62 protein-coding genes and 1 pseudogene (2 of these 63 running past the window's edge) are annotated in these 57,671 nt (G+C 36.0%); 20 read left to right on the forward strand and 43 right to left on the reverse strand.

Translation table 11 applies throughout. The annotated features are described in order from the left end of the window. Positions 1-38 carry the 5' portion of a diaminopimelate decarboxylase gene (lysA, locus tag TYM08_RS15605; protein WP_422380078.1) on the reverse strand. Its footprint begins 1,249 nt before the window's first position, so the window shows 38 of its 1,287 coding nt (coding positions 1-38); it begins with the start codon at positions 36-38; the stop codon falls past the left edge of the window. A 164-nt stretch (positions 39-202) separates the two neighbouring features. Here lysA and TYM08_RS15610 point away from each other — a divergent pair, with 164 nt between their 5' ends. Next, positions 203-625 carry an Lrp/AsnC family transcriptional regulator gene (locus TYM08_RS15610; protein ID WP_422380079.1) on the forward strand — a complete coding sequence of 141 codons (423 nt, stop codon included), beginning with the start codon at positions 203-205 and terminating at the stop codon, positions 623-625. Between the two features lie 77 nt (positions 626-702). Here the strand turns inward: TYM08_RS15610 and TYM08_RS15615 are convergent, their stop codons facing one another. Together TYM08_RS15615 and TYM08_RS15620 are read right to left on the reverse strand one after the other, a co-directional pair. Further along, positions 703-1,644 carry a hypothetical protein gene (locus tag TYM08_RS15615; RefSeq protein ID WP_422380080.1) on the reverse strand — a complete coding sequence of 314 codons (942 nt, stop codon included), beginning with the start codon at positions 1,642-1,644 and terminating at the stop codon, positions 703-705. Next, complete coding sequence (locus TYM08_RS15620; RefSeq protein ID WP_422380081.1) at positions 1,641-2,672, reverse strand: DUF4405 domain-containing protein; 1,032 nt, start codon at positions 2,670-2,672, stop codon at positions 1,641-1,643. The genes TYM08_RS15615 and TYM08_RS15620 overlap by 4 nt, the downstream gene beginning before the upstream one ends. A gap of 178 nt (positions 2,673-2,850) precedes the next feature. On the opposite strand from TYM08_RS15620, the gene TYM08_RS15625 reads away from it, so the two are divergent. The 3 genes from TYM08_RS15625 to TYM08_RS15635 are packed head-to-tail and all read left to right on the forward strand — an operon-like array spanning position 2,851 to position 5,213. After that, positions 2,851-3,582, forward strand: coding sequence for a 5-oxoprolinase subunit PxpA (locus TYM08_RS15625; protein ID WP_422380082.1), 732 nt, complete (start codon positions 2,851-2,853; stop codon positions 3,580-3,582). Then, entirely contained in the window at positions 3,575-4,279 is a 705-nt protein-coding gene (gene pxpB, locus TYM08_RS15630) for a 5-oxoprolinase subunit PxpB (RefSeq protein ID WP_422380083.1), read from the forward strand. Before TYM08_RS15625 ends, pxpB begins: the two co-directional genes overlap by 8 nt. Next, a complete protein-coding gene (locus TYM08_RS15635) occupies positions 4,260-5,213 on the forward strand; it encodes a biotin-dependent carboxyltransferase family protein (RefSeq protein ID WP_422380084.1) in 954 nt (317 codons plus the stop codon). Before pxpB ends, TYM08_RS15635 begins: the two co-directional genes overlap by 20 nt. 47 nt (positions 5,214-5,260) lie before the next feature. Here TYM08_RS15635 and TYM08_RS15640 read toward each other — a convergent pair whose 3' ends face one another. From TYM08_RS15640 to TYM08_RS15680, 9 genes are all read right to left on the reverse strand, one after another. Next, positions 5,261-5,827: a YbhB/YbcL family Raf kinase inhibitor-like protein gene (locus TYM08_RS15640; RefSeq protein WP_422380085.1), complete on the reverse strand. Its 567-nt coding sequence runs from the start codon at positions 5,825-5,827 to the stop codon at positions 5,261-5,263. An 88-nt stretch (positions 5,828-5,915) separates the two neighbouring features. Then, complete coding sequence (locus tag TYM08_RS15645; protein ID WP_422380086.1) at positions 5,916-6,728, reverse strand: helix-turn-helix transcriptional regulator; 813 nt, start codon at positions 6,726-6,728, stop codon at positions 5,916-5,918. A gap of 134 nt (positions 6,729-6,862) precedes the next feature. Then, positions 6,863-7,798, reverse strand: coding sequence for a protein translocase subunit SecF (gene secF / locus TYM08_RS15650; RefSeq protein ID WP_422380087.1), 936 nt, complete (start codon positions 7,796-7,798; stop codon positions 6,863-6,865). 9 nt (positions 7,799-7,807) lie between these two features. Continuing rightward, positions 7,808-9,667, reverse strand: coding sequence for a protein translocase subunit SecD (gene secD, locus TYM08_RS15655; protein WP_422380088.1), 1,860 nt, complete (start codon positions 9,665-9,667; stop codon positions 7,808-7,810). Positions 9,668-9,749: 82 nt separating this feature from the next. Beyond that, positions 9,750-10,139 carry a preprotein translocase subunit YajC gene (gene yajC / locus TYM08_RS15660; RefSeq protein WP_422380089.1) on the reverse strand — a complete coding sequence of 130 codons (390 nt, stop codon included), beginning with the start codon at positions 10,137-10,139 and terminating at the stop codon, positions 9,750-9,752. 40 nt (positions 10,140-10,179) lie between these two features. Then, positions 10,180-11,307, reverse strand: a complete 1,128-nt coding sequence (tgt, locus tag TYM08_RS15665) for a tRNA guanosine(34) transglycosylase Tgt (RefSeq protein WP_422382839.1) — start codon at positions 11,305-11,307, stop codon at positions 10,180-10,182. A 36-nt stretch (positions 11,308-11,343) separates the two neighbouring features. Further along, entirely contained in the window at positions 11,344-12,390 is a 1,047-nt protein-coding gene (gene queA, locus TYM08_RS15670) for a tRNA preQ1(34) S-adenosylmethionine ribosyltransferase-isomerase QueA (RefSeq protein WP_422380090.1), read from the reverse strand. A 324-nt stretch (positions 12,391-12,714) separates the two neighbouring features. Beyond that, complete coding sequence (locus TYM08_RS15675) at positions 12,715-13,560, reverse strand: REP-associated tyrosine transposase (RefSeq protein ID WP_422380091.1); 846 nt, start codon at positions 13,558-13,560, stop codon at positions 12,715-12,717. A 301-nt stretch (positions 13,561-13,861) separates the two neighbouring features. Continuing rightward, complete coding sequence (locus tag TYM08_RS15680; RefSeq protein ID WP_422380092.1) at positions 13,862-14,053, reverse strand: transposase; 192 nt, start codon at positions 14,051-14,053, stop codon at positions 13,862-13,864. A 90-nt stretch (positions 14,054-14,143) separates the two neighbouring features. Between TYM08_RS15680 and TYM08_RS15685 the strand changes: the two are divergent. Beyond that, positions 14,144-14,440: pseudogene (locus TYM08_RS15685) on the forward strand (IS66 family transposase); the annotation flags it as partial. A 127-nt stretch (positions 14,441-14,567) separates the two neighbouring features. Here the strand turns inward: TYM08_RS15685 and TYM08_RS15690 are convergent. Beyond that, on the reverse strand, positions 14,568-14,912 hold the full coding sequence (locus TYM08_RS15690; protein ID WP_422380093.1) for a hypothetical protein: 345 nt from the start codon (positions 14,910-14,912) through the stop codon (positions 14,568-14,570). Next, positions 14,902-15,096, reverse strand: coding sequence for a hypothetical protein (locus TYM08_RS15695; RefSeq protein ID WP_422380094.1), 195 nt, complete (start codon positions 15,094-15,096; stop codon positions 14,902-14,904). The genes TYM08_RS15690 and TYM08_RS15695 overlap by 11 nt, the downstream gene beginning before the upstream one ends. A 178-nt stretch (positions 15,097-15,274) precedes the next feature. On the opposite strand from TYM08_RS15695, the gene TYM08_RS15700 reads away from it, so the two are divergent. Continuing rightward, positions 15,275-16,261 (forward strand): transposase, encoded by a 987-nt coding sequence (locus TYM08_RS15700; RefSeq protein WP_422380095.1) that lies wholly within the window; start codon positions 15,275-15,277, stop codon positions 16,259-16,261. A gap of 575 nt (positions 16,262-16,836) precedes the next feature. Here TYM08_RS15700 and TYM08_RS15705 read toward each other — a convergent pair. From TYM08_RS15705 to TYM08_RS15735, 7 genes are all read right to left on the reverse strand, one after another. Further along, a complete protein-coding gene (locus TYM08_RS15705) occupies positions 16,837-17,259 on the reverse strand; it encodes a transcription elongation factor GreAB (RefSeq protein WP_422380096.1) in 423 nt (140 codons plus the stop codon). A gap of 88 nt (positions 17,260-17,347) precedes the next feature. Further along, the gene (nudC, locus tag TYM08_RS15710) at positions 17,348-18,148 is read right to left on the reverse strand and encodes an NAD(+) diphosphatase (RefSeq protein WP_422380097.1); all 801 of its coding nucleotides are present in this window, start codon (positions 18,146-18,148) and stop codon (positions 17,348-17,350) included. A 27-nt stretch (positions 18,149-18,175) separates the two neighbouring features. Further along, positions 18,176-19,030, reverse strand: coding sequence for a ribosome biogenesis GTPase YlqF (gene ylqF / locus TYM08_RS15715; RefSeq protein WP_422380098.1), 855 nt, complete (start codon positions 19,028-19,030; stop codon positions 18,176-18,178). Positions 19,031-19,155: 125 nt separating this feature from the next. Further along, entirely contained in the window at positions 19,156-19,998 is an 843-nt protein-coding gene (locus tag TYM08_RS15720; RefSeq protein ID WP_422380099.1) for a hypothetical protein, read from the reverse strand. Beyond that, positions 19,992-21,437: a hypothetical protein gene (locus tag TYM08_RS15725; RefSeq protein WP_422380100.1), complete on the reverse strand. Its 1,446-nt coding sequence runs from the start codon at positions 21,435-21,437 to the stop codon at positions 19,992-19,994. Before TYM08_RS15725 ends, TYM08_RS15720 begins: the two co-directional genes overlap by 7 nt. 572 nt (positions 21,438-22,009) lie before the next feature. Then, entirely contained in the window at positions 22,010-22,489 is a 480-nt protein-coding gene (locus TYM08_RS15730; protein WP_422380101.1) for a DUF4124 domain-containing protein, read from the reverse strand. Positions 22,490-22,648: 159 nt separating this feature from the next. After that, entirely contained in the window at positions 22,649-23,230 is a 582-nt protein-coding gene (locus TYM08_RS15735; protein WP_422380102.1) for an FMN-dependent NADH-azoreductase, read from the reverse strand. A 151-nt stretch (positions 23,231-23,381) separates the two neighbouring features. On the opposite strand from TYM08_RS15735, the gene TYM08_RS15740 reads away from it, so the two are divergent. From TYM08_RS15740 to TYM08_RS15760, 5 genes are all read left to right on the forward strand, one after another. Beyond that, positions 23,382-24,326 (forward strand): LysR family transcriptional regulator, encoded by a 945-nt coding sequence (locus tag TYM08_RS15740; RefSeq protein ID WP_422380103.1) that lies wholly within the window; start codon positions 23,382-23,384, stop codon positions 24,324-24,326. Positions 24,327-24,328: 2 nt separating this feature from the next. Beyond that, on the forward strand, positions 24,329-25,210 hold the full coding sequence (locus tag TYM08_RS15745) for a DMT family transporter (RefSeq protein WP_422380104.1): 882 nt from the start codon (positions 24,329-24,331) through the stop codon (positions 25,208-25,210). Next, entirely contained in the window at positions 25,207-25,656 is a 450-nt protein-coding gene (locus TYM08_RS15750; protein WP_422380105.1) for a GNAT family N-acetyltransferase, read from the forward strand. Before TYM08_RS15745 ends, TYM08_RS15750 begins: the two co-directional genes overlap by 4 nt. Positions 25,657-25,725: 69 nt before the next feature. Then, complete coding sequence (locus TYM08_RS15755; RefSeq protein WP_422380106.1) at positions 25,726-26,250, forward strand: DUF3833 domain-containing protein; 525 nt, start codon at positions 25,726-25,728, stop codon at positions 26,248-26,250. Then, positions 26,237-26,746 (forward strand): DUF2878 family protein, encoded by a 510-nt coding sequence (locus TYM08_RS15760; protein WP_422380107.1) that lies wholly within the window; start codon positions 26,237-26,239, stop codon positions 26,744-26,746. The genes TYM08_RS15755 and TYM08_RS15760 overlap by 14 nt, the downstream gene beginning before the upstream one ends. A gap of 11 nt (positions 26,747-26,757) precedes the next feature. Here TYM08_RS15760 and rpiA read toward each other — a convergent pair whose 3' ends face one another. The 10 genes from rpiA to def form a co-directional block, all read right to left on the reverse strand. Beyond that, a complete protein-coding gene (rpiA, locus tag TYM08_RS15765; protein WP_422380108.1) occupies positions 26,758-27,429 on the reverse strand; it encodes a ribose-5-phosphate isomerase RpiA in 672 nt (223 codons plus the stop codon). An 8-nt stretch (positions 27,430-27,437) separates the two neighbouring features. After that, the gene (locus tag TYM08_RS15770; protein ID WP_422380109.1) at positions 27,438-28,163 is read right to left on the reverse strand and encodes a lysophospholipid acyltransferase family protein; all 726 of its coding nucleotides are present in this window, start codon (positions 28,161-28,163) and stop codon (positions 27,438-27,440) included. An 11-nt stretch (positions 28,164-28,174) separates the two neighbouring features. Continuing rightward, positions 28,175-30,244 carry a glycine--tRNA ligase subunit beta gene (glyS, locus tag TYM08_RS15775; protein ID WP_422380110.1) on the reverse strand — a complete coding sequence of 690 codons (2,070 nt, stop codon included), beginning with the start codon at positions 30,242-30,244 and terminating at the stop codon, positions 28,175-28,177. A 2-nt stretch (positions 30,245-30,246) separates the two neighbouring features. Next, on the reverse strand, positions 30,247-31,179 hold the full coding sequence (glyQ, locus tag TYM08_RS15780) for a glycine--tRNA ligase subunit alpha (RefSeq protein WP_422380111.1): 933 nt from the start codon (positions 31,177-31,179) through the stop codon (positions 30,247-30,249). Between the two features lie 79 nt (positions 31,180-31,258). Continuing rightward, entirely contained in the window at positions 31,259-32,623 is a 1,365-nt protein-coding gene (locus TYM08_RS15785) for a Wzz/FepE/Etk N-terminal domain-containing protein (RefSeq protein WP_422380112.1), read from the reverse strand. Positions 32,624-32,695: 72 nt separating this feature from the next. Continuing rightward, positions 32,696-34,141 carry a TrkH family potassium uptake protein gene (locus TYM08_RS15790; RefSeq protein ID WP_422380113.1) on the reverse strand — a complete coding sequence of 482 codons (1,446 nt, stop codon included), beginning with the start codon at positions 34,139-34,141 and terminating at the stop codon, positions 32,696-32,698. 9 nt (positions 34,142-34,150) lie between these two features. Further along, positions 34,151-35,539 (reverse strand): Trk system potassium transporter TrkA, encoded by a 1,389-nt coding sequence (gene trkA, locus TYM08_RS15795; RefSeq protein ID WP_422380114.1) that lies wholly within the window; start codon positions 35,537-35,539, stop codon positions 34,151-34,153. Positions 35,540-35,570: 31 nt separating this feature from the next. After that, positions 35,571-36,884, reverse strand: a complete 1,314-nt coding sequence (gene rsmB / locus TYM08_RS15800) for a 16S rRNA (cytosine(967)-C(5))-methyltransferase RsmB (protein ID WP_422380115.1) — start codon at positions 36,882-36,884, stop codon at positions 35,571-35,573. Beyond that, complete coding sequence (gene fmt, locus TYM08_RS15805; RefSeq protein ID WP_422380116.1) at positions 36,874-37,815, reverse strand: methionyl-tRNA formyltransferase; 942 nt, start codon at positions 37,813-37,815, stop codon at positions 36,874-36,876. The genes rsmB and fmt overlap by 11 nt, the downstream gene beginning before the upstream one ends. A 2-nt stretch (positions 37,816-37,817) precedes the next feature. Continuing rightward, positions 37,818-38,330, reverse strand: coding sequence for a peptide deformylase (gene def / locus TYM08_RS15810; RefSeq protein WP_422382840.1), 513 nt, complete (start codon positions 38,328-38,330; stop codon positions 37,818-37,820). A 499-nt stretch (positions 38,331-38,829) separates the two neighbouring features. On the opposite strand from def, the gene TYM08_RS15815 reads away from it, so the two are divergent. The 4 genes from TYM08_RS15815 (at position 38,830) to TYM08_RS15830 (ending at position 42,045) form a co-directional block, all read left to right on the forward strand. Then, positions 38,830-39,981 carry a LysM peptidoglycan-binding domain-containing protein gene (locus tag TYM08_RS15815; RefSeq protein WP_422382841.1) on the forward strand — a complete coding sequence of 384 codons (1,152 nt, stop codon included), beginning with the start codon at positions 38,830-38,832 and terminating at the stop codon, positions 39,979-39,981. Positions 39,982-40,055: 74 nt separating this feature from the next. Continuing rightward, complete coding sequence (gene dprA / locus TYM08_RS15820) at positions 40,056-41,165, forward strand: DNA-processing protein DprA (RefSeq protein ID WP_422380117.1); 1,110 nt, start codon at positions 40,056-40,058, stop codon at positions 41,163-41,165. A 21-nt stretch (positions 41,166-41,186) separates the two neighbouring features. Then, positions 41,187-41,591 (forward strand): DUF1801 domain-containing protein, encoded by a 405-nt coding sequence (locus tag TYM08_RS15825; RefSeq protein ID WP_422380118.1) that lies wholly within the window; start codon positions 41,187-41,189, stop codon positions 41,589-41,591. Next, on the forward strand, positions 41,581-42,045 hold the full coding sequence (locus TYM08_RS15830; RefSeq protein ID WP_422380119.1) for a DUF523 domain-containing protein: 465 nt from the start codon (positions 41,581-41,583) through the stop codon (positions 42,043-42,045). Before TYM08_RS15825 ends, TYM08_RS15830 begins: the two co-directional genes overlap by 11 nt. 3 nt (positions 42,046-42,048) lie before the next feature. Here TYM08_RS15830 and TYM08_RS15835 read toward each other — a convergent pair whose 3' ends face one another. Beyond that, positions 42,049-42,180 carry a hypothetical protein gene (locus tag TYM08_RS15835; protein ID WP_422380120.1) on the reverse strand — a complete coding sequence of 44 codons (132 nt, stop codon included), beginning with the start codon at positions 42,178-42,180 and terminating at the stop codon, positions 42,049-42,051. 134 nt (positions 42,181-42,314) lie between these two features. On the opposite strand from TYM08_RS15835, the gene TYM08_RS15840 reads away from it, so the two are divergent. The 5 genes from TYM08_RS15840 (at position 42,315) to TYM08_RS15860 (ending at position 47,922) form a co-directional block, all read left to right on the forward strand. Beyond that, complete coding sequence (locus TYM08_RS15840; RefSeq protein ID WP_422380121.1) at positions 42,315-43,208, forward strand: lysophospholipid acyltransferase family protein; 894 nt, start codon at positions 42,315-42,317, stop codon at positions 43,206-43,208. A gap of 400 nt (positions 43,209-43,608) precedes the next feature. Then, positions 43,609-45,867 (forward strand): class 1a ribonucleoside-diphosphate reductase subunit alpha, encoded by a 2,259-nt coding sequence (nrdA, locus tag TYM08_RS15845; protein ID WP_422380122.1) that lies wholly within the window; start codon positions 43,609-43,611, stop codon positions 45,865-45,867. 69 nt (positions 45,868-45,936) lie between these two features. Next, positions 45,937-47,067 carry a class Ia ribonucleoside-diphosphate reductase subunit beta gene (gene nrdB / locus TYM08_RS15850; protein WP_422380123.1) on the forward strand — a complete coding sequence of 377 codons (1,131 nt, stop codon included), beginning with the start codon at positions 45,937-45,939 and terminating at the stop codon, positions 47,065-47,067. Between the two features lie 47 nt (positions 47,068-47,114). Continuing rightward, entirely contained in the window at positions 47,115-47,588 is a 474-nt protein-coding gene (yfaE, locus tag TYM08_RS15855) for a class I ribonucleotide reductase maintenance protein YfaE (RefSeq protein WP_422380124.1), read from the forward strand. A 1-nt stretch (position 47,589) separates the two neighbouring features. Further along, positions 47,590-47,922 (forward strand): acetyl-CoA sensor PanZ family protein, encoded by a 333-nt coding sequence (locus TYM08_RS15860; protein ID WP_422380125.1) that lies wholly within the window; start codon positions 47,590-47,592, stop codon positions 47,920-47,922. On the opposite strand, the gene TYM08_RS15865 is transcribed toward TYM08_RS15860, so the two are convergent. The 11 genes from TYM08_RS15865 to TYM08_RS15915 all read right to left on the reverse strand — a co-directional run. Next, positions 47,919-49,013, reverse strand: a complete 1,095-nt coding sequence (locus TYM08_RS15865) for a cobalt-precorrin-5B (C(1))-methyltransferase (RefSeq protein ID WP_422380126.1) — start codon at positions 49,011-49,013, stop codon at positions 47,919-47,921. The genes TYM08_RS15860 and TYM08_RS15865 overlap by 4 nt on opposite strands. 9 nt (positions 49,014-49,022) lie before the next feature. Continuing rightward, entirely contained in the window at positions 49,023-50,189 is a 1,167-nt protein-coding gene (locus tag TYM08_RS15870) for an acyltransferase family protein (RefSeq protein ID WP_422380127.1), read from the reverse strand. 5 nt (positions 50,190-50,194) lie between these two features. Beyond that, a complete protein-coding gene (locus tag TYM08_RS15875; RefSeq protein WP_422380128.1) occupies positions 50,195-51,034 on the reverse strand; it encodes an ABC transporter permease subunit in 840 nt (279 codons plus the stop codon). Further along, complete coding sequence (locus TYM08_RS15880; protein ID WP_422380129.1) at positions 51,031-51,849, reverse strand: carbohydrate ABC transporter permease; 819 nt, start codon at positions 51,847-51,849, stop codon at positions 51,031-51,033. Before TYM08_RS15880 ends, TYM08_RS15875 begins: the two co-directional genes overlap by 4 nt. Positions 51,850-51,855: 6 nt before the next feature. After that, complete coding sequence (locus TYM08_RS15885) at positions 51,856-53,985, reverse strand: glycoside hydrolase family 3 C-terminal domain-containing protein (RefSeq protein WP_422380130.1); 2,130 nt, start codon at positions 53,983-53,985, stop codon at positions 51,856-51,858. Positions 53,986-54,130: 145 nt separating this feature from the next. Then, positions 54,131-54,577: a MarR family winged helix-turn-helix transcriptional regulator gene (locus TYM08_RS15890; protein WP_422380131.1), complete on the reverse strand. Its 447-nt coding sequence runs from the start codon at positions 54,575-54,577 to the stop codon at positions 54,131-54,133. A 15-nt stretch (positions 54,578-54,592) separates the two neighbouring features. Continuing rightward, on the reverse strand, positions 54,593-55,738 hold the full coding sequence (locus TYM08_RS15895; protein WP_422380132.1) for an Acg family FMN-binding oxidoreductase: 1,146 nt from the start codon (positions 55,736-55,738) through the stop codon (positions 54,593-54,595). A 63-nt stretch (positions 55,739-55,801) separates the two neighbouring features. Beyond that, a complete protein-coding gene (locus tag TYM08_RS15900; protein WP_422380133.1) occupies positions 55,802-56,341 on the reverse strand; it encodes a YaeQ family protein in 540 nt (179 codons plus the stop codon). 98 nt (positions 56,342-56,439) lie between these two features. After that, positions 56,440-56,868: a DUF2141 domain-containing protein gene (locus TYM08_RS15905; RefSeq protein WP_422380134.1), complete on the reverse strand. Its 429-nt coding sequence runs from the start codon at positions 56,866-56,868 to the stop codon at positions 56,440-56,442. Next, a complete protein-coding gene (locus TYM08_RS15910; RefSeq protein WP_422380135.1) occupies positions 56,861-57,304 on the reverse strand; it encodes a nuclear transport factor 2 family protein in 444 nt (147 codons plus the stop codon). Before TYM08_RS15910 ends, TYM08_RS15905 begins: the two co-directional genes overlap by 8 nt. Beyond that, positions 57,301-57,671 carry the 3' portion of an SDR family NAD(P)-dependent oxidoreductase gene (locus tag TYM08_RS15915; protein WP_422380136.1) on the reverse strand. It continues 376 nt past the right edge of the window, so 371 of the gene's 747 nt are visible here — the last part of the coding sequence; the start codon falls outside the window, past its right edge — the gene reads right to left on this strand; the stop codon is at positions 57,301-57,303. Before TYM08_RS15915 ends, TYM08_RS15910 begins: the two co-directional genes overlap by 4 nt.

Genomic DNA, 57,671 nt, shown 5'->3' on the forward strand with positions numbered 1-57,671 from the left:
ATATATTGCTCGCCATTTTTATATTCTAAATTAAGCATAAACGTCTCCTCTTCATTAATGATCAATGAAATAAAGTTTAGTTTTGCCAAGTTTCACAAACAACCGCGCATTCTAACAATATAACCGCTATCATTAGTCATTATGTACAATCAAACTTGCATATTGCCACAATAAATAGACTTTCATTAATCACAGGTAAAAAATGGACATCGACAAACGCGACCAAGCACTCATTGCACTTTTACAAAAAAACAGCCGCACGCCTATCATTGAGTTAGCAAAAGCATTAAGTGTCTCTCGCACCACCGTGCAAAACAGAATAGAAACGTTGCAACGTCGTGGCATCATCAAAGGTTTTACTATTGAATTTGATCCTGAATACAATCTAAAATTATTAAAAGCCCAGATGCTGATAAATCTAACACCCGGCGTTTCTCGAACAGTCATCAAACAATTACAAGCAAAACCACAAATCACTTCGATTATGTCTGTCAGTGGCATTTATGATTTGATAATAGAATTAACCGTCGAGGCCAGTTCGCAGTTGGATCAATTGGTGGATGACATTAGAGAGATCAATGGCATTGAGAAAACCATTTCTTGTGTGGTATTGTCAAAATATTAGTTGTTGTAAGTAAAAGTCATACAATAAAAAACAATCCATTTAATAATTATAAATGGAATGCCTTAAATTACTGTTGCTTATTTTTCGTTAGTAATCACTTCAACTAATAACGTTCTAAATTGTTTGTGAATCGTTGTCAGATTTTCTTTAGATGGGGTTAATTGACCTTGTTTATCGGTTTGCCCAATAAATTCCAGCCATTGAACTTCATTATTTAGTGTTGATTGATAAACGATTGATGGCTGTCCGTCTTTTTCGGATAAGTTATTTCTTCCAATAAGTGGAAAGGATTCATTTAGATCAAATAAAATATTAAGTTCCATCTTTAGTGTTAAATTATCAATCGTATCAGTACTCATTTTAATTAAAAGTGGGTTATTAGCCACAGTGCTCTCAACAAGTTCTGGTTTAATCCCCTCAAGTTTTGTGAAAAAATGTGGTAATAATTGTTCTAAACCTTCTTGTTTACTTAAAAAATTATGAGCGATATAACCTAAAGGTGTAACCAATTCACCTTGATTATCTTCTAACCATATGGCGATAATGTATCGAGAGAATTTTTTTTCAGTTAAATCTAAATCTAGATTCAAATTTAAATCAAAACCTAATCCTTGATCAAAGGTGAATTGGGAAAAATTTTGTTTATATCTTAATAAATCATAACGAAGTAATTCGTTTGTTATTATTTTATTACCATCTTGCTTTGACGATTGTTCAAAGTTATAAAAATTGTTAAATGGAGTGAACTGCAATAACGCACCAATTGTTAACGCACAGCTAAACAAAACACTCGCACCTAATATCTGTAATTGTCTCCAATATTTAAATAGTATTTTTAAATTATTTAAAAGGTGTAAAATCAAACTCATAACAAACTGCAACGAAAAACAAATATGTAAGACGGATATTTTTTGTTGATAGTCGCCAAGAAACATAAACCCAGCAGTCACTGACAAACCGATGAATGCTAAAAACAAACTCAGACTTGCAAACCCTTTATTGATTTTAGTAAGCGTCATTTTATATCCTCAACTTCAATAATTAAGCGATAAAAATCCCAAAGTGCAGTTGTTACATTTGACATATCTGAATCAATTTCTGCATTTTGCCCGCTATGATGTCCATGCCCAGCTGGCATTAGAAAATAAACTTCTTTAGGATGATCTAAATCGATTTCCACTTGGTAAATAATTGATGGCTGTCCTACTTGCCCGGTTCCACTATAAACTGCATCGTCTAAAAAACGATCTTTAGAATAATATTCATTCCAATCATAAGACTGATTTGCCTCAAATTTTAGAATAAATTTACGTAAAGTTGGGTCTGATAATTTTGTTTTAATTAAAAAATGCGAACGTGGGGTTGCACCTGAAATGGCATCTGGTAATTCATTCTCACTATCAGGAATCAGGTTATCTAATTTTAATGCTTGTTGTCTTTTTCCGATCCAATGCGGAACAGATTCTTGTCTGTAAATATTTTCAGAACGATTATCAGGATCCGTCATTAATCCTTTCGCAAAACGTCGAGTTGAATATATTGTTTCTAAATACCTCCCTTGAATGTCTTCAACCCATAACAACATCACCATATCATGCGAATAGCTTGGTCCCACTTCAGCACCTAAATTAATGGCAACGCCTTGTTTATGTGTGTTTAAAATATCGACTTGTAATAATCTAATTTCCCCCTCTTTTAATGGTGTATACATTTGAGTAAGGTCTTTATCTTGAAATCTTGCATTGCCTCCAAAATTTAATAATTGACTAAAGGGTGACATCCATGAAAACACACCAATCATTAAACCTAGCGCCAAAATAGATGCGGGGAGCAAACTAATTAATTGAAAGCGTACATAATGAAATAATGCTTTTCGGTTGAGGTATATATGCCAGCTGCTACTAACTAAAAAGAAAACACCTGCACTGATATGCAATGTTGTCATCGATGTAGTACGCTCTTTGAAAAAGATCCAATACGCACTAACGATGATCATCACCACAATAAATAACATAGTTGAGCTGATTACTTTCCTAGCAATTTTCATAACGTTTCCATTTTAATCACTGAATTAATTTTTTTTGATTGTGTATAAGCATAATACGTAAGTAATTGAGCTATATCAATTTGAACCTATGAAGCATTAGGTGCATAAATAACTCCTTGAATCCTTAGCTCATAACGATATGATTCAATCTTTAAATTAAAGCATTACTGGACATTAAATGAAATTAAACTGCGATTTAGGCGAAAGCTTTGGTAATTGGCAAATGGGCCAAGACATACAAGTGATGCCGTTTATTGATCAAGCCAATATTGCCTGTGGTTTTCATGCGGGTGATCCAATGGTCATGCTGGACACTTTAAAATTAGCAAAAGCCAATAACGTTAGTATTGGTGCTCACCCAAGTTATCCTGATTTAGTAGGGTTTGGCAGACGCTCAATGAATTGCAGTGCGGATGAAATAAAAGCATTTATGTTGTATCAAATAGCGGCGATTGACGGCATGGCAAGCTCGCTTGGGTTGAACTTAGAATACGTCAAACCCCATGGCGCGCTGTATAACGACATGATGAAAGACTTAAAAGTAAGACAGGCAATATTATTAGCAATTCAACAGTATCCAAAAAAACTAAAGTTGATGATGCAATCGACTGTGAATTTTGAGACACACAAACAACAAGCGACAGAATTTGATATTGAACTTTTAGCAGAAGTATTTGCAGATCGTTGTTATTGTGATGATGGATCATTAATGCCTCGAAGTGAGCTAAACGCTGTGCATAATCAAACAAAAATATTAGAACAAGTTAAACAATTAATTGAGACAGGCACATTAACGACCAACAATAATAAAACCCTTACATTACAAGCAGACAGTTTATGTGTGCATGGTGACAATCCAGAATCCATTGCAATGATTCAAACCATTCGGGATTTAATTAAACGTGGATGATTCGTTTAACATTGAAATAGCAGGGGAAAATGCGTTAATTATTTATTTCTCTGATGAAATGAATGATATTGTTTTTAATCAAGTTCAACTTGCTTCTGCTTTAATTACTGATCATTTGTCTGACAAAATTGTGGATATCATTGCGTCTTACGGATCAATTTTAGTGCAGTTTGATTTATTAGTGATTGATCATTTTTTATTAAAAACCGCATTACGACAATGTTTAGCCAAACTCAATACTCCAGTTAATCAAACATCCAAAATAATCACCTTACCTGTTTATTACGCTGATGAATCGGGACCTGATTTAGAAAAAGTCGCGGATCATGCAAAGTTATCCACAGATGAAGTCATCAAATTACATCAAGCCCAAATTTATCAAGTGTATGCCATTGGCTTTGCGCCAGGTTTTGCGTATTTGGGTGAAGTGAATGCAAAAATTGCGACACCCAGATTGCCCTCCCCACGTTTAAAAGTACCAAAAGGCGCTGTTGCTATAGCCGATCAACAAACGGCTGTATACCCAAGCGTTTCACCCGGTGGTTGGAATATTATTGGGCTGTGTCCTGTTGATATGTTTGATCCAAATACTACTCCACATATGCCTGTACACGTTGGCGACCAAGTGCAATTTAAATCCATTACCAAACTCGAGTTTATAGAATTGGGAGGTAACCTTGAAACAGTCTTTATTTAAAGTACTAAAACCCGGTGTTCTTTGTTTGATTCAAGACTCAGGTCGGTTTGGCGCATTTAATATTGGTCTGACTAATGGTGGCCCCATTGATAAAACTGCGTTTAATTGGGCCAATAGATTATGTTCAAATGATTTAAATGCGCCAGTTATTGAGATCAGTATCGGTGGGCTAGCGTTAGAAGCACAAACAAACCAAATCATTGCGCTTACGGGTGCCAATATGCCATTAAGCATTAATGGACAGTCAAAAGCCCTTTGGCAAACGCATACTGTGCAAACAGGTGACGTGATTAAACTTGGCTATTCGACAAAAGGCATTAGAAGTTATTTAGCGGTACAAGGTGGATTTCAAATTGAACATTCATTTAATAGTGCAAGCACTGTGTGTCGTGAAAACATAGGCGGGTTAAATGGTACAGCATTGCAAACTCATGACGAACTTCCCGTTTTAAATTTAGATAATAATATTAAACACAAACAGTTTTTATTGGATAAAAAACATCAACCCGTTTATTCAAATGACATTACCCTTCGTACTATTTCAAGTTATCAACACAAACAGTTTAACCACATTGAAAAACAAAAATTTTATTCAAGTGAATATATTGTCAGTCAACATATAAATCGAATGGGTTATCGGTTAACTGGACAAAAAATACAGTGTAATTTAAAGGGCATTCTTTCTGAAGGCATTTGTCATGGTGCGGCTCAAATTCCTCAAGACGGTCAGCCTATTGTGTTATTAAACGACCGTCAAACTATTGGTGGGTATCCTAAAATTGGCTCAGTGATCTCTTTAGACACTGAAAAACTAGGACAATTACAAGCAGGTGCAAAAGTACACTTTGAAGAAATTTCTATGGAAGAGGCCAATAATATTTTTCATTTGAATCACAATTTGTTTTTAAGAACTCTATTAACGCTCATTAAATAAAAAACCATTTATTACAATGGTTTTTTAACGTCACTTTTATTAAAAACTCACTCACGACTATAAAATGTTTCAATTGTACTTGATTCTATACTATTAGCATGAATCATATATCCCGTTAACGCACCTGATGCATCTATTGGCAATTCAATCTTTTCAACAGACAATGCATGAACTGTAAATTGATAATGATGCACGCCATGACCAGATGGAGGACAGGCACCACCAAAACCAAACACACCGTAATCATTTCGAATAGTTTGACTATTTGCAGGCATTAAACCTGACTCTTTTTTTCCTGAATTTGTTTGTATTTCATTAATCGTTAATGGAATATTTACAACTTGCCAATGCCACCATCCACTGCCTGTCGGTGCATCCGGATCATAAACTGTAATTGCAAAACTTTTCGTACCCTTTGGTGGATTTTCCCATTTTAAATGCGCCGACTGATCATCGCCAGTGCATCCAAACCCATTAAATTCATGCTTGCTGTCCATAAATTTATTATGCTGAATATCTTGACTTGTTAAGGTAAATTTTTGTGCGAAAGCACTCTGACTTATTAAGAACGAACATGTTAATAGTGGCGCTAATTGTTTTAACTTAAATTGCATGGTTAACCTCGTATATGTTGAATGAACAAGACATATCATAGCGTGAAGCCCCCTATTACATTAGAGCAAAACCGTTCAATATTTCGCCCTAAACCTTCAACTTTGTTTTTCTTAATTCAGAAGGCGTTAATGAAAAATGTTTTTTAAATCGATCTGTAAAACGTGACTGAGATTGATATCCACATTGCTGCGCAATCAGTCCTATTCCAATATTTGTGGTTTGTAAAAGATGCAAACCCAGACCCATTTTTGCTCGGTCTTTTATTTCTGAAACGCTTGTATTTTCATTTTTTAATTTTCGTCGCAGCGTGGATTCACTGACATTTAATTGATCACAAATAAAATCCGTCGTAATAGTTTGAAACTCATTAGCAATAAACAAATCATGAATTTTATGACTCACTCTAGGTTTTCGCATCATGGATATGACCTGTGTATATCCCATATGATGCATCATAGTTAATATTTCTTTTTTACGTGAATGAATAATTAAATCCGGTGCCCATGTTGAACACAACACAAATTGTTGTAAGCATTGCTCTAATTCAACGTTAGTATCACCCACAAAATACTCCATATCTGGCTCTTGATTATTTGGAATGTCTTGAAAATCTTCATACTCAAACTCAATCAACAATGCAAAATACTCTTTATTTTCAGGTATATTTCTCATATTAATTGCAGGACTATCAGATAAAAACACAAACTGCCCTGAGTAACAATTTAGCTCATTTTGCTTTCCTAATTGTTTATTTCCGCATAACACAAATATAAGCAATGGCTTTGCAATAGGCACATTCAACAAATTTTGCTCATGCACAGATGTATAAACAGAAAATGGCAGTGCACGTCTATTATTTTGAGTTAACATTCGATTAACCGTTTTTATTAATTTCTTCATTTTTGCACTCAATTTTAATCAGTTTCTAATAACTGAATGAAAAGAATATTTGTTTTTCAAAGCAAGCTTCAATCGATATTTAAGATAAAAAAAAGCCAGCATTCGCTGGCTTTTTTTAAAAAATCATTCAGAGATTAATCGTCTTTATTTAACCAATCTGGAATATCTTCCTCTTCACCGTCTTCAGCTTTTACTGTTACCAGTAAATCTTTACGCTCAACAGCCATTAACATTAATACGTTTGCCGCTACATAAATAGATGAATATGTACCAATTAAAACCCCCACAAATAAAGCTAATGAGAATCCAAACAAACTGTCGCCACCAAATATTAATAATGCACCTAACACCATTAACGTTGTAACAGAGGTGATAATTGTACGACCTAGTGTTTCATTTAATGAACGGTCAATAATGTAATCAACCTCTTCACGATTTACATTTCTGAAGTTTTCACGGATTCGATCCGATACTACAATCGTATCGTTTAACGAGTAACCGATAACAGCAAGTACCGCTGCTAATACTGATTGGTCAAAGTTAAATTGAAAGACACTGAAAAAACCTAATGTAATGATCACATCGTGTATTAATGCCGCTACCGCACCGACTGAAAATTTGAATTGGAAACGTAAACCTACGTATAGCATGACTAACGCTAAGGCGATTAACATTGCTGTTAAACCTGTCCATTTCATTTCTTCACCAAATGATGCAGACATTACTTGTGGCGATGCCTCGATCACTTCACCAAATTTATCACCAATTAATTGAACAATGGTGTCTGGTGCTTCTTGATTGTCCGCTTTTACACGAACTAATAATTGCGTGTCACCACCAATAGTTTGTACTTTAGCACCAGGAAATTGTGGATCTAAAATAGTTTGTACATCACTTGCCACTACCGAGTCTTGCATAGTGATTTTAACTTCAGTACCACCAGAAAAATCAATGCCGTAGTTTAATCCACGAAACGATAACGATGCAATTGAGATGACAATTAATACTAATGAAAAAATTCCAGCATATTTACGATACGCCATAAATGGAAATAATTTTTGTTCACTCATGTCGTGCTCCTAAATTGAAAGTTTTTTCACTTCGCGTCCGCCGTACCATAAATTGGTAAGCGCACGTGTGACTAAAATGGCAGTAAACATTGACACTAAAATACCGATACCTAATGTCACAGCAAACCCTTTAATTGGACCAGAGCCAATTAAGAATAAAATCGCTGCCACAATGAATGTCGTAATGTTTGCATCTAAAATAGTTACGTAAGCACGATCGTAACCGGCTGAAATTGCTTGCTGAATACCCAATCCGTTTTTAAGTTCCTCACGAATACGCGAGAAAATAAGTACGTTTGCATCCACCGCCATACCAACGGTTAATACGATACCTGCAATACCAGGTAATGTGAGTGTCGCGCCCATAATGGACATAATTGCCATCAACATAACTAAATTTAAAATTAATGCGATGTTGGCAAACAAACCAAATAAACGATAAGTGACCAACATAAATACAAACACTAAAGCGAAACCGATGATCACAGACATGACACCCACTTTAATGTTTTCAGCACCTAAGCTTGGACCAATATCATAAGAGGCAATGTTACGCATAGGTGCTGCTAATGAACCCGCACTGATTAAGTTTGCAAGTTCTGTCGCTTCTACTTGAGAAAAATTACCAGTGATTTGGAACGAGCTACCAAATTTGCCTTGGATCGTTGCCATGCTGATGATCTCTTCGGTACGCTTCGTATCCCAATCAACAACAACTTCGCCATCTTTTTGGGTGTATACTTTTTCAGAAACGTTATCAATAAACACCACGGCCATTCTTTTTTGTAAATTTGCTGTAGTAGTATCAAACATTTTATTACCACCAAGGGCAGATAAAGATAAGCTCACAGCATAGGTAGAGGTGTTTTGTGCATTAGGTGCAGCAGAAGCAGAGGCTACTTCAGAACCTGTGATAATAATTTCTTTTTGTAAACGCTCTGTTCCAAAACCAATCCCATCTTTATAGGGTAATGTGATGTAAGGACCTTCACCTAAGTATTCAATTCTGAATTCTAAGTTTGCGTTAGAGCCTAATATTTTTTCAGCTGCCGTAGCATCTTGAATGCCCGGTAATTCAATGACGATTCGGTTACGACCTTGACGGGTTATGCTCGATTCTTTATTACCTAACATGTTGACACGTTGGTTATAAACAATGATGTTTTGATTAATTACGTAATCTTCAAACTGCGCAATACGAGAATCTGAGTAAGATAAGTAAATTTTTAATTGAGGTTCATCTAAAAGTGGTTGAGAAAAATCCACATTATTTGTTTCTAAATACGACACTGCACGATCAAAAGCGGTTTTGCTTTTCAACGATAACTCAATGCGTAAATCTGTTGTTACTTTTGCATTACGAAGATTAATAAACTCATCGCCTTTGCCTTTACGAAATGTAGACTTAATATCTTCAGCGCTGCTATCTAAACGGGTCTTGATATAATGGTCCATGTCCACTTCTTTTAAGAAGTAAATTCCGCCTGCCAAATCCAAACCTTTAGACATAGGCTTGCCGCCTAAATTTTCTAACCATTGTGGTGTGGTGGATGCTTGCGCTAACCCCACAACATAATCGCTACCTAAGTTTTGATCTAATACTGCCTTGGCTTTAGATTGTTGATCGGCTGGTAATCTTAATAATAAGTTAAAGGCGTCGTTTTGTTCGCCAAACACTTCAATGCCTTCTGCTTTTAATGCAGCAATGGCTTGGTCATGTATTTTTTGGCTTAATGCTGTGCCAGCTTTTGTTGCTGTTACTTGCACCGCTTTATCTGGTTGATACATATTAGGCATGGCATAGATAACGCTTATGACGATAATCGTCACAATCATTATATATTTCCATACTGAAAATCTATTTAGCATGTCATTATCCTATTTCAAAATATGTTGATTTATTAGAAAATTAAAAGCAAAAAAGGCCTTACGGCCTTTTTATTTAACAGAATTATTTACCGTCTTTGTAATTTTTAATCGTGCCCTTTGGTAATGTGTTTGTTATATGTCCTTTTTGAACCGTTAACAAAACACCGCCATCTACTAATTCGATGGTTGCGTATTCGTCAGTGATTTTAGTTACTTTACCCAAAATACCTGCAGTAGTTAATACTTCGTCGCCTTTTGAAATGGCACTCATTAACGCTTTGTGTTCTTTAGATTTTTTCTGTTGTGGACGAATCATCATGAAATACATCAAGACCATTAAGCCACCAAAAGCAAAAAATGGCATCAATTCACCACCTTGTGGTGTTGCAGTTCCGTCTGCAGCAACCGTTGGACCACAAGACGCCAGCATTAATGCAGGCACAGTTAGTAAAGATAGAGTACGTTTTAACATGGTTATTTTTCCTGTAAGTAAATAATTAATTGTTTAAGTTTTATGATTCGGTGGTAGATGGGGGCGTTTGCCCTCTTTTTCTATAGAAAGTTTCAACAAATTCGCCAAATGTCTCATTTTCTAAGGCATCGCGCATTTGTTGCATCAATGTTTGGTAATAACGCAGGTTATGAATGGTGTTCAATTGTGCACCTAGCATTTCTTTACACTTATCTAAATGATGTAAATACGCTTTTGATACATTTTTACATGTATAACAATCGCATTCTGGATCAAGTGCCGTTGTGTCGTGTTTGTTTTTGGCATTTCGAATGCGCACAATACCTTCTGATGTAAACAAGTGACCGTTTCGTGCATTACGCGTTGGCATTACACAGTCAAACATATCCACACCGCGGCTGACCGCTTCAACTAAATCTTCCGGTGTGCCCACGCCCATTAAATAGCGCGGCTTGTCTTCTGGCATTTCGTTGGCCACGCAATCTAATACTTTTAGCATTTCTTCTTTTGGCTCGCCCACTGATAAACCACCAATCGCGTAACCGTCAAAATCAATATCAACCAACCCTTGCAAAGATTCTTTACGAAGATGCTCGTACATACCGCCTTGAATAATACCAAATAACGCAGACGGGTTATCACCATGGGCTTCTTTAGAACGTTTTGCCCAACGCATAGACAAGCTCATTGAATCTTTGGCTTGTTTTTCAGTGGCTGGAAACGGCGTACATTCGTCAAAAATCATCACGATGTCTGAGCCTAAATCTTTTTGCACTTGCATGGAGATTTCAGGAGTTAATTCTACTTTAGCGCCATCTACTGGTGAGCGGAACGTCACGCCCTTTTCAGTGATTTTACGCATTTTACCCAATGAGAAAACCTGAAATCCGCCGGAGTCCGTTAAGATCGGCTTTTTCCAACAAATAAAATCATGCAAATCGCCGTGCTTTTTGATGATTTCAGTACCTGGTCGTAACATCAAATGAAAGGTGTTACCCAAAATAACATCGGCACCAATTTCTTCGATATCACGAGGCAACATGCCCTTAACCGTACCGTAAGTGCCCACTGGCATAAATGCTGGGGTTTCGATTTTGCCACGAGGAAAATCTAATGTGGCACGGCGCGCTAGGGTTTTGCTGTCTTTCGCTTTTAAATCAAACGTCATAAAACACTGACGGTTGCTCTTTTTTGAATCGCTCAATTAACTCTCCTGTGGCTCAATGCGGTTACTTAAAAACATCGCATCGCCATAACTGTAAAATCGGTATTTGTTTTGAATTGCTTGCTCATAAGCGCCCATCATTGTGGACGTGCCACAAAAAGCGCTGACCAACATTAATAATGTGGATTTTGGTAAGTGAAAGTTAGTGATCATTGCGTCAACGACTTTGAATTTAAATCCAGGGAAAATAAAGATATCCGAATCCCCTTCAAACGCATCGATAATGCCGTCACTTGCACGAGCGGCGGTTTCTAAACTGCGCACAGTCGTTGTGCCCACTGCTACCACTTTTTTACCAGATTGTTTGGTTTGTTTAATCACATCACAGACATCTTGTGGCACATGCAGCCATTCGTGATGCATGATGTGATCTTCTATGCTGTCGACTTTAACAGGGGCAAAGGTGCCCGCGCCAACATGCAAAGTAATGTATTGAATTTGCACGCCTTTTTGTTCAATGGCTTCAAGCATGGCTTCGTCAAAATGCAAGCCCGCAGTAGGCGCCGCAACGGCTCCTGGGTCTTTTGCATAAACGGTTTGATATCGATCACGATCCGTTAACTCGTCTTCGCGGCTCATATAAGGCGGCAAAGGCATGTGACCGTTTTTATCTAATAATGGCAAAATGTCCGATTCAAACTGCAATAAAAACAAGTTCTCTTTACGGCCAATCACTTCAACAGGCACATCACCATCCAAAATCAACTGCGCACCAACTTTAGGACTGCGCGAAGATCGAATATGCGCCAACGCCTGATTGTTTTCCATCAAACGCTCAATCAATAACTCAATCTTACCGCCTGATGCTTTTTTGCCATAAATGCGAGCTGGCATTACTTTGGTGTTGTTTAACACTAATAAATCACCAGATTCAAGCAAGCCTAATAAATCAGAAAACTGCTTATTTTCAATGCTTTTAGCCTGCCCATCAACATGCAACAAACGCGACTGAGTGCGCTGTTCACTAGGGTAGCGGGCAATGAGTTCATCGGGTAATTCAAAATCAAAATCGTCTACGCGTAACATCAGTCAATAATCTACTTATACAACTTAAAAAAAGGTGCGGTATTGTAGCTAAATTTTGCTTGTAGGGCTATTTTGATTTGCGTAGATAGTCGATTGGGCTGGGATTTGGGGCGGTGGGCACTAACTGAGTAATGGATTAGGTTTGCAACCGACCCATTATATGATTTTGTAGGTTTGGCTTTAGTCTATCAAGCAGCTTAAATGAACCAATTTTAATTATTAGATGTCCGACTATTAAAAGCCAAAACACTCATTTCTTAACAAAACAAAGAGTTAAAAAATCTTAAGGATGCGACAGAAGCACACCCTTTTTTGATGACTGTTTCAATATTTATTTTCAATTTGCTTCACTGCTCGACTCACCGTCGCATAGCTCACACCAAAATGTTCACCCACTTTTTCAAGCGTATAATGACCACTTAAATACGCCTTTGCCATTGCTTCATTTCGAGTTTTAAATTTGTTTTGATAATAATCTAAGGGTTTAACTGGTTTTAATTTTTGTTTTTTAGGTACATCAATTAATGATTGATCTAATGAGATTTTACATTGCATGTCCTCAACAAACTCATCGGAACCTAAAAACACCTGATTTTTTAATTGTAACCAAGGCGAAGGTTGGTTTTTTCCTTCCTTGATAAATGTTCGATATTTCTCAACTGCAGGTTTTCGCATTTTTCCAAAGTTAGATAATACCCAATCAGTTGTTAAACAATCGTGTTTTTTAGATTGATCAACCGTGCCTCGATAACTGCTCCAAGGCCAATCTTTTGCACTACGAACCATTTGAGCTCTAACAGGGTTCAACACAATATAACGACACAACTCCAATAAATGACTGTCTTGTTCAACTAATATCGACTTAAATCGCCCCTGAAATACATGCCCCGCTCGCTTATGCTTCCTATTAAAATTTTGGGTATAACTCCCATTTATATATTTCATACCCTTTGATAAATTCGCATCAGAGGTTTCAATCAACAAATGATAATGGTTATCCATCAAACAATAACCATGACAAATCCAATGATACCGATCACAAGCAGTAGCCAATAATTCCAAAAATCCCGCTCGATCTTTTTCATCAACATAAATATCACCACGAGCATTACCTCTCGCAGTGATGTGATACAACGCACCTGCAAATTCAATTCGTAAAGGCCTAGCCATACATTATCTACCCATAAATAAAAATTTGATTATAGATAAGAACTTGGTAATGTCAAATGTAAGGCCTGACCCCTAAATACATATTTTCTAAAATATGTGCCTTATTTATTTTTAGATGTCATTGGTTTTTATTTAGTTGCCTGTCCTTGTTGTTTTGTCTTGCCATAAAAAAAGCCTTTTAATAAATGAATATTAAAAGGCTAGTTGATGATTAAGGGGTGTCAAATATAAGGCCTGACCCTGTTTTTTAAAGGCTAGTTGATGATTGAGGGGTGTCAAATGTAAGGCCTGACCCTGTTTTTTATAAATGATAGTGATTATCCATAAGGCAATACCCATGACACAACCAATTAAAGCACTCACAAGTATTAGCCAATAAATCTAAAAAAGTATCACGGTCATGATCATCTAAATAAATATTACCACCAGCGTTGCCTCTAGCCGTGACATGATACAAAGCACCCGCAAATTCAATTCTAAGTGGTCTTGCCATAAAAAAGCCTTATAATAAATGAATATTAAAAGGCTAGTTGATGATTAAGAAGTGTCAAATGTAAGGCCTGACCCCGTTTTTTGCACACTTAATCAGTGGGATAATTTAATTAAATATATCGAAAGTGGCGAATATCCGATAGACAATAATTTGGTTGAAAATGCCATTAGACCATTTGTAATTGGGCGTAAGAACTGGTTATTTTCAGACACACAAAAAGGTGCACGAGCGAGTGCGAATTTGTATAGTTTGATTGAGACTGCGAAAGCCAATGGATTAAATGCGTTTGAATATTTGGAAAAAGTGCTGACAGATCTTCCGAATGCTTCAACGACTGACAAAATCGAAGCATTATTGCCTTGGAATGTGAAGAACGCGGAAGGATAGGCGCTTACGATCTATATTTTACCTTGTGTAATAAATTCAGGATTTAAAGATAAAAAAAGGCTAATCTTTTGCAAGATTAGCCTTGGTTTTACTATGGATGTCTAAGTGATTTTCTTCCTATGGATATCTAAGTTATTTTATTTAATTGTGTTTTTTCAATCTTAATTATTAATTCATTTAATTCGTCTACACCAATAATTGCACAAGGGTCTCCAAAATAGTTTTGAAGAGAGGAAGAATTGCCACTCCTTTTCAAAACAGCACACTCTTGGCTCAAACACAACTTAAGTAATGAAATGATCACATTATAATCAACCAATTCATTATTGTTAATTAGACAATCTATATAACCATCCAAATCAAAACTTTCTTCGATATTAATATCTTTAGAAATTGATTCATCCAATGGGACAAACTCATAAACCGCTGCAGACACCTTAATAATATTTATTTCATCTCTACTAAAAGTCAAAATCTACTCCTCCTGCATCCTTAATCATTTTATTGACATACTTACTAATATTATCAGGTTTAAACATTGTCCCACCATTCTTTTCATCAAATGGGTTAATAATTAATAACACTCCATCTTTTTGATAAATTGTTTTACCATCCCTAAGCACTGTTTTTTGCCCGTTTTTATAGACATCACTCATAATGTTACTTACTTGTGTAAAGCTCATTCCTTTAAAATGAGCAGCAAACTAAAAAGGACAGGCTAATTAAAATAATTTGACAACCCTCACAATCGACCTATCATTTTATAAATATAAAGACAACATAATTCAAATGGATTGAATTTGTTGTCATTTGATTAATCAATTAGGAATCAACATGACAAAAGCGAGAAAACGCCTAGTAAATTATACTGCTACTACAAAATACTTAATTACCTGCCGTTGCGTGCGTCGCGCATTTCTGTGCGGTAAAGATGAGTATACCAATCAAGATTTTGAGCATCGCCGTGCATGGGTTGAAGATATTTTATTAAAACTGCCCAGCATATTTGCAATTGATATCGCCTCATATGCAATCATGAATAACCATTATCATATGGTGATTAGCGTGAACGTTAAACAGGCTGAGTCTTGGTCTGCTGCCGAGGTAATCAAGCGCTGGCATCAATTGTATACGGGTACGATGATCTCTAGAGCGTTTTTAGATGGCTCTAAACTCAACCCACAAGAACGTATTTTGCTAGCCGAAACCGTTGAAATTTGGCGCAATCGATTGATTAATATTGGTTGGTTTATGAAAAATATTAATGAGCCGATTTCTAGACTCTCAAATATTGAAGATAACTGCACAGGCAAATTTTGGGAGGGTCGATATAAATCAAAAGCGATTTTAGACGATGAAGGATTATTAGCCGCCATGGTTTATGTAGATTTAAATCCTGTGCGCGCTCAAATGACTAAAACACCTGAAGAATCTGAATATACATCAATCAAAAAAAGAAGTGAGTGCTTTAAAAAATCAAACCATTCTAATCTAGTAAAAGATCAACCGAATGATTTATTACCTCTTTCAAAACACTGTAAAACCCACATTCAAATTTCAACTAAGGCGTATTTAGAATTAGTAGACTGGACAGGAAAACAATGTGCAGAAAGTAAAAAAGGAAAAATCGATAGTGAATTACCCGACATATTAACTCGACTCGATTTGTCCGAAACGTTGTTTTTAAATGCGTCACTGAATATCAACAATAGCTTTGCTAACTTAATTGGCAAAGCATCCAGTATCGATCAGCATTTTTCTAAATTTGGACTCAAGCGAGCTTGTGGCTGGGTGAAATCATTAAGTGTTCTTGGGCTTTAGCTTCCTTTTTTATTATTCATACATATTTTATTAGCTTTTATTCGAATCAATAAATTTTGATTGAATTCCCTGCGCCTTCGATTTGAGCAATGCTCGATAATTGTAGCAATTCCCTCTGTGTGATCTCTTTTTTAACAAATTAATTTGTTAAGGCATCATATTTTCTAAAATATGTGCCTTATTTATTTTTAGATGTCATTGATTTCTATTTAGTTGCCTGTCCTTGTTGCTGCTACTTGTTGCTGCTTGTTGCTGCTTGCTTGTTGCTGCTAGTTGCTGATTCCAAATTTGGTTTTTTGAATGACTTGGATTGTCTTTTCCGAATAAATCCGGAACCTACAGGTGTTTATTGGAACGATGCATGCTCGAGGGAGGCACAATTCTAATTGGGCACATCCCTGTGACGATGAATCCCGAACCTTGTTCGTTTTTATATTGGGTTTTTGCAAATATTTATTATGTACATGGTGACGATTTTAAAAAACGATGGGATTGAGTTTTTTTGAGCATTGAGTGTGAGCGTCATCGGATTCCCAGCGTTTGTTTCGCAATATTGAAGTGACGTTATTTTTTTATTAGATAACTTCTATTATTTGTTTGGTTTGTTTGATTCCGTTTATTACCAGTTCGATTTCATCGTCTTTATACTTGCCTAGCAGTTGTTTACCTATTGGGGAGGTGGTGGTGACTAAGCTTATTTCTTGATCACAGTATTGAATTTTCGCACCACCTGCACAGGGTGATATAAATAATAGTTGTATTGATTCATCATACTGCAGCACTACTAACGCACCAATATTAATTGATGTATCTTCCTCAAAGTTTTTTACTTTTAAATTTTCAAATAATTGAATGTCTTGATCACATTCTATCACCCTTTGAGTTTGACCATAGGCAAGATAGGCAGCTTCCAATCCTAATGTGTCGTATTTATTTTCTGCAATATTTTCTTTATGAGTAGCTGTATCGTGAGCAATTTGAGCGCTGTTAAAAGCCAAGATTTTGACTCTAAGTAATTCTGTTTTTATGATTTGGTGCAGTTGCACTTTACTGAATTTTGGGTAATTTTTTATCATTGGATTGTGTTTACTTATTTTTCAGATTAATAAACTGATTAATTAACCATCTTGCTATGGTGTACGACGGTGGCATTTTTGGCAGGTTATCTAAACCAAACCATTTTGCATCGAGTAATTCATGTTTGTCGATGTCTATTTCTCCGCTTTTATATTCTGCTACAAAGCCTAACATCAATTGACTTGGAAACGGCCAACTTTGACTGTTTAAATAGGCGATATTTTTAACTTCTAAGCCAACTTCCTCTTTTACCTCTCGTGTTACTGCAAGTTCAACGGACTCACCCACCTCAATAAAACCCGCTAAGGTTGAGTAGAAATTATGTTTATTATTTTTATTTCGCGCTAATAAAATTTGATCACCTTTAATAATTAAAACAATCATACAGGGGTTGATGCGTGGATAATTTCGAATATTACAATCAAAACAATGTGTGGCAAATTCCCAGTCAATAACAGTATTAAGTTTACCGCATCCGCCACAAAATTTAGTTTGTTTGCGCCATTGCAATAATTGTTTAGCTCGAGAAACAAGTAAGAATGCACTTTCACTTTCGCTGAGTACGTCTCTTATATCGATCAATTCTGGATGAGTTTGATTATCTTCCAATTCAATAACAAAATATGGATGTCCATTTAAATGACCCACATATAAAGGATCTTTAGGGTGATCCACTTTTAAACAAGCTTCCCAATTTGGATGTTTTGCATGTAGCTCATCTTTGTGAAACACAATCCATCTTGCATCCGCTGGAATGCGTTTGCTGAGTTTTTTTATTTCAAAATGGTGATCACCAAATTCATATAACATAAACTGTCCCTTTTTATTTATTGGGTCTTAAGATTCTAAATCTCTGTAAGGGTATTGAATATCAGGTTGCTCGAAACTGATTTTACCTAATTTACCTGCGCGTAACTCACGTACAAATAAATCGCCGACTCTTGTTAAGTCGTAGCCACCTTTACGAAGACAGCCACGTTTTGCTGCTACCTGTGCAAGATCTTCATAAGCGGTATCAAATAATTTTTTAAGACCGTAACGCTCTTTTACTAAATGTGGATATTTTTGCAACATGTAGTCCATAGCAAACATCGCAACATCGTCATATTCTAAAGCCGTATCACGAATGGCGCCACTTGCTGCCAAGCGATAGTTAACCATTTCGTCTTTTGAGCCCGGCCATGTCATGCCTGGGGTATCAATTAAATAAAACTCATCGCTCAAAACAACTTTTTGCTGGCCTTTGGTGACTGCGGGCTCATCACCTGTAATAGCAATTTTACGCCCTGCAAGGGTATTTATAAGTGTCGACTTACCTACGTTTGGTATACCCATAATTAATGCGCGTACAGGTTTACCTGGAATACCACGATGTGGCACTAATTTTTTAACACGATCAGGAATGGTTCGGGCAATTTCGACGCTCTCAGTGGTGATTGAAAGACAGTCAGTATTGGTTTGCTCACGAAAGTGTTTTTGCCATGCTAGGGTAATTTCGTCGTCGGCTAAATCGGATTTACTTAATACTTTTAAATAAGGTTTGTCTTTGCGTAGCGTTTGGATCATTGGATTGGTGCTAGAAAGTGGTAAGCGTGCATCTAATACTTCAATCACCACGTCGACTTTTGGCAGAATTTCTTCTACTTTGCGACGGGCTTTATTCATGTGTCCGGGATACCAATTGATTAACATATTGTTTAAAACCTTAATTATTTGTCATGGCTCAGTGCGATTTTTTGTTGTTTAAATGGCGACTGAATCTGAACAGTTCACTTTTTTAATTCTGTAAACTGCACTTTTATGTATGAGTTAAACAGCTAGAGTGTTGCTCGTCTGCCTTGTAATCCGCCGGTGTGAATAAAATAAATTGGGCGCGATTCTTGTTTTGAATAGTGTTCAACCAATCGAAATAATGTTTTACCTGTATATACGGGCTCTAGCAATATTTTGTGCTGATCTTCAAAGGCAAGCATTTGGTTTAGCTGTTGATCGTCCATTTTAGCAAATCGCTCATGGTTTTGCGCATTTAAAATCTTTAATGTGCCTTTTGTGTCACTGGCTAATAATTCATCGATCATGGGTTGATGGGCATAAAAGGCGGGCAAACCGACTAATGTTTGATTTTGCTTAAGCGCGCGGGCAAATCCTGTGAAGGTACAACCGGTGCCAATTGAGACACCCACAATGGCGTTGTCTGGTAAATTTAAGCTTGAGAACCACTTTTGACAGCCTTGTTTGGCTAATTCGTTGTCGCCGCCTTCTGGTATAAATGCCATATCGCCGTACAGATTTTGCCAACGTTGTTGCATCTGCGTGTCGTGTTTTTGCGCGTAATCTTTTTTGCTCAGGCGAATGATTTGCCCTTGATTGTTTTGAATATCAATCAAAGTGGGCGTGTCTTTTGGGCCAATGCCACGCACAAATACAAAATGGGGTTTGTTCAGCAGTTTGCATGCATAGGAAAATGCATGCAAATGATTGGAATGAGGGCCGCCAAAAGTGGCGTAACGCTCATGTTGATCGGTTATGTTTAAGCTAAGTTTTAGCCATTTATTACCACAAACAAATGGATCGTTTTGATCTAAACGAATAATGTTCAGCGCCGTTGCATTAACTTGTATTAAATCAATTTCCGTATGATTTTTATTTAAACTTAACAATGCTCTTTACAATAAGCGTGTTTTGCAAATACAAAATCATTTGGCGCATTCACTCGATTGATTTGTATTGAACACTGCTCGCAAATTGGCGTTTCGAAGTGTTTTAACCATATTTCATAATCTTTTAATTTCATGGCGCATTTTTGAGCAGCGAACATATTAGGATTTTTCAAATAATTAGTTACATTTCTAGCGGGAATACTTAAGTGTCCAGCACCTGCGTGATACGCAGTGAACACCAATTCTTGTGCAATCATTTTGTCAATTAATTCATTTTTAGTAAGCGGTGCATCCTCATTTTTAATTTGTGAGGCTTTTAGTGATTGTATTTCTTTTACTAACAGATCTTCTCTATTTAACGCCCCTTCTAATTGAGAATGTAATGTATTAATTTCATCGTTTAATTCATTAATTTCTTCATCGGGGGATTGGGTATGTTTATGATGATTATGAGTTTTTAATAGTGCTAAATGTTCATCTTTTAACGCAGCCAAACGCTCTGTTTGTTGTTCAAATTTAAATTGTAAATCTTCTAATTGCTCGTCTTTTTCTAATAATAAATGATCTTCACTTTCGTTATGAACTTCTAATTGATTTATTTTGCGTTGTAAGTTTTTAATCAATTGTTTGTCTGCTTGCATTTCATTACGCATCACACGCTTAACTTGTTCTAACTCTTCATTTTTATGCTGAACAACAATATCATGCTTAAGTTTTTGCTCTTTTAGCATCTCATTAAATTTAAGCTGACTTTTTTCGTGATTAATTAGAATTTGTTTTTTTAACTTGTCGCTGGTTTCGTCAAATTCGGCAGTCACGGTTAATGTCGGCGCATCTAATACAGGGATATTTGAAATAGTAGGAATATTATTTTGCTGGAGGGATTTCTTTTTATTGTCGTTGTATTTTTTAGCATTATTTTTGATCGTTGAAATATCTTCATCTAACACTAATGCGTCATCTAATGAGTGAAGTAACACTTCAATTTCCTGCTTTTCTAACTTTTCAAACTTTAATTTATTTTGTTCAACTGTTTGCAGTAAATGATTAAAAAACACTTGGGTTTGACTGCTATCTGGCTCCCATAGATCTTGTTTATACCAATCCACAGAGCATTGCGAACGACAAGAAATATTGATTCGACCTTGACCTAAATCTGGTCCTTTTGAAGCCATTTGCGCTAAATGACGTAATGGAATATCCCAATCACTGTCCACTTTTCCAGAATCATCAAACGGAACAGTAAACAAAACTAAAGTGCGCAAGGATAACTGCCCGTCTAATTGCAATAACGCAGCATTGATCGTACGCCCCTGTAATTGTTCTTTAGGCTCACGCATGTCGACGAGTTTTTCAAATTGACTAAACGTAAATTGCGCCACAACATTTAACGAAGAAAATAAATATACCGCTTCGTATTCGATTTGAGAATTCGACATAACCCTGTCCTAAAAATACACTGTTCGATATTCTAGACAATTATTTAGCTAAGCTCACTTAAAAACTGTCCATTATTGTCATTTTCTTTACCTTCGTGTCTAATTTGTGACCAACAATGGCTTATTAGTGCGAAGTAACTGAGTAATTTTCAAAACTTTACAGGACTAGCAACCCATTTGAAGATCGTAAATTTATTAAATATTAGAATATTTGAATATTTGAATATTTGATATGTATGAGCTGAAAACTGACTGGGATGACAACGATGAAAGCAAAAGAATTGATAAGGTTTTTACAAGAAGTGCGCAATATAGAATTTTAAGCCAAAAAAAAGCACCGAACTCGGTGCTTAGTTACATTTCACAGCCTTCATCGCCGTAAAAGTCTTCATAATCTTCATGGTCATCATCAAATTCTTCAAAGCGTTGTTCCATCAGCTCTTCAGCGTAATCTTGCATTGTATTTACCTTCATTTAAATATTCATTATTGAATGAGCGTAAGATAAACAAGTTTTATGACATTTTAGTGACAAGCATTTTTTAAAACAGTTAATGTGTTAAATAGCCCACATTATCGGCCAAATCGAATTAATTCACCCTCAATGATTAAGGTTATTTCTTGAGAATTTAAGGAATCTAAATGCCAATCTTGTCGCACGGTCTGTTTAGAGCGAAAGTTGCTTTTTTGATTAATGATATTAGTTAACCTAACTTGAATGCCATCTTCACCAATCAACCAAGTTCCATCGGCTTTATAAAATGCGCTATTGTCGGCATATTGAAAAACAACCACTTCATTTGGCTCATTAAATTCAACGATTCTAAAGTTGCCATCGGTTACGATTTCTTTCCATTTACCGATTATATTTCCAGCTGTTAACGGTAATATATTGCGTTCAATTTCATTTTTGAATTTGTATTCTTCAGCTACTTGAGTTTTAGGCGGCACATTACTAAATATAGTTTTGCCTCGTTCGTCTTCCCATGTGTAAATTTTGGAATATGCCGATTGCATAAATACACAAGCTATTAAAAATAAGCATGCTTTCATTTTACTGCCTTAATTTTTTTACTACATATTTTCCTTAACTTTATCTCAATTTATATGGAATTTCTTGCAAAAATTACAATTTTGATAAAAAAAGCCGCTCACTTGAGAGGCCAGATCATATTGAACGTTATATTTTCTAGTTATTAAATATTCAAAAAATTAAGCAATTTTAGCAATTTCAAGCATGGCATCATTAATTGACTGCTCAGCATTTGCTGCCAACCCTGATGCTGTAATTAATCTTTGATCTTCCAACCCTAAGAAATTGAAGAATGTTTTTAATGATGCGGTCATGTGGTCCATTGGTAAACCTGAATTTAATGGAACCCCTCCACTTGTCAGCACAAAAATAATTTTCTTGCCTTCAATCAACCCTTTTGGGCCGGTATCTGTATACATGAATGTTTTACCTACTCGTGCAATTAAATCTTCATACAATTTGAGGCTTGCTGGAATATTAAAATTATACATAGGAACTCCCAGCACAATGATATCGTGTGCTTTGATTTCATCTACTAACTTGTCTGACAGACTCAAAATTTCATTTTGCTCTTCGCTTCTTTGCTCCCGTGGAGTATAAGCTGCCCCAATAAATGCCTCGGTAATGATTGGCAAACCATCACTAATATCGCGATAAGTGACAGAAGTTGGGTTTAACTGGTCAACTACCGCTTGGGATAATTTACGCGAATTTGACTGTGCTTTAGCGGCACTTGTATCAATATGTAATATTCGGGACATAATGGAATCTCTAGTGAGTGAATCAATATGCACAGTATAATTAACAATTTTTATTTGATAATACCCAAAAAAGTAATAACATTAAGTCCATTTACTCATCAATCAACTAACTAACTAACCATTCAACCAACCAATCAAAGCAACCTTACTTATGAGCCGATTTAATAGCCTTGACGTATTTATCGCTGTTGTAGAAACGAGCAGCTTTACTCTAGCTGGAAAAAAACTCCAGATGACAGGCTCTGCCGTCAGTAAACAAATTCAAAACCTTGAACGTGATTTAAATGCAAAGTTATTTTATCGTACCACTCGTAAAGTAACACTAACTGAAGCAGGACAGTTATATTTTCAACGTGCAAATAATGCCAGTATTTTATTAGCCGAAGCGCAAGCAGAATTAAAAGAGCTACAAAGTACACCAACAGGACAACTAAAAGTTAATTTACCGTTATCATTTGGAATGCGTTATTTATCCACTGCGATTTTGGATTTTTGCAAACACTACCCTGACATTAGATTAGACATCAGCTTTACAGACAGATTAGTGGATGTGGTCGCAGAAGGATTTGATGTGGTCATTAGAATCGGTAAAGCAGCAGACAGCTCATTGAGAGCTAAAAAAATCGCGACGGGGAAATTTTTTGTTTGTGCCAGTCCTAAATATTTAGAAAAATACACAGAGCCTCTTAAACCTGACGATTTAAAACAACATAAAATCATCAGCTATACCGGCAAACCTCAACCAAATACATGGTCTTATATTTATAAAAATGATCCTATTGCGCATTTTCATTTTGAGCCAAGTTTACAAAGCGATAATCCTGACATGATCAATCAATTTGTTTTGGCCGATTTAGGCATCACCATCGCTCCTATTTTTATTGTTATAAATGAATTAAAAGCAGGTAATTTAAAAATAATTTTAGCAGATTATGAAACCACTCCTGCTTGGGATATTTATGCTCTTTACCCTGCTCAAAATTTCCTAACTCAAAAAGCCAGATTATTTATTGATTGGATGAGTGACGTTTGCCAAGAAGCGGATTTTTTTAAATGCCCTGCTCAATGTGTTACTAATTTTCCAAAAGAGGATTAAAAATGAGTTTACAAACATTAAAATTAAGTTTCATAACGCTAACTGCTTTAATGGCCTTTGCAGCAAACTCTGTATTTTGTCGAAATGCATTAGAATCTAACATATTAGGGTTAAATAAAATCGACCCTGGAAGTTTCACAAGTATTCGACTAATTTCTGGAGCTATATTTTTAGGGTGCATTTTATTTTTTAAATATTCTCATTTTAATATTTTTTCCCCTCACATTAATAAACCCAAATGGCGTTCTTCATTATTTTTATTTTTATATGCCATCACCTTTTCATATGGTTACGTTTCACAAGACACGGGAACTGGCGCACTAATATTATTCGGATCTGTTCAAATTAGCATGATTTGTGTTCATATTTTTAACGGTAAAACATTACATTACTCTGAATATATTGGGATTTTAATTGCATTTTTAGGTTTGGTTTACTTGGTGTTTCCTAATTTAAATTCTCCATCTTTTATTGGAGTAATTTTAATGAGTGCATCAGGATTAGCATGGGCTTTATATAGCATTAATGGAATGGGCGCAAAACACCCTATTGATGATACTGCCATTAATTTTATTCGTACGATTCCGATTGCGATTTTATTATTATTTATAAATTATCAATCCATACATATCACTCAAGCTGGATTATGGCTAGCGATTGCATCTGGCGTGATCGCATCGGGTGCGGGTTATGCAATTTGGTATGCCGCCTTAAAATCACTAAATGTGACACAAGCATCCGTTTTGCAATTATCAGTGCCTATTATTGCTGCGCTAGGAGGTGTCATTTTTACAAATGAAATACTAACTTTTCGTTTTTTATTAGCGAGCCTATTTATTTTGGGTGGTATTTTATTAGTATTATTTGGTAAAAAAATTAGATGATTAAAATCATAAATTATCAAACAGGATTTGAAGCACAATTGCGTGAAGTATTTTACACAGCGATTCATCAATCTGGCGTTCAATTTTATAACCAAGAGCAAATTAATGCTTGGGCACCTGCTAAGTTCGACTTAAGCAGTTGGAGCAATCGAATCAGTAAAATTAAGCCGTTTATAGCAACTATTGATGATCATGTGGTTGGTTATGCCGATGTGCAATCTGATGGTTATATCGATCATTTTTTTGTACATGGTGATTATCAAAGCCAAGGGGTAGGCAGCGCATTAATGGAGGTCATTTTTAAAAACAAACGCCCTAGGTATTACTCACATGTCAGTTTATCTGCTAAGGATTTTTTTATAAAACAAGGTTTTAACGTGGCGCAAACCCAGCAGGCGTCAATCGGACAACAAAAACTAACCAATTTTCTAATGAAAACTTCATAATAAATCATCCACTTGTATTTATTATGCGTAAACCTTTTATCTAGTCATTTAAATTTAAAGAGAAACTCAATGAAACTATTATTACTTTTTTGTACATTTTTTATGTTGGGATGCAGCCAAATGCATGTCAGTGTCTATAAAGAAAATACCCCTAAACTTATTCTTGAAGAATTCTTTAAAGGTCAACTCAGTGCATCGGGAATTTTAAAAGATAGAAAAGGCTTGGTAACGCGATACTTTAATGTTGACATTCAAGCATCTTGGGAAGGAAAAGTCGGCACATTAGTTGAAGACTTTGTTTTCGATGATGGCGAAAAACAACAACGAATTTGGACGCTAACTAAAATATCAGAGTCAAAATACGAAGCAAGCGCTGCTGATGTAAAACGAAAAACCATCATAGATGTGGCAGGAAATAGCATGTTTATGAAATACGTTTTAATTGTGCCTTATAAAGATTCTACAATTGATATCACCATTGATGACAGAATGTATTTGGTCAACGAACACACACTTATAAACGAATCTAACATGACAAAATTCGGCTTTAATGTCGGTGAAATTAATTTGGTTATTCAGCATGTTAATCACTAAACAAGCTTTAATATATTTTGCTATAAGTATTAAAATTTCATGGATAGTAATGGTGTTATTTTACACACCTTTACTATTTGTCTTATGTTTGGCAATGAATATTTTTGGCTTGGCTTATTTTTTTAAAAAATCAATTCTACCACTTTCTATTATTGCTATATTTGGAATGAGTTTAGATAGCATTTGGCATTTAACAGGTTTAATAAACTTCGAACACGCTACAATATTTCCACTTTTTTTATTGCCTATATGGTTATCTTATAGTGTATTTATTTTGTATTTCTTTAAACGATTCGAACGATTCAAACTCGCATTGCCTGTTATTTTTTCAATATTAAACTTGATTAGCTTTATGATTGGTATTGAGTTAGGGGGAAGCATTGTGTATTCAGATATGTATTATGTGGCGACATTGACAGGATGGTTATTGATGGGGTTTATGATTTTAAATATAAAAGAGTCTCAGTTTAAGCTTTCAACTAAGACTCTTATCTAACAAATTAATATCTACGCTTCAAATCGTTTAACGCCATCATCGGTAGCTAGTAATAATAAATCGGCATTTCGATTAGCAAACAGACCGTTAGTGACCACACCAACAATATTGTTCAGTTTAATTTCCAAATCTTTTGGATCGGTAATTTTCAAACCGTGAACATCAATTATTACATTTGCGTTATCTGTGACAACACCTTCACGATAAACAGGACTGCCACCGAGTTTTACTATTTGACGCGACACATAACTTCTTGCCATTGGAATCACTTCGACAGGCAATGCAAAACCACCTAATGTTTCAACAGCCTTTGATGCATCCGCAATACAAATGAATTTTTTAGAGACTGCTGCCACTATTTTTTCACGAGTTAATGCAAATCCGCCGCCTTTTGTTAAATTTAACTCCTGCGTAACTTCATCTGCTCCATCCACATATACATCAAGCATTGTGACTTCGTTTAAATCAAACACCTCAATACCGTGTTCTTTTAAACGCAGTTCTGTTGCCTCACTACTTGCTACTGCACCTTGAAATTTATGTTTATGTTTGGCAAGCAAATCAATAAACATATTGGCTGTAGAACCCGTACCAACACCAATGATGACATCATCTTGTAAGTCTTTTTCAATTTCATCAACGGCTGCTTGTGCTGCCTGTTGCTTTAATTCATCTTGTGTCATGTTGAGCCTTAAACTGGAATAATTTTAACACCACTACGAATGGTTTCTTCTAAAATTTTATTACTTGTTTTGGTATGATCAACTTCCATTTCTGGATGAATCACAACCGTGACTGTCCCAGAATATTTAAGCCAAGAATCATTACGCCATAACACACCAGGATTTAAACTGACTGGCACTATAGTACAGTTTGCTTTTTTAGCTAACATGGCAGCACCAGGTGAAAACTCTGCCACAACATTAGCTGGCGAACGCGTACCTTCTGGAAAAATACATACACTCACACCTGCTTCAATTTTTGCAGTACCTTCATTTATGATTTGTTTCAACGCTTTAGATTTTGCATCACGATCAATGGCAATCGGATCTTGTAAGCGAAACGTCCATCCAAATAATGGTATATTCAAAAGAGATTTTTTAATCACTTGAGTTTGTGGGGTAAATAAAATTTGGATAAAAAATGTTTCCCAAGTGCTTTGGTGATTACACGCAATCACCACACCTTTACCATGGGGAATATTTTCGCGACCAATCACTTCGTATTTAATACCGCAAATAAAACGCGCTAATTGCACAGCAATATACGCGTAAGGACGAACAATTAAATATGAACGTTTATTTTTTGGAATTAACATACCCGCTATAAGCATGGGAATACACCAAAGAGGTGTAAACACAGCCCATAAAATAGTCATAAACAAAACAGTACGAATACCTGCAAATATATCTCTCATTGTTACTCGCCTTAAAATTGCAGTACGGAAATATCCGCCACTTGCAAAAATAATTGACGTAATTGTGTTAACAGCACTAAGCGGTTAAAACGAATAGCATCGTCTTCGTGGTTAACCATTACGTCTTCAAAGAACGCATCGATTACATCACGTAAACTTGCTAATTGATTTAATGCTTCGTTGTATTTTGCTTGATCAACTAAATCAGACACGCTTTGTTTTTTGCTAACAATTGCTTCAAACAATGCTTTTTCAGCAGATTCAGTTAACAATGTTTCATTCACTTCTTGTGAAGGCAATGCATCCACTTTCGCTAAAATATTACTTACACGCTTGTTCGCTGCTGCTAAATCTTTTGCTTCAGCAATTTGTAAAAATTCACTGACCGCTTGTACACGTAAATTAATATCACAAGGCTGTTGTGGATTAATGGCACGTACCGCTTGAAAAACACTTGGTGCTACGTTTTCGTCTGAATACCAAGCACTAAAACGATCTAACATGTATTGGTAAACTTGTTCGATTACGGCTTCGCCTTGAGGCAAATTATCAAATTGATCATAAGCGCATTTGATTAATTCGTGTAAATTAATCTCAATGTTTTTGCCCACTAAAATACGCAATACACCTAAAGCTGCACGACGTAATGCATAAGGATCTTTTGTACCTGTTGGTGGCTGTCCAATACCAAATAAACCCACAATGGTATCCATACGATCAGCAATTGCTAATGTAATACCTGTTGGTGTTGCTGGTAATTCATCCCCTGCAAATTTTGGTAAATAATGCTCATTAATAGACGCGCTGATTTCATCGCTCCAACCATCGTGTTTTGCATAGTAACTACCCGCAATACCTTGAAGGTCAGTAAATTCAAATACCATGTCACAAGTTAAATCGTTTTTAATTAATTTAGCAGCAGTTTGCACTGTTTCTAAATCAGCCTGTGTATTCACAGCAATTTGACTGGCAATATTTGAAATACGCTCTACTTTATTAAACAACGTGCCCAATTGTTTTTGGAACGTGATGCTTTTTAATTTTTCTAAACGCTCAACCAAAGGCGTCTTTTTGTCAGTGTCCCAAAAAAACTTAGCATCGGCTAAACGAGGACGAATGACTTTTTCGTTACCCTCAATGACAACATGAGGTTTTTTAGATTCAATATTAGCAATGAATACAAAGTGTGGCTGTATTTGACCTTGATCATTTTCAGTATGGAAGTATTTTTGATGTTCGTTCATTGATGATATCAATGCTTCTTGTGGCACTTGTAAGAACGCTTCTTCAAACTGCCCCATTAATGCAACTGGCCACTCATTAAGTGATGTCACTTCATCTAATAAATCATCATGAATAATAACGGTTACGCCTTTATCTGCCGCTACTTTTTGAGCGTTTGTTTTAATGATGGCTTGGCGTTTTTCATAACTTGCAATTACATAGGCTTTTTGTAATAACGATTCGTAGTCATTAGGGTTTGTGATTTCAATTTCTTCATTACAATGGAAACGATGTCCACGTGATGTGTTTGAAGATTGAACGCCCATAATTTCAGCATCAATGACAGTAGAGCCTTCTAAAAAAACTAACCACTGTATTGGACGTACAAATTCGTCACGACGATCAGCCCAACGCATTCTTTTTGCAATAGGCAATTTAGCTAACGCTTCGGTCAACATTAAAGGTAACAATGATTTTGTTGCCTGTCCTTTTGTCATACCTTGATACATCAACCATTCGCCTTTTGGCGTATCGATGGTGACTAAATCATCTACAGTACAACCTGCGCCGCGCATAAAACCAGCTAATGCTTTTGTCGGTTCGCCACATGCATCAAAGGCTGCTTTTTTGCTTGGCCCTTTACGCTCAAACGGTAAATCTTTTTGTGTGTCGTCTAAGTTTTTAAATAACACTGCCAATCGACGAGGTGCTGCAAATATTTCAACACCATCGAACTCTAAACCTGCTTCTTTTAATTGAGCTTCAAAACTTGATAAAAATGCATCACGCAATTTTTTTAGAGAAGTCGGTGGTAACTCTTCAGTACCTAATTCGATCAAATAATCTTGTTTCAACATGCTTACTTCTCCTGATCCAGCACTTGTTCACGTAAGTGCTTAGGTGCCATTGGGAAACCTAATGCTTTACGTTTTTCGTAATAACTTTGAGCCACTTCACGTGACAAGCCTCTAATTTTCAAAATATAGTTTTGACGCTCTGTTACCGAAATGGCTTTGCGAGCATCTAATAAATTAAAACAGTGTCCTGCTTTTAATACATGCTCGTAAGCAGGTAATGGTAAATTGGCTTCGATCATTTTTGCGCTTTCATCAGCGTGACGCTCAAATGCCGCCAATAAACCTGTTACATCTGCATGTTCAAAATTATACGTTGATTGCTCAACTTCATTTTGATGAAATACATCACCATAAGTGACTGGATTACCTTCAGGATCATATGTCCAAATTAAATCATAAACTGAATCTTTACCTTGTAAATACATAGCAAGACGCTCAAGACCGTAAGTGATTTCACCGGTAACAGGAAAACATTCAATGCCGCCAACTTGTTGGAAATAAGTAAACTGAGTCACTTCCATGCCATCTAGCCAAATTTCCCAACCTAATCCCCAAGCACCCAATGTTGGGTTTTCCCAGTTGTCTTCAACAAAACGAATATCGTGTACTAATGGATCCACACCAATCGCTTCTAATGAATCTAAATATAATTGCTGAATATTTTTAGGCGCAGGCTTTAGAATCACTTGGAATTGATAATAATGCTGCAAGCGATTTGGGTTTTCACCGTAGCGACCATCGGTTGGACGACGGCTTGGTTGTACATACGCACAGTTCCAAGTTTCAGGGCCTAATGCGCGTAAAAATGTGGCAGGATGTGATGTCCCTGCACCTACTTCCATATCCAAAGGTTGTAAAACGGCACAGCCTTTTTCGCCCCAAAATTGTTGCAGGCATAAAATTAATTCTTGAAATGTTTCAGGTTTTTTGGACATAATTTGACCTATTTTAAAAATGCAAATGACCCATCACTGGGCCAAATTAAATATTTTGAATGTCACGCTTAAAAAGCGTTTAAGCGTTAGTTTTATTTTTTTCTCTATAATTAGAAACAGCAATACTTATTAGGGCTAACATCAAACCTATCATTGCGCCAATTACTAAGCCTAACGCTAAATAAATATTTTTATTTCGCCCAACTGATTCTCCAGGTGCTAACGCAGGTTGTATCACTTGGTAAAATTCTGGTTCATTAAACTCAAGGTTATAATTTGAAAGCTGCGCAACTTTATCGAGTGTCTTTAAATATGCTTCAACATAAGGTTTATCATCAATTCGATTTTTAAGGCTTTCTAGCTGTCTATTTTTTTTCACTTCAGCTAATTTTTGATTTAGCACTGAAAGCCCTTCAACAAAGCGCGTATCTTTACGACGTTTTTCAATTTCTTGAATTTCAGCATTTAAAAATTTACTGCCTAACAAATAATCTTTAGATCGGTCAGATTTGTCTGTTGTATAAATTTCAATCTGTCCTAAATTTTTAGAATCTGCATAAAAATCTTCCAAGGATTTGGGCTCTACTATGTTTAATTTTACTGCAATTGCTAAAGATTCTTTAAGCTGAACTAATTGCGTTTCTAGATTCTCATAATGCGCATTCACTAAACGTTCTATTTCATCTTCTACTTTGCTGATTTCTAATTTCTGTGTTTCTTGCATTTTTAAAATATTTAATTCGCGCTGTTGTTTTTCAACATTCAAGGCTAAATTTTGAATACGAGTAAGCTCCGCTAATTGCTGCGCTTTACTAGCACTTTGTTCTTTGTGAATTTTGGCAATTAATTGTTTATTTACAAAAGATAGGTAACCATTTATAAATTCGGCAGTTTTTGCTGAGTTTGATGTATTCCAAGCAATATCTGCTTGAAGTAAACTTGCTTCACTGCCTGTCACGATTTTTCCATCTACGGTCTTCTTCAAAAAATCTGGAGTTGAGTTACTTACATCCATACCATTTAAAAATGATAAAAAACGGCTATCAATTTCACTTTGGGTTAATGATTCAGCTTGTTTGTTCGATTCAGATTCAGATTCAGATTCAGATTCAGATTCAGGCTCATACCATTTAGTTAATTGATAATATTCGCGTAATGCTGCTGGAGATTTTAACTCTTTAAAATACAGTCGAAACACAGACTCTGGCGTAAATTGAGTTAAACCATTTAAATTAATGTCCAATAATTGATCATTTTCTGGTGGTGTTAAAACCGCTTTGACTTGATAAACCGCTGGTCGTGTTACTGAATATCCAATAGCTAATAGCACACACAAAACCATTGGTATCACGATCATCCATTTTTGATCCCAAAGTTTGATGAACAATTCTCCAAGATTTATTTCATCATCATGTGAATTTGAATAATTATTGTTTTCTTGCATTTATCTTACCCCTAATTAGTGAGCGCATTATACACGTCCATACATATTGTGCATCGTTGAAAATTGATCTGACTATCTTCGCCAGAACATTGGTGTCAGTACGACTAATAAAGTGAAAATTTCTAAGCGACCCAATAACATCGCAAGACATAACACCCACTTTGAAAAATCATTAATATATTTATAATTGTCAGCCACTGTCCCTAAACCAGGACCTAAATTATTTAAACTTGCGCCAGCTGCTGACCAAGAAGTTTCAAAATCCAAACCGCTTGCCATTAACAACATCATAATAACGATGTACACCAATGTGTAAACTGAGAAAAACCCCCAAACCGCCTGAACCACTTTGTCAGACACTGGCTTTTTACCTAATTTAATTGGAAATACGCCCTGTGGGTGAATCAACCTTTTGATTTCACGATACCCCTGTTTGATAATCAACAAAACTCGTGACACCTTCATACCACCTGCTGTTGAACCTGCACACCCCCCCATTACAGCGGAAGAAAACAACAATATAGGTAATAGCAAAGGCCATGTTGAAAAACTCTCTGTACCAAACCCTGTTGTGGTTAATACTGATACAGACTCAAAAACACCATGACGCAAAGACGCTAACGGCTCATACCTTCCAGTGTAAGCTAATGTTAAAAAGGCAATCACTGATATTAAAACGGCTACAGCTAAAAAGAATTTAAATTCAGCATCAACGAAATAATGTTTAATGCTTTTTTTACGCCACGCAAAAAAGTGCAAACTAAAATTAGCAGAGGCTAATAGCATGAAAAATACGGCAATGGATTCAATTAACCAACTATCAAAATAACCTATAGATAAATCATGAGTGGAATACCCACCGATCGCAACCGTTGAAAAAGCATGGCAAATCGCATCAAACACACTCATTCCAGCTACTTTATATGCCACTGCACAAATAATCGTTAGCCATAAATAAATCAAAGATAGAGCTTTTGCGGTTTCGGTAATACGAGGAGTGAGTTTGGAATCTTTAACAGGACCCGGTGTTTCAGCTCGATACAACTGCATGCCACCAACACCTAACATTGGTAAAACAGCAACAGCTAACACAACAATACCAATCCCACCTAACCATTGTAATTGTTGACGATAAAACAAAATGGATTTTGGCAGATCATCTAAGCCAACAATAACGGTGGCGCCAGTTGTGGTTAACCCTGAAAAAGCTTCAAAAAAAGCATCAGTAAAACTAATGACATCCATAGCAAGATACAACGGCAACGATGCAGCAAACCCTAAGACCAACCAAAACAACACAACAATTAAAAACCCATCTCGAGTCCTTAACTCATGTTTGTGTTTTCTAACTGGAAACCAACTCAATAGCCCCGCTAAAAAAGTCAAACCAAACGCCACAAAAAATGGCTCCGAAGTATGATCTTGATACCACAACGAAACAAAAGCAGAAGGCAGACTGGCAAAGCTGAATAACATCAGCAAAACACCTAAAACCCTTAAAATTACAGTTAAATGCATCGATCTACCTTAAAAGAACGTTAAGCCGACTTGGAACAAACGTTCCACTTCAGGCGTTTTGCTTTTATCGACCAAAAACATAATGACGTGATCATCGGTTTGTATGACCACATCTCCAGTGCCTATAATTACTTGTTCGCCACGAACCACAGCACCAATTGTGACACCATCAGGTAAGTCGACATCATTAATTGCACGCCCGACCACTTTAGAGGAAGTTGCATCCCCATGAGCAATGGCCTCTAATGCTTCAGCTGCGCCATGCCTTAAAGCGTGCACATTCTCAATATCCCCACGTCGAACATGAGTCAACAAACTACCAATGGTAGCTTGCGAAGGTGAAATAGCGATATCAATTTCACCGCCTTGCACCAAATCCACATAAGCCGGATTATTAATTAATGTCATCACTTTTCGAGCACCTAAGCGTTTTGCCAACATAGAAGACATAATATTGGCTTCATCATCATTGGTTAATGCTAAAAATATATCGGTACTTTCGATGGTTTCTTCAAGAAGCAGTTCTTTATCAGACCCATCACCTGTTAACACCAAGGTTTTTTCTAAGTTTTCTGACAACCATAAACAACGATTGGGATCTCGTTCAATTAATTTCACCGAGCAAAATGTCTCAATTTTTTTAGCCAATGAAAAACCGATATTCCCGCCACCAGCAATAATCACGCGCCTATAGTCTTTTTCTCGCTCTTGTAATTCACTCATTACCGAGAAAATATTTTTCTTGGCCGCAATAAAAAATACTTCATCACCATCTTCTATAATGCTTTCGCCCGTTGGAATAATCGAGTGATTTTGGCGATAAATAGCAGCAACTCGAGCTTCAACATCAGGCATATGGTCACGAATGGTTTGTAATTGATGACCAACTAATGGACCACCCTTGATCGCTTGAATGGCAACAAGTTGAACCAAACCACCTGCAAAGTCCAATACCTGTAAGGCACCGGGATAACGAATTAATTTTACAATATAATCCGTCACCACTTGCTCTGGTGAGATAATGACATCAATAGGAAAACTTTCAGGAGTAGGGTTTGGATCAAATAATTTGTCTTTAAATCGTAGATACTGATGATTTCGAATACGACATATTTTTAAAGGGGTTCTAAATAATGAATAGGCCACTTGACACGCAACAAGATTCGTTTCATCAGAGCCAGTTACCGCAATCAACATATCTGCATCTTCAGCACCCGCTTGAAACAAAATATCTGGGTCAGCGCCAGGGCCTTGAATGGTTCGGATATCTAACTTGTCTTGTAATTCACGTAATCTAACCGCGTCGATATCCACAACAGTGATATCATTGTCTTCATTGGCAAGCGTAGCAGCTAAGGTGGAACCCACTCGTTCCGCCCCTAAAATGATGATTTTCATATTATTTTATTTTCTTAGGTGGCTTATACATTCATTTAATTTTTTGTAATAGCGCATAATAAAAGCCATCGTGGCCATTTGGCAACATCTGTCGCCCTATTTTTGTTGGTATCCCAAAACCTTCAGGTAAATCACATTCTTTAGCATCTTTATTATGATACAAAAAATCGTTCATTTGCTGTTCGTTTTCTCGCTTTAAAATGGAGCAGGTTGCGTATAAAAGATAACCACCTGTTTTTAATAAAGGCCATAATGAATCTAGAATTTTCTTTTGTAATTCAGCTAACGCTTCAATGTCTGTGTCTCGACGCAAAAGTTTTATGTCTGGGTGTCTACGAATAACACCCGTTGCTGAACAAGGCGCATCTAATAAGATTGCATCAAATTGTTTACCGTCAAACCACGATTGCGTATCACTTGCATCTGCAACAATACAATCTGCCTGAACATTTGCGCGCTCTAAATTCTCATGAACACGCGCCATTCTGCGCTCATCTTGATCTAAAGCAACTAAAGAAATATCAGCTTGTTGTAATAAATGAATGCTCTTACCACCTGGAGCACAACACGCATCTAAAACATGATCGCCGTCTTTTATAGGTAATAACTGACCGGCTAATTGTGCCGCCTCATCTTGAACACTGATTAACCCTTCTTCAAAACCGGGTAAATCCAAAACATCACAGGCATTTTCTAGTCGAATGCCCTGTTTGGATATTTCACTTAACTGAGCATCGATGCCCTCTTCTTCTAAATCTTGCAAATATTCTTCAGGCACAATGGCCTTTGAAAGACGAAGTGACATGGGCGCTTGAAGATCAGATTGCTCGAAAATATCCGCCTTATATTTAGGCCAATCTTTTTTGATGCGTTTAACTAGCCACTTAGGGAAATTCTCGAAGGTTTGGATTTGCTCTAACACAGCGTCTTTGTCACGCAACACGTCACGCAAAACCGCATTAATTAACCCTTTTGCCCATTCTTTATTTAATAGATCACAAGCATTAACCGTTTCATTAATTGCTGCATGCTCTTTAATGCGGCTATATAAAATTTGATATAACCCCACAATTAACAAAGATTCGACAATGACCTCTTTACCACGAAGGGGGGTTTTAAGTTTGGTTTGCACAAGTTTTCTTAATTGAAAATACTGCCTTATGCTTCCGTAGACCAAAGCTTGAAACAAACTGGCTTGATCTTCGCCTATTTTCGGCAAATACATAGGTAAAAGATTAGAAAGACTGTCGCCATGATGAGCAACTTGGTTGACTACTTGAGCAACCAATAATCTTAATTGCGCAGGACTCGCATCCGATCGATAAACGTTATAATCAACTGACAAAATGCATTCCTATTTGAAGCCACTGGCCTTTTCCGTTGATGTAATCAGATGCGTTCATGGCTTTGGAGCCCGCCGCTTGAAGCATTTGTACTTCGATTACACCATCTTGAGTTGCCACAATCAAACTGGGTTTAATGGCAATAATTTCGCCAGGAAAGCCTTTTTTTGAAAAAATATTCGCAGCCGGTTTAGCTTCCCAAATTCGAATAGGCAAATCTTCTACAAAACTATAAGCCACTGGCCACGGGTTTAAACCGCGTACATGGCGTAAAATCATTTCGCTTGATTGCAGCCAATTTATTTTGCCTTCTTCTTTGCTAAGTTTATGGGCGTAAGTGGCTAAATCTGGGTTTTGTTTTTCGGCTTTTAACGTGCCATTTTTAAGCTGGTCTAATGCCTCAAGTAGCGCGCTTTGACCCACTTCAATTAAACGGTCATGCAAAATACTTGCATTATCACTCTCTAAAATATCGCAATAATGCTTCACCAACATATCACCGGTATCCAAACCGACGTCCATTTGCATAATAGTGACACCGGTTTGTTTATCACCTGACAATATTGCACGATGATAAGGTGCCGCGCCGCGCCATCTTGGCAAAATAGAACCGTGTACATTTAAACAACCATAGGTAGGCATATCTAAAACTACTTTTGGTAAAATAATGCCATAAGCCGCCACAATCATTACATCAGCCTGATAAGCAGCTAATATTTGTAACGATTCTTCACTTTTGAAATTTAAAGGCTGTTCGACGGGAATATTATATTCCTCAGCCACGGCTTTAACGTCAGATACCTGCACTTTACGTCCGCGTCCAGCAGGACGATCTGGCTGAGTGTAAGCGGCCACTACGTTATAACCCGCCTCAACCAAACATTTTAAATGCTCGCTAGCAAATTCTGGTGTCCCAGCAAAAATGACTCTCATGATTACCCTTGTCTGGATTGCTCTTTATGGATCTTATCTAACTTTTTACGAATTCGATTGCGCTTTAATGTTGATAAGTAATCAACAAACAACTTGCCATCTAAGTGATCACATTCGTGTTGAATGCAAATCGCTTCTAAATCTGTGCTTTCAAATTCAATGGCTTCGCCTTTTTCGTTGAATGCTTTTACGGTGATTTTGTCCACTCGAGACACTTCTTCATAAAAACCAGGTACCGATAAACAGCCTTCTTGATAATCGATTTTATTACCTGTTAATGTCAACTCAGGGTTGATTAACTTTAAAGGTGCTGATTGATCTTCTGACACATCCACAACAATGACACGTTCGTGTACGTTTATTTGAGAAGCTGCTAAACCGATGCCTGGTGCGTCATACATGGTTTCGACCATGTCTTCACACAGCTTTTCTATACGAGCATCAAACGTTTCAACGGGTTTTGCTTTGATACGCAGTCGCGGATCTGGGAATTCTAAAATATCGAGTAAGGCCATGTTTGTATCATCTATCACAAAAAAAGAGCGGTATTGTAAAAAATTTAACAGCATTTGTATGCCTGTAATCTAAAATTCTTCACTTTAATATCAATTACTCATTTTTAATTTACTGATTTGAAGTTAATTGTCTGTAAAAATAGAATCCTCAATTAAATAAATTCATTTTTTGATTGTGATTCAGCAACATTCAAATTCTGTTTTTACAAGCGCAATCATCAGCGATATAGTTACTATTATTAACCAATTCATATAAAGTCAGACGAAATCGTTGTTAACATCACAAAAAATAAAGTCTTTAGGTTAAAATCTATTCTAAAATGTACACAAAACGCACTTAATCGTGACATAATGTTGAATTAATAGAGTTTCATAAATATATAGTTTCCTTAATAGATGGCTTTTAAAAAGTCAGTTTGAAATAGGTATAGATAAGATGAGAAAAATAATCTCACTCACAATGGGTTTGTGCATCAGCACTGCATTGTTGGCAGATCGCATGGAAGAAGGCGATAGTTTACAGATTAAACAAGATGCTCCTGAAAAATACACCGTCGTAAAAGGCGATACTTTATGGAACATTTCATCCATGTATTTACATTCTCCATGGCGCTGGCCTGAAATTTGGAGCTATAACGAATATATTGAGAACCCTCATTTAATCTATCCAGGTGATGTATTATTCTTAAATTGTGATGACATGGAAAAGTGCAAAGTATCCACTGTTGGCCAGCAATTTATCGACAACAATAACACCGACTCATACCCAGGCAACACAACCAATCAAAATGGTTCGTCAAACAACTCCAATAACGATGATTATACTAATAATAATTGGTCATCAGGCAATGATACTATTTCCGCTATTTCAAATTCAGATACAGACTCTACTTATGTAAGAGCTGATGGAACCGTTGTATTGGTGCCCAAGCCAATTGTGGTCCCAACGGACTCGGCAATTCAAACCATTCCACGTGAACACATCGAATTTTTCTTAAATCGAAATCAAGTTGTTAATCCTGCTGATATCGAAAATAAACCCCATATATTAGCAAGCCGTGATGGTCGCTTGGTACTAGGCGGCGGCGATCGAATCTATGCTGTTGGCACATTCGATTCAAACATCACTAATTATATGGTGTACCGTAAAGGTGAGTTACACAAAGACCCTGACACCAAAGAAGTATTAGGCTTAGAAATTCGTTCACTTGGATTAGCGGATTACGTTGAAGAAGAAAACGGGGTTCACTCCCTTACCCTTCAGAACACACAATTTAATATTCGTGTTGGGGATTTTCTTTACCCAGTTCAAAATAATTATATTGAACCGTTTTATACACCAAGCGCACCTAGTGGAGATATTCGCGCTCATATCTTATCGGTTTCACGCGGTGTAAGTGCAATTGGACAATATGATGTTGTATTAATAAGTAAAGGGACAAGAGATGGCCTAGAAGTTGGCAATATGCTTTCAATTGTACAAAATGGTGGCACAGCTGTGGATCCTAAAACCCGTCTAAAATACAAACTACCTAATGTTGAAGCTGGTTTGGCAATGATATTTTCTGTCGATGAAAAAACAAGCTATGCATTAATTTTAGAAGCGTTTAATCCAATTCGTGTTGGCGACCTTGGCATCTCACCAAAATAATTGCGCATTTAAAATATTCAGCTTTACTAAAAGACAGCCTTCGAGCTGTCTTTTTTGTTATTAGGATATTGAAAATGGACAATTTCTCGCAATTTGATAATGAGTTAACTTATTGGTTAACGCTTTATTTTTTACCGTCACTTGGTTCAAAACGATTGAATGATTTTTACCAAGTTCAGCGCAACCCAAAACACATATTGGAACAAACCCAATTATTCCCACTTAAAGCTCGCACAACACTTCATCAAATGCGCAATGATCCCGACCATGAAAACTGGTCACTCATTGAGCAAAACCTCAAATGGATCAACCCTGATAGACAACAGTTTCTATTACACATTAATGATGAGCGCTACCCCGCCCTTCTCAAACAAATCGCTGACCCTCCTATTTTACTCTGGGTTAAAGGTGATGTTAATTTATTAAACAATACACAAATTGCAGTGGTTGGGTCTCGAGCATGTACCGCTTCAGGCATTCAAATTACTCAACAAATTTGTAAGCAACTGACAGAGCAAAACCTTCAATTAATCAGCGGCGGCGCTTTAGGGATCGACACCATTGCTCATTCTCAATCCATCGAACAGGGCACACCGACTATTGCAGTATTAGGTACAGGCGTTGATGGCGTTTATCCCAAACAAAACGCAATACTTTTTGAAAAGATTCAATCTAATGGCGCACTAATTAGTGAATTTGCATTAAATACTCAACCCAGCCGTTTTAATTTTCCCAAACGAAATCGTATCATCAGTGCATTATCTTCTGGTGTATTAGTGATTGAAGCTCACAAAAAAAGCGGATCATTAATTACAGCACGATTAGCATTAGAGCAAAACAAAGAAGTCATGGCGGTTCCTGGATCCCCATTATCTGACGCATCGCAAGGTTGTAACACCCTTATCGCGCAGGGTGCACATTTAATTCAATGCGCACAAGATGTACTGGACATCATACAATGGCGCAATCAATACCCAACACCTATTGAGCCAAACCAGGCCCCTTCAATTAATTTAACCCCACAACAAAACAACATGTTCAAATTAATTAACGATGTACCTCAACCTATCGAGATATTGGCTTATATCTGTAGCATTGAGTTTCATAACGCCCAACAACTATTATTTGAGTTGGAAATAAAAGGGTTGATTAGCCGTGAAATGGGTGGTTTTATTAGATGTTAGATTTAAAAAAGTGAACAACCAATGACCGAAATCAAGACTCAAAAAAACGATGGGAATATTTTACAATTTTTAAACTTAGTCGAGCACAAAACACGAAAACGCGATGGCTTAGTGTTATACGACCTATTCTGTGATATTTGCAAAGAACCAGGAGATATGTGGGGACAAAGCATAATTGGGTTTGGTAACACAAAGATTCAATACGCTAACGGCTCAGTTACAGATTTTTTAAAAATTGGTTTTTCACCACGCAAACAATATATTGCACTGTATTTAATCTCAGGATTTGCTCAATATGATCAACTGTTAAGCAAGCTTGGCAAACACAAAACAAGTAAAGCCTGTCTTTATATTAATAAACTAGCTGATATTGATTTACAGGTATTACAAGAATTGATCACCCTTAGTTTTCATTATGAGCCATAAAATTTTAATAAGCGCATGCTTGATGGGACAAAACGTACGTTATGATGGCAAGCATAATTTAGTTGATCACCCTGCCCTTAAATTGCTTCAATTAGATAAACGCATCGTACTAGCCTGCCCAGAGATGCTTGGTGGATTACCCACTCCAAGAGCGCCCGCTGAAATCATTCATACTGATAAACAGCAGTTTGTACGAACCCAATCCAATATTGATGTGACAGAAGCATTTATAACAGGGGCTAAGTTAACTTTAGAGCTGTGTTTGAAACACAACATAGGCATCGCACTAATGGCAAAAAATAGCCCAAGCTGTGGAAATGAGCAAACATATGATGGGACATTTAGTAAAACATTAATAAAACAGGCGGGGGTGACGGCGTCACTTTTGCAATCAAACCACATACAGATCTTTAATCAAACACAGATTGAAGAGTTTCTAGCAGCATTGAATTGACAATTACTTTAGTAATTTTTTAATGGATTTAATATCTTTACGGGCTTTACGTCGAATTTGCCATGCATGCAGCCAAGTAACGATCTTGTGTGCGCCTTTTAATCGAGTCACCGCTTTAGGAATTGAATTTGCCATAATGTGTTAAATAACCAGTTAATTTTTGGATTAGGTAATTACAATTTGTAACAGTTATACTAGACCCGTTTGTGCAAACTTGCCACATTCAGATTCAGCAATCGACACATTATATTTAAAGGTAATTTATAAAAGTGAAACGCAAACCTAATTTCAAACAAACCATCAATGCCTATTACCTGATAGCGTTCTTTTATTTTATTGCTTACTCTCCTTTAGTTGCCCAAAAAACACTCGCGAAATTCATTGCTTTTTTGTCTTGGCACCTAATCAAATCCCGAAGGAAAATTGCTCTTCGAAATATTGAAATCTGCTTCACAAAATTAAACAAAAGCGAACAAATCAAATTAGCCAAACGCACTTTTTACACCAATGTACTTGGTTATTTTCAAACCGCCAGCGCATGGTGTCGCCCAACATCAACCTTCAAAAATTCAGTAACCTTTACTAACTTAGATATTTTAAACCAAGCAATCGAAGCAAAAGAAGGCGTATTATTAGTTGGCGGGCATTTTACAATTTTAGATCTTGCCGGATCGCTTTTGAGTAATGTCACTAAATATCACACAGTGCATCGCCATCATAACAATCCAATTCTTAACCAATTCATGATTAAATCAAGAAGTAAATTTACCCAGTCTTGCATTGATCGCAAAAATGTAAAAAGCATGATTCGAACATTAAAACAAAATCAGGTTATGTGGTATGCACCGGATCAAGATTACGGTCGAAAAGACAGTATTTTTGTTCCATTTTTTAATACACAAACTGCAACCATTACCGCGACCTCACGTTTAGCTAAAATATCAAACGCTCAAGTTCTATTCACATCCTATTTTGAAGTCAGTCATGGTAAATATGAAATTCGATTTTTTAAACCAGAAAATTTTCCAAGTGCAAATGATGAACAAGACGCTTTAATTTACAACAAATGGCTCCAGTCAGAAATCGAACAATTCCCACCACAATACTTATGGTTACATAAGCGTTTTAAGACTCGCCCAGCTGGTGAAAAAACACTCTATTAATTGGCTCACTTTATGATCAGCACTGCTTGCTTTTTAATCAATTTTCACCATGCCAATTCCTAAAAAAAAACTGTAAAAAAAAAGTTTTTTCCACTTGATTTTTTACAATCTTTTACAAAAACAGCTTTATAAGTAAGCGAGTGCTAACATTCATTATTTTTTGATTTTTTTGGTAAAATTCCCTCTTGCAACAATCCCCAATACACACTATCTTGTGCTCTCTTGATTTTCTAAACACAACATCTAGTGGTTAGGTGAAAAAGCTCAACTTTTCTGTCAGTTCTTTTATTCATTCACTTTTGAATAATATTTTCCTGTTTTTGAGCTATTTGCTACTGCAAGCGCACACGGATTGTTTCCATTTGCTTCGCACCCACAGAACATTACTAATGGTCTTTTAATGAACAAAAATCTTATTGTCACAAAACGAAATGGTGGCCAAGAACCCCTTGACCTCGATAAAATTCATCAAGTCGTCGATTGGGCCGCAGAAGGGCTTACCAATGTATCGGTATCTGAGGTGGAACTAAAAGCACATCTGCAATTTAACGATGGTATTAAAACAAGCGACATACATGAAACAATTATTAAATCCGCAGCAGATTTAATCAGCGAAACCTGCCCAGATTATCAATATTTAGCAGCACGCTTAAACATTTTCCATTTACGCAAAAAAGCATTTGGCCAATTTGAACCGCCACATTTATATGCTCATGTAGCCAAAATGGTCGAGAAAAATTTATACGATTCAAGCTTGATGAAGGATTTTACTGAAGCTGAATACAATCAAATGAACGATTTTATAGACCATCGTCGTGACTTAAATTTTTCTTATGCAGCCGTTAAACAATTAGAAGGTAAATATTTGGTACAAAACCGTGTTACCGGTGATGTATTTGAGAGTCCTCAATTTTTATATGTATTAATTGGCGCGTGTTTATTTGCAAGCTACCCCGCTGATACAAGAATGGATTACATTCGTCGTTTTTATGATGCGTCTTCAAATTTTAAAATTTCTTTACCTACGCCAATTATGGCAGGGGTTCGTACGCCAACTCGTCAATTTAGCTCATGCGTTTTAATTGAATCCGGTGATTCGTTAGACTCTATTAGCGCAACAACCGCAGCGGTCACGCGCTACGTATCACAACGTGCTGGTATTGGTATTAACGCTGGACGAATTCGTGCATTAGGCTCAAACATTCGTGGCGGCGATGCGTTCCATACAGGCTGCATTCCATTTTATAAATTGTTTCAAGCAGCCGTTAAAAGTTGTTCCCAAGGCGGCGTTCGCGGCGGTGCTGCTACAGTATTTTACCCGTTATGGCACTTAGAAGTTGAATCGTTATTAGTACTTAAAAATAACCGTGGCGTTGAAGAAAACCGCGTTCGTCACATGGATTACGGCGTACAGTTTAATAAACTAATGTACCAACGCTTAGTTGAAGGCGGTAATATCACTTTATTTAGCCCAAGTGATGTCCCAGGTTTATACGATGCATTTTTTGAAGATCAAACCGTCTTTGAAGCATTGTACAAAAAGTATGAACAAGATTTAAACATTCGCAAAAAATCCATCAAAGCTGCCGATTTATTTTCAATGTTTATGCAAGAGCGTGCTTCAACAGGGCGTATTTATGTGCAAAACGTCGATCACTGCAACACACATTCGCCATTTGATCCAAGCGTTGCGCCTATTCGCCAATCAAATTTATGTTTAGAGATTGCACTTCCAACTAAACCTTTAAAACATCTTCACGATGAAGAAGGTGAAATTGCATTATGTACTTTGGCAGCATTTAACCTAGGTGCGATTGATGCATTGGACGATCTAGAAGAATTATCCGATTTAATCGTACGTGCATTAGACAGCTTATTAAGCTACCAAAACTATCCAGTAAAAGCCGCTGAAAAAGGCTCAATGGATCGACGTACTTTAGGTGTAGGTGTCATTAACTATGCATACTACTTAGCTAAAAATGGTATGAAGTATTCAGATGGTTCTGCAAATAAATTAACGCATCAAACTTTTGAAGCGATTCAATATTATTTATTAAAAGCTTCTAATCAATTATCTCGTGAATTTGGTCCGTGTCGTGAATTTAAACAAACACGTTACGCACAAGGTATTTTACCAATTGATAATTACAAAAAAGATTTAGATAATATTTGTAATGAACCATTATTGTTAGATTGGGAAACATTACGCAAAGACATTCAAAAAGATGGCTTACGTAATTCCACATTAACTGCGCTTATGCCTTCTGAAACATCATCACAAATCAGTAATGCAACAAACGGAATTGAACCACCACGTGGTTTTGTTTCTGTTAAAGCATCTAAAGATGGTATTTTAAAACAAGTGGTTCCTGAATACTTAAAATACAAAAACAATTATGAATTGTTATGGAATATCCCAGATAATAACGGGTATTTACACTTAGTTGGCATCATGCAAAAATTTGTGGACCAAGCGATTTCTGCTAACACAAACTACGATCCAAATAAATTTAACGATCGACGCGTTCCAATGAAAGTATTGTTAAAAGATTTAATGACTGCTTATAAATACGGTGTTAAAACTTTGTATTACCACAACACACGTGATGGTGCTGGCGAACAAGAAGATGATTGCGCAGGCGGCGCATGCAAAATTTAAATTAACTATTCAGAACAAACGTAGCTATTGAATGTGTATTTAATAGCTACGATTTAGAGATTAAAAATAATGGCATACGAAACCTTTAACCGTGAAAAAATTAATGCATTAGAACAGCCAATGTTTTTTGGCCGCAACGTCAATGTTTCACGTTATGATCAACAAAAATACCCAATTTTCGAATCATTAATTGAAAAACAACTTTCATTTTTTTGGCGTCCAGAAGAAGTCGATTTATCAACAGATCGCTCTGATTTTGCAGATTTACCTGATCATGAGAAACACATTTTCATTAGCAATTTAAAATACCAAACCCTTTTAGATTCTGTGCAAGGTCGCTCACCTAACGTCGCGTTTTTACCGATTGTTTCGTTACCAGAATTAGAAACATGGATTGAAACATGGGCATTTAGTGAAACCATTCACTCTCGCTCATACACCCACATTATTCGTAACACGATGCCAAACCCTACAGAAGTGTTTGATAGCATCACAGAAAACGATGAAATTGTAGAGCGTGCAAAAAGTGTGACTGAGCATTACGATGCTTTAATTCAAGAAATTGAAATTTTCCACACATTAGGTTTAGGCACTCATCAAGTTAAAGGCAAAAGTGTTGAAGTATCGATGCGTTCTTTGAAAAAGAAATTGTACCTAACTATGGTTTCAGTAAACGTATTAGAAGCGGTGCGTTTTTATGTGAGTTTTGCATGCTCATTTGCTTTTGCAGAACGCGCAAAAATGGAAGGCAACGCAAAAATAATTAAATTAATTGCTCGTGATGAAGCATTACATCTAACCGGCACACAACATATTTTACAGCATATGGCAGCAGGCAGAGACGATCCAGAAATGGCCGAAATTGCTAAAGAGTGCCAAGGTGATGTAGTGAGCATTTTCATGCAAGCTGCCAAACAAGAAAAACAATGGGCAAAGTATTTATTTAAAGATGGATCAATGATCGGTCTCAACCAAGATATTTTAGCCCAATATGTAGAGTATATTTCTGACTTACGTTTAAAAGCCATTGGATTCGATCCAGTTTTCGGCGCAACATCCAACCCACTTCCGTGGATGGATGCATGGTTAGTAAGCGACAATGTTCAAGTTGCACCTCAAGAATCTGAAATTTCAAGTTACCTAGTTGGCGCAATTGACTCTGAGTTAGACGACAGTGATTTTGGTGATTTTGACCTTTAATTAATTCAAGGCCAGTTAGCTGGCCTTTATATTCCCCCTCCTCTTTTATGTCCAAAAAAAGCAGTAAATTAATCGATCCGAATCAACTGGACTTTTTTTTAGTTGGTTTGGCCGATGATACTCCCGCGTTTGAACTAACGGGAAATCCTGACACCCCTATTTCCTATGATGCTATAGAAGAACAAAATGAATTTTTGTTTTTTCTCGAAGATGCAGAAGCACCACGCGAAGAAGTACAACTTGATTTAACTTCATTTGAAAAACCCATTCACTATATTGAAGTAGATGGCATTGATTCAAAAATTAAATTCCAAAAAGCAAATAACTTACTAGAAAGTTTAGAAGCAAAAGGTATACATGTATCATATCAATGCAGAGAAGGTTATTGCGGAAGTTGCCGCACTGATTTAGTTGAAGGCGAAGTTGCTTATTTAACTCACCCACTAGCATGGATCAACGAAGGTGAAATCTTACCCTGTTGTTGTGTACCAAGAACCAACATTAAATTAAAAGTAAATTAATATGCCGATTATATTTAAAGAATCCAAAGACACTCAAATTGAAGATGAATTCAAAGATGGCATGGATAAATTATTTTTTGAATACCCTTTAAAAGATTTTGATTGCTCACAAAACACCTATTGGGTTTATGGGATTTTTAATGAACGAATAGTGGGTGCGATGTTAGTTGAAACAATTAACAAGCAACAGGTTTTAGCGCATTATTTGGCAGTAAGAAAAGCCACGCAAAATCGAGGCGTAGGAAGAGAAATCATTAATCGTTGGTCAAAAATAAACAATATTGAAGTGCGTTATTCTGAAAAACTAAAAATGGTGATTGGCGAATTTCGTTAAATGATCTGACCTTTACGATTCACAAGCATCACATCTAAATTCATATTCGGTAATTTTGCACGAGTTTTAATGGTTTCGCTCACCAATAATCGAATTTGAGCGGGCAAGTCTAAATCATGCTCTATGGCCAAATTTAATACTTCGATACTCGTATTGGCTTGTTTTACTTTTTCAATAATTAAATCACTTGCACCCAGCAAAGCCATTTGCTCGCTTAAAAATTCAAAATCCATTTTACTTTTTGAACTGTGTAAATCTAAATGCCCTTGAGCTAATTTACAAAATTTGCCAAACCCACCACAAAAGGTAATTTTTTCAAATGAGAAATGTTTAAGATACTTAATACCCGCCCCTGCAAAATCTCCCATTTCAATAATCGCCATTTCAGCTAATTGATGACGATCTTTTAATGCTTGTTCTGATTGATTTCCCGTTGCAAACCCAATGTGTTTAACGCCATTTGCAGACCCTACATCCATGCCTTGATGAATTGACGCTATATAAGCAGCACAAGAAAAAGGACGCACAATACCGGTTGTGCCTAAAATGGATAACCCGCCTAAAATGCCAAGTCTGGGGTTCATGGTTTTTAATGCGATAGTTTCGCCATCTTTAATGCTAACGGTTACTTTAAATCCATTTTTATAATGGGCTTGTTTTGCGATAAGCATTAAATGTTCAATGATCATTTTACGAGGAACAGGATTAATAGCCGGCTCACCAATATCCAACGCTAAGCCTGTTTTTGTTACTGTCCCAACGCCCTTTCCTGCAACAAACTCAACACCCATATTGTCAACTAACGACACTTCAACGCTTAAAAAAGCACCATGAGTGGCATCGGGGTCGTCACCTGCGTCTTTTATTGTGGTGGCCCTAGCTGATTGAGTGTCTTTATTTAACTTCAAATCAATAACGGGTATTTCCACTACTTTGCCCTTTGGCAAAGTAATGCTGACTAATTGATCTTTTAAATCATCGGATAAATTTAACAACAAGCGCGCAGACATTAACGCACAGGCCGTTGCACAACTGCCTGTGGTGAGTCCTGTTTTTAATTCTTTGGGCTGTTCGCTACTTTCTGGCCACATATAATTGGATCAGTTAAATGATTGCGACCATTTTTGCACAGGTCGCTCAATTAAGTAAAACGACAATGTAGCGATAATGTAAGAAAAAATAACCGTTAGCGTCGATGCCATAAAAAAGACTGATAAATGCTCAGTTTCAAACACACCATAACTTTCATACAAAAAGGTTTGAATTAACTCAATAATCAAAAAATGCCACACATACAAACCAAACGAAATCTTGGCAGTGAACGCAAAAAAGCGATTATCTAATATTCTGGCAGCATGTTTAGTAAACGGTAAACAAATCAAGGTTATCCCAATTAACATTGGAAAAAACGGCCAGTAATAAGGGATATTCAAAAAGGTATCATAGCGTTGAAAATACACATAAATGACAAAGGCAAACCAATTAAACAATATAAAATAATCAAAACCTTTATCAGAAGTTTGTTTTTTATCAATTAAATACACTAATAAAGCTGACGCGACTATACCAAAGAAAAAATGCGAAAATAAACTCATAGGGTTGTATCCTGGCATCCAAATTAATGCGCCACCTGTTAATCCATGCTGCCAGCCTCGCCCTTCATTAATGATTGGCATAAATTTATAGATACAAACATGAATCATAATTGTTAAACAAAATATAAATAACAAATAATATAACGCATCTGTAAACGGTCTATTTTTTAAGAACCTAAACAGACCAAGCATCACCAAAAATAATAACACATAGGAAAACACTTCAAATCCAATAGACCATAACGGCCCATTAACATCAGCTGGAAATAACGTTACATAATGAAATTCGTTTAAAAATAATAAACCTGAAATGTATCGCACGATTAACTGTGTATCTAACGTTGAATCAAACACCATAAAAGACAACACAAACGTTGCGGTTAAACTCAAGTAAAAACCAGGGGCAATTCGAGCGAATCGTCTTAAAAAATACACACCGGTTTTAGGCATTTGTGTTTGATTAATATGCGCCTTCCAAAAAGGGTAGGATAACAACGCGCCACTTAAAACAAAAAACATGCTCACCCCAATATTGCTTTGAAAACCCAATTCAATAAACGGAGCCAGCCAATCTGGAGTGTGCATGGGATTCATGCGCTGTGAAATATGATGTAAAATAATCATTAAACATGCAATGGCACGTACGCCATCAAAACCTATTAATTTATTCATAATATTTACTCTTGTGAAATCATATCAGCGTTAATGAATTTAAGAATGAATCTTGATAACAATGCCAAAATGATAATAGGCACGATCACTAGGATATTCATCAACATCAATGATCCATTGGTAACTGGGCCAAAAGGTGCGTCACCTGCAACAATGGTATGAGCAAGGCCGCGCTCAATGGGATCTCCTACAAAAAACTGACTAATACTGTAACTATTCCAAATGATTGCAAATTGACTAAGAGCAACAATGGCAATTACAGGATACAACATCGGTAAAACTAATCTTAAAAAGATTCGGCCTTCTTTGGCACCTTCTATTCTCGCCGCTTCTAACATTTCTTTATTTAATACACTTTCTAAATATTGCTTGATCACAAACACACCAAACGCAGGAATTAAGACAGGCAGTAATGTACTAAAGCTTCTTGCTGTAAAAAATGAGATAACGGGTACTTGAGTTAAAAAACTTAAATATTGCTCGGCTAATTTTAATGTTAAAAACAATGGCACCACATTCACAATAAACGGAATCATCATAATGATCACAAGTAAAATCATCACGGTTAATTTAAAACGGAATTCATAAACCGCTAATGCATAAGCCGTTAAAGTAGCAACGGTACATCCAACCAAGGTACCAATAATGGACACTTTAAAACTTACCAATACGGCATTAAATCTAATTTTACTAAATTGTAAGGACACATAAGTAGACTGCCAACGATCCCAATCTAAAAAAGGTTCCAAATATTTAAAAAAGGGACTGACGACCATATAAGCGATAATCGCCATAAAAAAAGTAGCATAACATTTAAGTAACCAATTTCTAATTACATAACTCATAGTTGTTTCTCCTTTAATGCCTGTCTAATTTTTTTGTAAACGAATATAAGAAACACAATAATCAGTAATAAATATACATAGGTCCAAGTAAATACTGAAGCTAATCCCATATCACCAGCTTGCCATAAAAATTGAATCATAAAATCAACGGCTCGAGCTTTACCGATTAACATTACGATTGAAAGCACAAACATCATTGATATCATTTTTTTCATATGGGGAAGCTCAATTGCAAAAAATACCTTTACGATAGACGCCCCTTCTAACTTTGCTGCTTCCAGAATATTTTTGGGTACACTTTTTAGAACCATATAATAAATAAGCGTAAAGAACCCCGCCAACTTATATATTTCAACCCAGGCATCCTCAAAAGCGACGTCCATTAAATCAAGTCCTGCAAACGCTCGAGTTTTTATATCTATATAACCCGCACCAAATTGCAATGCGAGCTCTGACACTACATAAGGTGTAATTAGGGCCAGTAATATCCAAGCCTGACTACTTTTGAAGCAATAAGTTATCAATTTTGAAAATAACAATGCAAAAAAATGAATAAAAAGCACACTAACTACAAGAAAAACAATTAAACTTGAAAAAAGACTATTAATATTTTTTTCATCATAAATCAAAAAATAATTATCCACTCCTACAAAATCAATATTTTCACCTTTAAACTCTTCAAGTAAAAACCAATAGTGAAAGGACATAAACAAGCCGATAATATATGGCAACAAACTGACAAGAAAAAATATAATAATAAACGGCGTAATAAATTTATACGCACTGAACTGATTATGTGGCGTTAACTTACTCATTATTTATTACCTTCTATACTGACAAAAATTAAGATATTCATTTAACTCTATCCAATCGCCGGCTTTATCTTGTACCGACAAACCATATCCATACGGAAATTTAGAGTCATGGGTTTCGCTTGCTATAAAATTATAGAAATCACAGCTACGCATTGGCCATGTACTTGATAAAATACCCGAGAAATCAGATACCGCTTCGTCATTTTTATCCCTAAATAATAAGTCCATCAATGCATTTATTTCACTTCCAGGACGCCATGCCATTATAAATGCATCGGCTTGATTCATTGCAACTGGAACTGCATTAGGTTTGGTGGACAGATAAACCACCACAATTTCAATATCCAACTCTTCAATAACCTCTAGTAAGTTAGACTGTGTAATCGGAGGACCATTTAAAAAAGCATTAAACCCCACCAACTCTTCTTGAGTAGGTTCATTCATAACATAAATTAATCGATCAAATTTAGAGACATATTCACGAATTTTCTCACGATATTTTTCTAAATACATATCGTATTCTTTGCCTGAAAATTCATAACGTAAATCTGTCCCCTCTTCTGCATTTAATTTATCAATTTTTAATTGCTCTTTTGCAGGTACTATTAATTCCATTTGAATGGGAGATCTGACTAGTTCACGATTAATTTTCATTGTGGATTTGTAGTGTTGATTCATTAAACTCTCAAGCACTCGATATTCATTTAAATATAACGGATCAATAATGGTTGCGCCATCAGTATAAGGAACAAATGCTTTACCAAATTTCACACCGTTCTTATTATTTGGATAACCTAATTGATAGATACTATCGCCTATCGCTTCACCTGCAATTAGATAATTTCCAGTACGATTCATAGGAATAATATTATTTTCGTTTTTTAATAAAACCGTAGATTTTTTCACTAATTTATTTGCTAATTGTTCGTGAGAATCGATTATTTTTTTATACCCTATCATTTGGTCACTGATTTCACTTGGAAGCAATCCATCAAATAATCCCAAACTCATTTTAACGGATAATATTCTTTTAATGGCATCATCAATTCGGCTAATTTTAATCTTTCCGTTCTTAACGGATTGAATCGTATTATTAATAAATTCATCAACACGATCATTTTCACGGGAGCTTGGTGCTAACATTACAACATCCACTCCAGAGTTTATTAGCCGATCACATTGCCCAACCCAACATCCATCGATAGAGTCTGCCAGATTGGCACTTGCGATCACAACCCCTTTGAAGTGCATTTTTTCTTTAAGGTTGGTGATGGTATTATTTTTAACATCAGCACTATCAAACTGTTCAATGTTCACACCCAAAGCACCAAAATTTAAAGCATGAAGATAATTATTAGATAAATAATTTTTATCTGTATCAAAGTTAATATCGTCTGACACTGATATATTCACAACACTAAATACTCTTGGTTGACTCAACAAACCTGCGTAATATGACGATAAAAGTTGAATACTTTTTAAAGGATGCTCAGATATTGAATAATTAATATCATTATTAGAAACGCAATTAAAACCAGTAGACAAAAGTTGTTCTGCTATGGCTTGCCCTAACTCAGTGGTTAATTCGGTATCATTTGCAGCACCAATTGCATAAGAATTCGCAAACATGACTGCTGTTGTATCAAGATAGTTACCCACACTTTGTGACATGCATATAAAAGGAGGTATATAAGGGAACTGTTTGTTATGACTATTTTCAAAAATAGATTCATAAAACTCATCATTTTGACTTATTAAACGACTTTGCTTTTCGCTAATAACAAATCGATCATAATGAATATTACCAATATTCAGATCTAACAATTGAGCGTCATCATAATAACTTGGCACACTGATCATCTGACCAATTTTTTGCGCTAAACTCATATTTTTCAACATTGTATCGATGCTGGTTAATTGTTCATCCGTCAAGGTAATTGGATTTTTTATATCAGGCCATTGTTCTAAATAATAACCTTCCATTTGATTTTTAATTATTTCATTATCAAGTACAACCTCAGGTAAGGTTTGATCAAAGTATCGATACAAACTAACTGTAACAATCAGACAAATTCCACTTAATATAAGCATTATCTGTTTAAAACTAAGGTCTTTTATATTAATTATAGTCTTCATAATTTTATCTATGACTTAGGAATTAAGGGTTAATTTTATTGTTTACATGATCATGGCGTTATCCGTTTTCCATCATCATGCTAATTTTACATTTTTCAAACTGAACGTTATCTGAACATAACCTGAACAACAGATATCTACCCAGTTATCGATTAGAATCTAAATACATCGATATCTTTTTTAGATCTGGAAGACTATTTTCAAAAACAGTCATACCCACCTCTTTGATCATGGATTCAAACACAGGTCCAATATTTTGAATGGCAAGTTGAAATGACTTTTCGCCAAAAGCAGTTAACTGAACTTTTTTTGATCGACCATCATGTGGATCTGATAATATTTTTATATATTTCATATTTTCTAATTTTGACAAAGTATTACTCATGCTCGGTCTTGTTACCTGAAACGCAGAAGCTAACATCGCTGGTGTTTGAGTGTCATTATGTCTACTTAAATGCGCTAATACATTAAAATGAGACATCAGCATTGATTTAGGTAACACACTTTCAACTTTTTCTTTTGATAATTGTTGAATAATATGTATAGCTCTAAAATATTCAAAGACTTGATTATCTGTTTCATCTTTTTTCATAATGGACTCAACTTCTTAAATAAATATGGTGTCTACAGACCAGCGTGGACTCGGATTTGACGGTTTAGCGTATCCAATTCTGGCTAACATTTGTAATCTTGCTGGGTTTTTAATACCCAATAATGAATGGATTTTTGCATACAACTCATTCATCGCTTTATATTCTTGTAACGTTTGACTAACAGGGTGAATCGCCAAACCTAATTGAGTAGCTTTTAGATTTAACCTTAAATAATCCGCCCCTGCATTTAATTGATCTATTCTTGTATTTTGTTTACTTGTAATCCACACAAACCCATTTGATGAATCAAAAACACTTTTAAGCCTTTTTAAATAATCCACAACCGCAGGGTTGTTAGGATCATAAAAAGACGATCGATTTAACAAGCCTGTTGCTGATAAAGCCTCTAATAATGGACCACCTAAATCAATTCCATCGGGTTTTGATTCAATTTCGTTTTTACCAAATCGCATTAAATCGGCACTTTCTTTTAATGCTTGTTTTTCACCAAATTCAACCGCCATGCCATCAAAAATTATTTGTTTTAATGGCTGTATATCTAGGCTATTAACCGTTCCTTCTACCAAATGGTGAAATTCACCCTTTAATAACTGCTCTAATAATTTAGGCTCAACTTTCCGCTCAGACTCAAAAGTTTCTTTTGTAGATCGGCGTTTTAAAATTTGATTAAATAACGGATCAATTTTTTGTGTTTCATGTTTTATAACAATACTGGCTATTGGATTATTGTCTAATTCGTGACCATCACTTTTAGGCTGTCCGTCGGGAAATTGAACAATATCCGTGGATAAACCTAAACTGCCTGCTGCGATTTTAAGCTGCTCTAAGAAACAACCTAACCCAATTGTTATCTGTCTATCATAAGGATCCGTTTGTTTTAACCGTCTATCTAAATCACAATACAGATCTATTTGATTGTCATTAATTAATTCCACTTTCCAAGGCTGTCTGTTATGTGGGCTTGGCGCTAAAATGGCGTAGGCCAAACAATTTAACCGAACATCATCAAATTCAAATTCGGTATCACTCCAAGGGGTTAATGCTTTATGTGGCGTTCTGGTTAATGACCAGGTTGCACCTGTTCCAGCTAAAACAGTAATAGACCCTAAGCCAGCTTTTAAAATAAATCGACGTTTCATACATTCACTCAAATATAGTTAGATATCAAACTACTTTCAAGTATTCTTTTTTAAAATTTCAATTTAATTCACTTTTACTACACTGATGTTAATTGTTTTATGGGTATTATTGTCAGTAATCATAATCTCAGATTCATCAATATTGATTTGTAAATCCAACGCACGTGCGTATAACGACTCTAAATTTTTAGCGTCTTCGTCATTGATTTTAAATATATCCATTTTTTTCTTAGGTAATTTACTTTCCATTTTTTTGAACCACGGATCAAAGCTTTTTTCATCGTAACAATACAAAATTGAATGTTTTGATCGATTGGCTGCTTTTTTAAGTCTTGATTCGTCAGGTAAACCTAACTCAATCCATAATTCAATGGTGTCTGTTAAGTCTTTTAACCATATTTCAGGTTCGTCTGAAGTGCTTAAGCCTTTGGTGAATTGCAAATCTTCTTGAGCATTGATGGCAAACGCTAATAATCGAATCATTAATCGATTTTCGTTTTCAGAAGGGTGTTGAGCGAGTGTTAGGTGATGATCTTGATAATAATGACGCGTCATATCCGCAATGGATATTTTTGCTCTTATGACAGTTGCACTGATAGCCATGAAGTTCTCGGTAAAATAAAAAAACTGATTTTACCGATTCTTAAGAAATTGTATACAGTGCAACGGGTGATTGCATGATTGCAATGCGTTAATGCGTGCTATGCATTTTCCAAATCAATATCAAATACATGATCGCCATCAACTTGCTGTTTGGCTTTTTTGAATTTAGGCGGACCAAAACGCGGTCTATGCTTATTAGATAAACCGACAGGCTCTTTTGGTAGGCCAATAAAGTTTGTTTTCATTTCGCCATTACTGTCTAAATCATAAATAGCCGTTGCCGCGTACTCGCCTTTTGGTAAACCATCAAACACACAAAAGGCTTGGTTATTTTCATCGATTTGAACCGTCATTTCTCTAACGGCATCTTTTAAAAAAGAATCGTCATTATCAAATAAAGCACACATAATCTGACCTTCTTGATAAGTGGCGCCTTTAATATCAATGGTGATTGTCACATTATCTTGAGCTAATGCACCAAAACTTGCCAATAATGTGATGGTTAATAATATAATTAATTTATTCATGTATTTTTACTCGTTTTATAATTTTTTTGATTAAAAATCCAACAACTGGAATGTGTTTATAGAAATGCTCGCCACTGTCCCAAAAATCGATATGTCGATTAATTAAACCGGCTTGGTTGATATGCACCAAACTCATTCCTTCAAATTTCCACTGGCCTATTATTTTGATTTTTGCCGTAAATGTCCAATGAAGTATGGTTTGTGCGCCATTTTCATTTATTTCTATATGATATGGGTTCACATTAAAGTGGGCATCTTCGCTATTTTCTACAAAGTGTTGCATCACTTTTATAAATTTATCTTTACCAAATACATGGTTAAACGGATCTTTAAATTCTATGTCATCACTTACCACTGTAAATAAATCATCAAGGTTATGACTCACATACGAAAAGCTGTCGACATAGATTTTTAGATTAGACTCAATAATACTCATGCTTGTCTCAATAATTGTTTGGCTGACTTATGCATCGGTAACCACGATAAATATTTCATCATCCAGTAGAATCGTTTAGGAAATACAGTTTCAAATTTATTGGATTGTGTTGCTTTAAATATTTGATCAGCGGCGTATTCTGATGTCACCATCATTGGCATTTTAAATGTATTTTTGTCAGTTAGTCGGGTTTTCACAAAACCTGGCGTTATTAATTTCACATCGATATTCGTATTTTGAAAATCAAAATACAGCGTTTGTGCATAAGAAGTTAATGCCGCTTTTGACGCACAATATGCTGAAGCGTTGGGTAATCCAATAATAGAAGCCATTGAACCGACTAAACAAATTGTGCTTTTATTGGTTT

Source organism: Marinicellulosiphila megalodicopiae (genome assembly GCF_045862395.1).
Taxonomy (GTDB): domain Bacteria; phylum Pseudomonadota; class Gammaproteobacteria; order Pseudomonadales; family Natronospirillaceae; genus Marinicellulosiphila; species Marinicellulosiphila megalodicopiae.

What these genes read in the sequence shown, in the direction of transcription:
- TYM08_RS15610 (WP_422380079.1), top strand. Translation starts at nt 203, where the DNA reads ATGGACATCGACAAACGCGACCAAGCACTCATTGCACTTTTACAAAAA.
- TYM08_RS15615 (WP_422380080.1), bottom strand. Translation starts at nt 1,644, where the DNA reads ATGACGCTTACTAAAATCAATAAAGGGTTTGCAAGTCTGAGTTTGTTT.
- TYM08_RS15620 (WP_422380081.1), bottom strand. Translation starts at nt 2,672, where the DNA reads ATGAAAATTGCTAGGAAAGTAATCAGCTCAACTATGTTATTTATTGTG.
- TYM08_RS15625 (WP_422380082.1), top strand. Translation starts at nt 2,851, where the DNA reads ATGAAATTAAACTGCGATTTAGGCGAAAGCTTTGGTAATTGGCAAATG.
- TYM08_RS15640 (WP_422380085.1), bottom strand. Translation starts at nt 5,827, where the DNA reads ATGCAATTTAAGTTAAAACAATTAGCGCCACTATTAACATGTTCGTTC.
- TYM08_RS15645 (WP_422380086.1), bottom strand. Translation starts at nt 6,728, where the DNA reads ATGAAGAAATTAATAAAAACGGTTAATCGAATGTTAACTCAAAATAAT.
- secF (WP_422380087.1), bottom strand. Translation starts at nt 7,798, where the DNA reads ATGAGTGAACAAAAATTATTTCCATTTATGGCGTATCGTAAATATGCT.
- secD (WP_422380088.1), bottom strand. Translation starts at nt 9,667, where the DNA reads ATGCTAAATAGATTTTCAGTATGGAAATATATAATGATTGTGACGATT.
- yajC (WP_422380089.1), bottom strand. Translation starts at nt 10,139, where the DNA reads ATGTTAAAACGTACTCTATCTTTACTAACTGTGCCTGCATTAATGCTG.
- tgt (WP_422382839.1), bottom strand. Translation starts at nt 11,307, where the DNA reads ATGACGTTTGATTTAAAAGCGAAAGACAGCAAAACCCTAGCGCGCCGT.
- queA (WP_422380090.1), bottom strand. Translation starts at nt 12,390, where the DNA reads ATGTTACGCGTAGACGATTTTGATTTTGAATTACCCGATGAACTCATT.
- TYM08_RS15675 (WP_422380091.1), bottom strand. Translation starts at nt 13,560, where the DNA reads ATGGCTAGGCCTTTACGAATTGAATTTGCAGGTGCGTTGTATCACATC.
- TYM08_RS15680 (WP_422380092.1), bottom strand. Translation starts at nt 14,053, where the DNA reads ATGGCAAGACCACTTAGAATTGAATTTGCGGGTGCTTTGTATCATGTC.
- TYM08_RS15695 (WP_422380094.1), bottom strand. Translation starts at nt 15,096, where the DNA reads ATGAGTGATGTCTATAAAAACGGGCAAAAAACAGTGCTTAGGGATGGT.
- TYM08_RS15700 (WP_422380095.1), top strand. Translation starts at nt 15,275, where the DNA reads ATGACAAAAGCGAGAAAACGCCTAGTAAATTATACTGCTACTACAAAA.
- nudC (WP_422380097.1), bottom strand. Translation starts at nt 18,148, where the DNA reads ATGTTATATGAATTTGGTGATCACCATTTTGAAATAAAAAAACTCAGC.
- ylqF (WP_422380098.1), bottom strand. Translation starts at nt 19,030, where the DNA reads ATGTTAATCAATTGGTATCCCGGACACATGAATAAAGCCCGTCGCAAA.
- TYM08_RS15725 (WP_422380100.1), bottom strand. Translation starts at nt 21,437, where the DNA reads ATGTCGAATTCTCAAATCGAATACGAAGCGGTATATTTATTTTCTTCG.
- TYM08_RS15730 (WP_422380101.1), bottom strand. Translation starts at nt 22,489, where the DNA reads ATGAAAGCATGCTTATTTTTAATAGCTTGTGTATTTATGCAATCGGCA.
- TYM08_RS15735 (WP_422380102.1), bottom strand. Translation starts at nt 23,230, where the DNA reads ATGTCCCGAATATTACATATTGATACAAGTGCCGCTAAAGCACAGTCA.
- TYM08_RS15740 (WP_422380103.1), top strand. Translation starts at nt 23,382, where the DNA reads ATGAGCCGATTTAATAGCCTTGACGTATTTATCGCTGTTGTAGAAACG.
- TYM08_RS15745 (WP_422380104.1), top strand. Translation starts at nt 24,329, where the DNA reads ATGAGTTTACAAACATTAAAATTAAGTTTCATAACGCTAACTGCTTTA.
- TYM08_RS15750 (WP_422380105.1), top strand. Translation starts at nt 25,207, where the DNA reads ATGATTAAAATCATAAATTATCAAACAGGATTTGAAGCACAATTGCGT.
- TYM08_RS15755 (WP_422380106.1), top strand. Translation starts at nt 25,726, where the DNA reads ATGAAACTATTATTACTTTTTTGTACATTTTTTATGTTGGGATGCAGC.
- TYM08_RS15760 (WP_422380107.1), top strand. Translation starts at nt 26,237, where the DNA reads ATGTTAATCACTAAACAAGCTTTAATATATTTTGCTATAAGTATTAAA.
- rpiA (WP_422380108.1), bottom strand. Translation starts at nt 27,429, where the DNA reads ATGACACAAGATGAATTAAAGCAACAGGCAGCACAAGCAGCCGTTGAT.
- TYM08_RS15770 (WP_422380109.1), bottom strand. Translation starts at nt 28,163, where the DNA reads ATGAGAGATATATTTGCAGGTATTCGTACTGTTTTGTTTATGACTATT.
- glyS (WP_422380110.1), bottom strand. Translation starts at nt 30,244, where the DNA reads ATGTTGAAACAAGATTATTTGATCGAATTAGGTACTGAAGAGTTACCA.
- glyQ (WP_422380111.1), bottom strand. Translation starts at nt 31,179, where the DNA reads ATGTCCAAAAAACCTGAAACATTTCAAGAATTAATTTTATGCCTGCAA.
- TYM08_RS15785 (WP_422380112.1), bottom strand. Translation starts at nt 32,623, where the DNA reads ATGCAAGAAAACAATAATTATTCAAATTCACATGATGATGAAATAAAT.
- TYM08_RS15790 (WP_422380113.1), bottom strand. Translation starts at nt 34,141, where the DNA reads ATGCATTTAACTGTAATTTTAAGGGTTTTAGGTGTTTTGCTGATGTTA.
- trkA (WP_422380114.1), bottom strand. Translation starts at nt 35,539, where the DNA reads ATGAAAATCATCATTTTAGGGGCGGAACGAGTGGGTTCCACCTTAGCT.
- fmt (WP_422380116.1), bottom strand. Translation starts at nt 37,815, where the DNA reads ATGAGAGTCATTTTTGCTGGGACACCAGAATTTGCTAGCGAGCATTTA.
- def (WP_422382840.1), bottom strand. Translation starts at nt 38,330, where the DNA reads ATGGCCTTACTCGATATTTTAGAATTCCCAGATCCGCGACTGCGTATC.
- TYM08_RS15815 (WP_422382841.1), top strand. Translation starts at nt 38,830, where the DNA reads ATGGAAGAAGGCGATAGTTTACAGATTAAACAAGATGCTCCTGAAAAA.
- dprA (WP_422380117.1), top strand. Translation starts at nt 40,056, where the DNA reads ATGGACAATTTCTCGCAATTTGATAATGAGTTAACTTATTGGTTAACG.
- TYM08_RS15825 (WP_422380118.1), top strand. Translation starts at nt 41,187, where the DNA reads ATGACCGAAATCAAGACTCAAAAAAACGATGGGAATATTTTACAATTT.
- TYM08_RS15830 (WP_422380119.1), top strand. Translation starts at nt 41,581, where the DNA reads ATGAGCCATAAAATTTTAATAAGCGCATGCTTGATGGGACAAAACGTA.
- TYM08_RS15835 (WP_422380120.1), bottom strand. Translation starts at nt 42,180, where the DNA reads ATGGCAAATTCAATTCCTAAAGCGGTGACTCGATTAAAAGGCGCACAC.
- nrdA (WP_422380122.1), top strand. Translation starts at nt 43,609, where the DNA reads ATGAACAAAAATCTTATTGTCACAAAACGAAATGGTGGCCAAGAACCC.
- nrdB (WP_422380123.1), top strand. Translation starts at nt 45,937, where the DNA reads ATGGCATACGAAACCTTTAACCGTGAAAAAATTAATGCATTAGAACAG.
- yfaE (WP_422380124.1), top strand. Translation starts at nt 47,115, where the DNA reads ATGTCCAAAAAAAGCAGTAAATTAATCGATCCGAATCAACTGGACTTT.
- TYM08_RS15860 (WP_422380125.1), top strand. Translation starts at nt 47,590, where the DNA reads ATGCCGATTATATTTAAAGAATCCAAAGACACTCAAATTGAAGATGAA.
- TYM08_RS15865 (WP_422380126.1), bottom strand. Translation starts at nt 49,013, where the DNA reads ATGTGGCCAGAAAGTAGCGAACAGCCCAAAGAATTAAAAACAGGACTC.
- TYM08_RS15870 (WP_422380127.1), bottom strand. Translation starts at nt 50,189, where the DNA reads ATGAATAAATTAATAGGTTTTGATGGCGTACGTGCCATTGCATGTTTA.
- TYM08_RS15875 (WP_422380128.1), bottom strand. Translation starts at nt 51,034, where the DNA reads ATGAGTTATGTAATTAGAAATTGGTTACTTAAATGTTATGCTACTTTT.
- TYM08_RS15880 (WP_422380129.1), bottom strand. Translation starts at nt 51,849, where the DNA reads ATGAGTAAGTTAACGCCACATAATCAGTTCAGTGCGTATAAATTTATT.
- TYM08_RS15885 (WP_422380130.1), bottom strand. Translation starts at nt 53,985, where the DNA reads ATGAAGACTATAATTAATATAAAAGACCTTAGTTTTAAACAGATAATG.
- TYM08_RS15890 (WP_422380131.1), bottom strand. Translation starts at nt 54,577, where the DNA reads ATGAAAAAAGATGAAACAGATAATCAAGTCTTTGAATATTTTAGAGCT.
- TYM08_RS15895 (WP_422380132.1), bottom strand. Translation starts at nt 55,738, where the DNA reads ATGAAACGTCGATTTATTTTAAAAGCTGGCTTAGGGTCTATTACTGTT.
- TYM08_RS15900 (WP_422380133.1), bottom strand. Translation starts at nt 56,341, where the DNA reads ATGGCTATCAGTGCAACTGTCATAAGAGCAAAAATATCCATTGCGGAT.
- TYM08_RS15905 (WP_422380134.1), bottom strand. Translation starts at nt 56,868, where the DNA reads ATGAATAAATTAATTATATTATTAACCATCACATTATTGGCAAGTTTT.
- TYM08_RS15910 (WP_422380135.1), bottom strand. Translation starts at nt 57,304, where the DNA reads ATGAGTATTATTGAGTCTAATCTAAAAATCTATGTCGACAGCTTTTCG.